Genomic DNA, 53057 nt, shown 5'->3' with positions numbered 1-53057 from the left:
TGGCTCTTTGCCTAGTATGGTCTCTTTATTTCTAGCGGTTATCCTGCTATGAGCCTCAATATCGCCTATTGTTTTGGCGGTTTTTAGCATTTCGTTGGCTTTTTTTTGATTTGTTAATGCTGCATTTTGAAAAAAGATGAGGTGTTTTGTAGCCTCACTTATTACTTCATTTACGCTGTTAATTTGTTGTAAATTTTCGTCTGCTAGCTCCGCTTTAAAGGCTACTTCGGCGTTAATTTTTTCTTTAAATTTTGGTGTTAATCCTTTGACTATCTTATGGACTGCTACGTGGCTAACTCCTGCCCTATCTGCTATTTGCCTAATCGAAAAAAATCCAGTATGAAAATCCGCTAATATTTTTTCTCTAATCTTGTCTGTTATTTTTGCCATTATTTGCTCCTTTGTATATCGTTTTTTTGCATTTCGCATTTTTGCAAAATGGATTTTTCATATTCGCAATTTGGATTTTGCATTGCATTTTTTACATATCGTTTTACGCTCGCCTTTGCTCTGTCCGGCTTCATTCTATTTTGCATAATCCACGTGTAAGCTTCTAGGGGCAAAGCGTAAATTTTGGCTAGCTCTTTATCGTATTTACTCACTTTCATAACTCGTAAATTGTTAATGATGGTTTCGTCCGTGTAAGGGCTGTTAAATACTTTTAGGATTAAAAAGGCTATTTCGGTTAAGTAATAATCGTCTGCTCGCTTCTCCCAGTCTGGGTAAAACTTATCAAGGATTTTGAAAAAGGTTTCTAGCGTGTTTAACTCTTTTGGTAGCATTGATTTAGCCTTTTTGATTTTTTCAGTATTTTACGAAAAAGGCTGTTTATCCTCTCGTGGAGTAAATAGGGGCTAGCCTCGCCCCCTTAGATTATATTAGCTTGCTTGCATATCGTTTTGTAAGCTCGCACCTTTTAAGGGCTTATGCCATTTAAAAATCCCTTTGGCTTCTAGGGGATTATTTTTGTTAAAGTCCTCTTTGCTTTTATCGCTAGGGCTTAGGCGGTCAAGCTGTCTTTTTAAGTGCTTCAATTGTGCTTCTGCGTGCCTTAGCTCGTTAATGTAATAATCTACGAATAGCCACGCCTTAGCACCTGCTTGATAAATGGCTTTTCTTTTGCTGAGGTTTTCGCTTTGCTCTAGTGTGCTTATTAGCTCATCAAAGCTTCGAGCCTTTTCAAGCTCGTATAGTCTTACGTATCTCTTGGCCGTCATTTTCTTTGCTCCTTAGTCGCTTTTGTGTCTTTTAGTGCATAATCATCAAGCGTTGAGGCAATATCGAGCAAAATGCCACTTAGTAGATAAGTAGCGTTTAATCTCTCTTTGTCGTCTATGCTCTCGTGTTTATTTGCTAGTGCTAGCATTAGGGTAGATACTTGTCCTAATACGCAAGTTATTTCAACGCCTAACTCAAAATTCTTATTGATTTCATTAAAAACTAACTTCATTTTTGCCCCTTTAGTGATAATTTGCTTTTTAGCTCTGCGTTTTCTTTTTGTAGCTCGGCCATCTCATCGCACAAGGTAACGTAATTACTAGCTAGCTTCTCAAACTTTGCTTTTGCTTGTTCTATCTCGGCTCTTAATTGCTCGTTTTGCTCCTCTGATTTGGCAAATAGTGCGTTTGCTCTGCCTAGGCTTTGAAAGGCTCTATCTCTTTCACTTCTTAGCGTGTGGCTCTCATAAAATAGCGAGTATGCTACATCGTAAAGCGTTTGTTCGCCTACCTCTGTGTTGCCATTGTTCTGCTCGATAACAAACTCATGAAACCTTTTAAACATTGGTCTGTCTGAATTGGTTGGGATTAACATTTGTTCTCCTTTAAAAGTATATTTACGCTATTAATTTTAAGAAAAATCATATTGTAATGATACTTAAAAGATTATTAACTAAAATAGCATAACAATATTTTATTTTTATTTTTTGTTGCGTTATGCTATTATTTCATAAAAAAATAAAGGTTAAAAAATGGATAAAAACGAATTTCAAAACTTGTTAAATAAAGCTGGTATTAATAAAAAACGACTTAGTGAATTATCCAACATCCCTTACGCAACCGTTAATGCTTGGGGGTCACGCACTCCATATCCACCTTATTTAAAATTTATGCTTGAAAACTACATTAAATCGCTTGATATGGATAAAATCGTTGAGGTGGTTAAGCCTTACACTGAAAACAACGAGGATTAATATCATCTTGTAACGAGTTCGTCCGTTACATGTAACGTTACACGTGTTACCCTCTAGGGTGTCAGCTGTGATGACCCCCCTTTAAAGCTACCTAAATTTAACTTACCCAGCTCAAAGCTACCGCCTAGAATAGGGCTTTTACGCTCGTTCTAGTGCTTAGCTTGCTCGTTTTTTTAACCGCGACCGCGATTATTTTTAGCCCTCTTGATAATTAATTTTTTCATTTAAGGAAAAGGGGAGATTTTTTGTAACAAAAAGGTCATTGTAGGGTAGTTTTACTAGGGCACACTATACGTTGCTTTTCTTAAATTGTGATTTTCGCTCGTGCGTGGCTTACGTGCTAAGCTCTAGCCCTTCGGTGCTGGCTTTGATTTTTGACTTATGCGAAAAGGGTAAAAATAGCCAAAAAAATGGTAGAGAGTGAAACGCTTTGCAATACCCTTTTTTATGAAAACTTAAGCAAGCAAAAAAAGGGCTGTTTTGGCTTAAGGTTAAAAGCCGTTTTCATTTTTTTGTAAAGCGATGAGGTAGATTAAATCTAGGTCATCTTTTAAAGCTAGCTACGTTTAACGTATGGAGCTTTTACGTTTCACTTGCAAGGCTCAAGCTTTGACAATAGGGCTGTTTGGGTTTCATTGTTAGGGGGCTTTGCTACGTAAGCCAAAAATTAGGCTAACGCATAAAAATATCCGTGCGTTGAGGTAACGAGCCAAAATCTCGGCTGGTTATGCTCTTAGCTCTCTTTTGTTCTCTTTTGACTTGCAAGGCTTGATTGTGCCTTGTTTTTTAGCGGTCTTGTCTAGTATGGATTTAAACTCATCTAGGGCGTAAGGGAGTTGTAAATTTAGCCTTTGCTTGAGAGGCAAGGGGTTATCTTTGCTTTTGGGATTTATGCTAACTACGGCTTCGGCTCGGTAGATAGGCAAGTTTAGATTATTCTTTTTTGCCTTGTCGTAAAAATACACTCTACTTAATACATCGTTGTTTTTTAAATACTTGGTATTTTCAAAGCTAATAACCTCATCGCAAAAGGGGTCAAGGTTAAAGGGGCTATCCTTATCAAAACAAAGGTCAAGCGATGAAACGTTATTTATCACGCCTAGGAGCTCCGCTATTAATTCTTTGGGTGGAGGTGTCTTGTTATATTGCCTAAGCCCATAAACTTCAAATAATGCCTTTTGTGGCTCATTGCCTGCGTTTTTTAGCGTGGCGTAGAAAATAGGCAAATCGCTAAGCATATAAATATTAACTATCTCATAATCTCGAAACTCAAAACGGCGTTCTATCTTAACGGCTTTTGCTGTTTGTTTATCCAGCTTTTGCCATTTTGTGCCATATTTTCGAGCGATTGAGTTTAAAAGCTCCATTTTTGTATAGGTCTTTTGAATAATAGCTTTTTTGAAAAATGTAGCCCTTATCGTGTCTATGTAAATTTTGCTTTCGGCTGTGTTGATAATGCTTGCAAGTTCTGCTAAAATATCCACGTTTGTAACCTTGTTAAGGGTGGCTAAACTTGCTCGGCTTGACCACCCTTAAAATTCTTTAATTAGCTCTTTATTCGAGGCGTATTTTTAGCTTTTATAGCCTCGATTAGCTTTTTAGCTAACTTTACTTGACCCCTTGGCGTTATTAGAGTGATAAGGTCTAAGCATTGCTCGCCGTTTGGCTTTGTAAATGGTCGCGGTTTGCGTCTAAAATAGCCCATATTTAGATACTTTTGCAAAGGTTCATTATTAAACATCAAAATCCCTAGTTCGCGCATTAGAGCGAATAACTGGTTTTGTCCTATAATTACGCCTTTACTCTTATCGCAAAGGATTTTCGCATATTCGCCTATTTTTAAATCGCCGTGGCTACTCTCTATCGTCTTAGCGTATGTTATATAAGGCTTATTTTCTACCGCCTGAGCTTCTAGGTGTTTATTTTGCTCTAACGTATCAGCATATCTTAGAGCCAGCTCAGCAAGTGAGCGAGGATTATCTAAAAGCTCTTGAATAGTAGTAGGGTGGTTATTGTTGTTTAGGATAAAATCGCTAGCCCAATCTCTAAAAGCTATTGTTTGAGGTGTTTCGGTTAGCTTAAAGCCTAGAGTTATTACGCCTTTTTTCGTCCAAAATACCATTTTTTGGGTATTTCTTGACCCCCCGCCCGATTTGTCCGGGGGTGTATCATATACGCCACCTTTACCGTCATTATACGTATTTTTGTAATAATAATGCACGCCCTCGATGTATTCAGTCGCGCCCTGCGTTCTTTGTTTTCTTACTGCTTCTTGTGTAACTCCAAAACCTTGTGCTACTTGTCTATCCGACAAAGCCCAAGTGTCTTGATACTCCGAAATCTCTAAATTTAGATCATTAAATGCTACTATTGCGCTCATATTTTGCTCCCTAAATATCTTTTAGCCTTTTGGAAATCGTCGATACGCCATAATTTAAACCGCCTTTTAGGGTTATTTGCGTCCGTGCACCATCTAAATTTAACGATTTTTTCTCTAAAAAGCTCTACTAAATACTGATTGGCGTTACTTATGCCAAATACTCGCCCCGCGGTTATTTCCGTTCCGTCCCACATCATTTTTACTAACGCCGTTTTATGTCTGCTTCGTATCATCGGTTATTTTCCTCTCTTATACCTGCTTTTATCTCTAGCTCTTTTATGCTCTTGCTTTGCGTCTGCACGATATGAAACAAATCATAAGCGCAATCTAGCAAAGGTTGAGCGACGCCGTCCAGGCTCGTCACCTTGTAGATATGCAAATGCTTTTTAAAAGCTTTTAACATAACCTCATCGCCTGCACTAAAGCAAAGTTTGCTAGGCGTAAATACTAGCTTACTCATCGCGTACTCCTATTGATAAAAAAGGTTTCGATTAGCCTTTTGTTCTCGTCTCGTAATGCGTTTAGCTCTCTCGCCTGCTCGGTCAAAATGCAAAACAAATCAAAGGCTACGGGCTTAAAGTCCGCCGTATCGTCTCCGCTTTGTTCGTCTTGTAGAGATTTGAGATAAATATCGGGGTAGCACTCTTTTAGCATTTTTACGTAAAGTTCGGGCGCGCTTTTTATCTCTTTGCACTCTCGCGCTATTTCGCATATACTCTTTTGATTTAGCTCCGTTTCGCGCTCCTCAAATAAATCAAAAGCTACGCAAAGGGCTTTAGTCACGCCCTCGCGTAGCTCGCTTTGATCCTGGTCGTCCGTCTGCGCGTAAATCGCCTTAATCTCGGGGTATTTGGATAAATGGGTATAAAAACGCCCGTATAGCCTAGCCTCGTTATCGTCTTTAAAAGCTTTCATCTTTCGCCCCCTTGTGGTAATGGTCTGCCCTCGTTTTGTCTTTTGTTGATAAAGGCTTCGACCTCATCTCTTTTAAAGCGTTTTGTAACATTTGTAAAAAAGATAGGTTTCGGAAAATCGCTTAATTTCTTGTATCTGTAAAGTGTTGATACTCCCACGCCTAAAAGCTCCGCTGTTTCTTTTGAATTTAGTAGTGCTTTGTTTTGCATTTTTTAATCCTTTTGTATGTAATTTTTCTCAAATGGTTAAGCCTGAATGCTTGCAAGCTTGATGTGCTTAAATTGATTTGATGTAAGAATATTAATAAATAAAAATATTAATAGCTAGTAGAAAAATAGCGTTAAAATCGATGTTAGAAAAATAAAAGATGTTTGTTTTTTAATGTAGGTTTTTAAAAAAATGCATTAGTTTTAATGTAAAAAATAAATTTCTTACATCGAAAGTAATGTAAGAAATTTTTAGAGGTATTTTTTATGCTTATTTGTTGGATTTTGTCCGTATATTTGGCTTATTATTAAAAATGTTTCTTATGGTAACTCTTAATTGCGTTATTGCTTTGGCTAACTCTAGGGGGCTAATATTATTATTCTTTTTTCTTTCGTTTAGAAGTTCAAAAAAAGCTTTATCAAATTTTTTGTTTGCTATTGTAGGCGTAATATTTTCATCTTTTTCATAACAATCAATTTTTAAGTAAAGTGCGTATATTAAATCATCTATGTTTTTACGTATTTTTATCTCATCGGGGTACATAGCCTTGTGGTCCTCTTCGTCAATATCTTCGCCCATAAAAAAATCCTCTTTTATATCGTATAATGCATTAATAGCTTTTTCGATTTTTTTAAGTAGGCGTTCATCTCTTGTTTGTTTGCGTTCTTTTTTCTTGGCTATGGCTTCTAAATCTTGAATGTATTTATTTATGGCAAATTTGGCGGAATAATCTACGTAAGAATTGCCATCAGTATTAAAATCTTTTAAAAAAATTAAACTTTCTTTTAACTCATAAATACTAGCCTCGCTTTGAAATTGTGGGTATTTATTTGCATATCGCGACAAAAAATTTAATAACTCATCTTTTAACATTATTTTATCCCTCTCCATTTCTAATAATTCATTTAAGTCAATTTTGTTCTCTGTCATTGTTCTTTTACCCCTTTACCAAACTATCTAAATAATCGCTCCACCATTGCATAAGCTTGGCTCGCTCGTCCAGCCTTTGGCTTCGGTCATAAATAGCTTTTACGCTTGTTCGCTCTTTATGGTCTAGGCAAAGCTCTATCACATCACTGCTAAAGCCGTGATTTTTGATGTTTTCATTTAATAGGGTGCTTGCTGTCGTGCGTAAGCCGTGAAATACCATTTCATCGCCGAAGTTTAACCGCTTAATCGCTTGGTTTAGTGTGCTATCGCTTAGCGGTCTTGTCGCACTTATGCCACTAGGAAAAACAAAATCGCCACTTTTATGCTCTAGCATTGTTTTTAAAAGCTTCTTGACCTGCTTACTCATTGGTATATAAAAAACTTCTCTTAACTTCATCGCCTCGGCTGGAAACGTGATTAAATTATTCTCAAAATCCACGTATTGCCATTTTAGTTCTCTCACGTTTGCACTACGTAAAAAGGTATGCACTCCAAATATTAACGCTTGCTGCGTGCAAAACGAGCCTTGATAGTCCTGCATTGCTCTTAATAGCTCTTTTAGCTTGCTTGGCTCAGTTATTGCCTTGTAGTGGTTATTTGATGAGGTCTTGAAAGTATCATTAAAAATAATATCTCGTGTTGGATTGTGTTCGATGTAGCCCTTATTTACTGCTAAATCTAAGATTTTACGGAGTAGTCTAAAAGTCCGCTCTGATGTTTCGTGGGTTAGCTCCCTTTTCGTTTCTCGCGCTTGTATCTGCTCGATTACTTGCATATAATCTCTACGCTTTAGAGCGGTTATCTCTTTGCTACCTAAATAAAAGATGAGATGATTTTTTACACGCCCTATTTGCTTCTTAGTCGATACGAGGCTTTTGCTCTGCTCTTTTTCTATCCACTCATCGGCTACATCTTTAAACGTGATAGCCTTTTGCTTGGCCGTGGCTAGCTGTAAATCCTCGCCCCTATCTCTTAGCCTCTCGAGCTCTAAGGCTTTCGCCCTTGCTTCTGCTAGCGTAATGCTTGGATATTTGCCTAGCCTGATTTGTTTTGTTGTTCGCTTTTCGTCGCTCTCTTGATATTTGAAATAAAAGGTCTTGGTGGTTTCTTTTTGGGTCTTGTATGCAAGCACGTATAAAAATTTCACTCCGTCATCTTTTACCCACTCACGAATTTTATTTTTGAGTGTAAATTTTTTTAGTGCCAAATCGTTCGCAAAGCTTGCCATTTCGTAACCCTTAATTTTGAGTGTAAAAAGTTAGAAAAAATATTTTTTTACACTCAGATATACACTCAAAAGAGTGATATTAGATGAAATGCAATGATAAGAGATGAGAGCTTAAAAAGTGGTAAAAGCCCTAAATTTGGGCTTTGAAAAGCATTTTTTGACAAGGTTTGAAAACCCCTGAAAACGTCTGTTGGTGGAGTTAAGCGGGATCGAACCGCCGACCTCTTGAATGCCATTCAAGCGCTCTCCCAGCTGAGCTATAACCCCAAAAGATTTGGTATTTTATCTTTTTATGGCTTACATTTTTTTGAAAGTCGTTTTTATAAAATAAATTTTTAAGCAACTTTTGGGTAACATTGCAACCTTTAATGCGGGAATAGCTCAGGGGTAGAGCACAACCTTGCCAAGGTTGGGGTCGCGAGTTCGAATCTCGTTTCCCGCTCCATTAAATTTTGCCCGAGTGGCGGAATGGTAGACGCAAGGGACTTAAAATCCCTCGGTAGTTTTTACCGTACCGGTTCAAGTCCGGTCTCGGGCACCACCAAAATGGCGACATGGCCAAGTGGTAAGGCATGAGCCTGCAAAGCTTTGATCCCCGGTTCGAATCCGGGTGTCGCCTCCAACTTCAAAAATAACTACATAAAGGGATAACGATGAAAAAATTGCTTTTAATTGTATGTATGGCATTTTTTGCAGTAGGTTGTTCAAACACTTGGCACGGCGTAAAAGAAGATAGCCACAACGCCAAAGAATGGACTAAAGAAAAGATCAATGACGGCGCTAGTTACGTCAAAGAAAAAACAGAATAATTCTTAGTGGTTATAGCAAATTTTAAGCAAAGTTGGCTATAATCACAAATCTTTAATCGGGAGATGGCTGAGCGGTCGAAAGCGGCGGTCTTGAAAACCGTTGAGGTGTGAAAGCCTCCTGGGGTTCGAATCCCTATCTCCCGGCCACTTCAAATTTCAAATCACCATTTAATTTTTCAATTATTTTCTCATTTCTTTAGTTTATAAATTTATATTTTTATCATAAAAGTTATTTTAAATTCACCCACAAGGCTTAAATTTAGCCTCAAGCTAAATTATAACAATGTACGGCTTCAAACTCTAAGATTAAAATTTATAAAATACCAAAGTTGTTAAAAATTTAAAGGAGTGGTTTATGAACATAAAAAGTATTTTTAGTAAGATCTTTAAAGGTGAGCAGGGTGAGGCCGATGTGCTCGAGGCTATCGGTAAAATTTTAAATCAAAAGGGCGATGAAAACTACTATCTCATCCCAAAGGCGAGCATCGACGATCCTGCTGGCTCATCCAGAGAGATAGACCTGCTTTTGCTCCATCCAGCGCTTGGAATTTATGTCATCGAGGTGAAAAACTGGAGCGACCTTGAGCAAATGGATGAAAATAACCCTTACGAGCAGGTGAAAATTTATCAAAGAATGCTTCTTGCAAAGATAGAGTCAGAACTCAAAAAAGTGCCTATAAATGTCGAGTACAGGGTCATTTTCCCCTCCATTAGCAAGGCCGAGGCTAGTAAATTTTACGCGAAAAATCCAAGCTATCTAAATTTAAAAAATCACACCTTTTTCAAGGACGATCTAACAGACGAGGGCATCTTTGCTAAATTTTTCAACTCCTCTATTAGCACGCTGCCAAACAAAAAAGAGTTTCTTAAAATTTCAGAAATGCTTGTCAATCAAAGCAGGCTAAAACAAAAGATAATCCCGATAATCACGAAAGATGAAGTGATGTTTTTTGATCACAAGCAGCTTAGTATCATGAATGGCTACACTGGCGGGTTTCGCGTGATCAGGGGCGTTGCAGGCACTGGCAAGACGATGATACTTGCAAATTTTGTCGCAAACAGGCTTGAGCGTGACGAAAATGAGAAATTTCTTGTGCTTTGCTTTAATAAAAATTTGGCCCAAAATATCAAATCATGCTTTGGCGATAAATTTATAAACAAAAACATCGCTGTCTATCCGATAATATCGCTGCTAAAACGTATAGAATTTGATGAAGCGAAGCTTGGCATGGATGAAAATACAAACATCAGCAAAAAGTATCAAATTTACGAAACCGACGAAGCGATTGCTGAGTTTAGAGCAAAATTTAAAGCCCACCTTGCAAAGCATCCGATCGACTACGTCCTTTGTGACGAGACTCAGGATATGCCAGCTGGCTTTATGCGCGTCATATACGAGGAGATAAAAGACTGCATATTTTTCATCGACGAGGCGCAGAAATTTTACACATACACGATGAACAATATCGCCGATATCTTTCACCATCCAAAATTTGAGTGCATCGACATGAGAGGACGCGTGAAAAACCTAAAAAATGTCTACCGAACGCCTTCAAACATCGCTAGGTGCGCATTTGAGATCTTGCAAAAGGACTCTGCGATAAATGACTACTACAAAAAGAGCTTTTATCTAAATCAAGACTTCATCTCAGACATCCAGTGTATTTTGCAGGATGGTAGCATAAAAGTGGTCGAGCTTGATGAATTTAGTGAGCTTAAAAAGTGCCTAAATTCCTTGCCAAATGGCGAAACAAGCGTCGTTTTAAGTAGCAGCAAGGTCGCTGTAAATGCCATAAAAGAGAGCGTCTTGCCAGAGGGCAAAAACGTGGAGGTTTTGACGATGCAGTCCATTAAAGGTCTTGAGGCGCAAAATGTCATCATCCACAACTTTTTACCGTTTTTGCAGACCATATATAAAAATGAAAGGGCGCTTTTTTATAGGAAAATTTACGTCTTACTAACTAGAAGCCGTGAAAATTTATATATCTCGCTACCTAAAAATTTGGATGAAAATTTGCCAGATGAGATAAAAAAGGTGGTAGAGATCATCAAAAAATACGCAAATTTGACCCAAGTCTTGCCAGAGCCAGATGAGCATAAAAAAACAAAGTCTAGCCTAAAACTAGCCTCTATAAAGCCAGTTTTAAGAGATGTAAAAGAGGTCGGTGAGCTAGTGGTGACGGGCAGTCAGCTCTTTGCCATCATAGCTGGGCTCTTTGCATAGTAAATTTTAATGGCAGCCGCAGCCGCAACCACATCCGTCGCTTTGTTTTATCGCGTCAAAAACTGCGTCGTAGTTTGGCTCCTGGGTCACTTCAGGGACGATTTGCTTGTGGATAATGACGCCATCTTTGATGACAAAGACCGCTCTTGCAAGTAGGCCTTTTAGCGCCCCGTCACTCATCAGCATGCCGTAGTTTTGGGCAAATTCGCCGTATCTAAAGTCGCTTCCCACGCGCAGGTTTGCTATGCCCTCAGTCGTGCAAAATCTCCCCATCGCAAATGGCAAGTCGTTTGAGATAATGCTAAGTTTTACGCCTTGTTTTCCAGCTACTTTTTCGTTAAATTTACGTGCTTCTGCCGCGCAAACGCCAGTATCAAGTGAAGGCAAGCAGACAAGCACCTCTATGCCGTTATTTCCGCCCACGCTAAATTCGCTAAGATCTTGCGCTACGACTCTTGCCTCAGGCGCATAAGAGCCAACAAATAGCTCATTTCCGCTTAAATTTACCTCACTGCCTTTAAATTTTGTAGTTGCCATGATTTCTCCTTATCTTTTAGCTTTTTTAAACGCTTGATCAAGGTCAGCTATTAGATCATCGACATTTTCAATGCCGATGGCTAGACGAAGCAAATTTTGCTTTATGCCGATCTTATCTAGCACCTCTTTTGGATATGCCTCGTGTGTCATCGTTGCAGGCCTGCAGATAAGGCTCTCTACGCCGCCAAGGCTCACTGCTAGATCAAAAATTTCTAGCGCTTTTACAAATTTATTTACATCATATTTTTCATCAAGCTCAAATGAGATAAGAGCGCCGATATCGCTTGCTTGAGCTACTTGCATCTTTGCCTCTTGCTCGCTATATGAGCCAGGGAAATGCACTACGCTAACGGCGTCACTATCCTCTAAAAATTTGATGATTTTATGGGTATTTTGCGTTTGTCTGTCAAACCTAACGCTAAGAGTTTTAAGCCCACGTATTAGGTAGTATGCGTCCATCGGACTGATGATGCCACCAAGCGTGTTTTTAGCAAATTTTATCTTTTCAGCCAAAGTATCATCGTTTAGCGTGACGATACCAGCGATCACGTCAGCATGTCCGCCGATATATTTTGTGGCGCTATATACCACGATGTCAGCTCCGTGCTCAAGCACTTTTTGATAGTAAGGCGTCAAAAATGTATTATCCACGATGACTAGAGCGCCCTTTTTGTGAGCGATCTTTGAAATTCTAGCGATATCAGTCACTCTTAAGAGAGGATTTGAGGGAGTTTCGATGAAGATAGCTGCCACGTTGTCGCTTATGTCATCTTCGCTTAAAAAATTTAGATCATCTATAAATTCGCTCTTTATGCCGTGGCTTTCAAAAACAGTCGTGACATATCTATAAGTGCCGCCATAGACGTTGCTATTTAGCAGGACTTTTTGCCCCGTTTTTATAAGGCTAAGTGCGGCTGCTGTTGCTGCCATGCCTGAACCAAAGCTAAATGCGTATTTGCTACCTTCGACTTTAGCGAAGATATCATCAAATGCTTTTTTTGTAGGGTTGTTGCCACGTGAGTAGGCAAATTCTTGAAAATTTTCAAGGTCATCTTGCACGAAGGTGCTAGCTAAAAATACTGGCGGAACAACCGCTTTGTTTGGGTTGTTTTTGGCTTCGATGCCTTTTACGACGAGAGTGTCTAGTTTCATAAATTTCCTTTTTAAAAATTTACGAAATTTTACATGATAAAAATTAATTTTCCCCAAACCCACCCAAAATATAGCCAAACCAGTAAGTGGTAGTAAAAGTGCTTTTTAAATTTGCATTTGTAAGATTGCTAAGACTAAATTTAAGCTTTTGCCTGGTCTTCGCAAGCCCTAGTGTTTGGTTTTTACTCGCTTTTGGCTAAATTTTTACCATAAATTTTTACTCTACTAGATCAACCGCCCAGTTTGCCTCCTGAAGCTTCATCTCAAGCTCTCTGATCTCTTTTGAAAGCGCATCTACTTGCTTTTGAAGTGCGCTCACATCGACCGTGCTTAAAATTTTGATCTCGCTGTTTGAGTAGAGATCGATCTTTTGGCTAGCACTCGTGGCAAACTCCCTAAGCACGTTTGCTTTTAGCACCAAAGCGTCCTTTTTAGCGATCATCTCAGTGAGGCTCATACCATCAAATTTTGCGCTCGAGTTTGTTAAATTTATAGAGCAAATGAGCCTAAAAAGCTCACTTGTTAGCTTGTCAAGCTCTTTTAAAAGAAGCTTTGGATCCTCGCTTGGACTTTCATTCTCCTGCGTTTTTGCGTTGCAAAGCAATCTAACTTTTAGCTGTTCGATGCGCTTTTGCGTGTCAGATCTTAGGATGAGAGCCTGAGCTAGTTTCATCATTTTTCCTTTTTTGGTATTAAATTTTTAAATCATCTTAGTATCTTTTGGGTTATAATTGATTTAAAATTTTATTTAAGGAAAAGCTATGAAGTACGATTTTGACACATTAGTAAGCAGAGAAGGCACCAACTCATCAAAATGGCGTATGAAGAGCGATGTTTTGCCGATGTGGGTTGCGGATATGGACTTTAAGGCCGCACCTGAGATCTTAAGCGTCTTGCAAAAGCGCCTTGATAACGGTGTCTTTGGCTACTCGTTCATCCCAAAAGAGTGGAACGAGGCGATAAAGAGCTGGTGGCAAAGACGTCACAATGTGAGCTTAGAGAACGAGTGGATGTGCTTTTGCACTGGCGTTATACCGGCCATCTCGACTGCTATTAGGAGATTTAGCAGTCCAGGAGATCAAATTTTAGTGCAAGCGCCTGTCTATCACGTCTTTTTTAACTGCATAAAAAACAACGGCCGTGAAATTTTATCAAACGACCTTGTCTATAAAAATGGCTCTTATGAGATCGATTTTGACGACCTCGAGGCAAAGCTAGCCCAGCCGCTAACTACTATGATGCTTCTTTGCAACCCTCACAATCCAATAGGCAAAATTTGGGACAAAGAGACGCTTAAAAAGATAGGCGAGCTTTGCTACAAGCACGATGTTTTGGTTATCAGCGATGAAATTCACTGCGACATAACTGATCCAGGGCTAAGCTACGTGCCATTTATCAGCGTGAGTGAGGAGTGTAAGAATAACTCGATCACGTGCATATCGCCTACAAAGGCTTTTAACATAGCTGGGCTTCAAAGCTCGGCCGTCGTTACACCAAATGAAAAGATCAGATCAAGACTAAATGCTGCTATCAACTACGATGAGGTCGGCGAGGCAAATGCCTTTGCGATCATCGCAGCAATCTCCGCTTTTAACGATGGCGAGGCGTGGCTTGATGAGCTTAGAGAGTATCTTTTTGAAAACAAAAAGGTCGTTGCAAATTTTATAAAAGAGCAAAATTTACCAGTAAAGCTTCTACCATCGAGTGCGACCTACCTTTTGTGGCTTGACTGCAGTGCGTTTTGCGAGGATTCGAGTGAGTTTATGAATTTCTTGCGCGATAAAGCTGGACTTTGGCTAAATGACGGCAACGCATACAGAGGAGATAGATTTTTCCTTCGTATGAATATCGCAACGCAGCATGAGAGGGTGCTTGAAGGGCTAAAACGCTTACAAAATGGGATAAATTTATACACTTCAAAGAGATAAATTTTGGCTGGGTGGCTTTGAAATTTAAGCCACCCTTGCTTGATACAAAATAGCTACTGGGGGTATTTTTTACCTCCCTTGTTTCTAATAAATTTTACTGATAAATTTAAAGCCTAAAGAGCCTATGCTAATTTTTCGGTGGCTTAAATTTAAACATGGAGTTGCCTGGTCTTAGTAATACAGCTTATAAAGCCAGTTTTTTACTATTTTATTTTTTGCTAGCATGCCTTAGATGCCAACAAGAGTGTCTTGATCGCGTTTGGGAGTTGTTTTGAAGTTTTAAGTAGCTTTGGATCATAAATTAGCAACTTAAATTTGAAAGATAGAAATTTAAGGGCAAGATAGTTGCCGCTGATCTTGATTTGCGTTAAATTTAAAGCAAAAAGCCTTTGAACGCGAATGCTTAGAGGTATTTTCAAAGCAGTAAAGACCGTGATCATTTTGAGTATCAGGGTGGTTTTAAATTTAAAGGCGTGAAGTTGTTTTGGTTTTGTTTTATAGCGCTAAATTTAAAGTAAAAGCCACTGCACCAAAATAGGGCGGTCGCTAAAACTAGTATTTTATGTCATTTCAAAGCTATAAATATCGCGCCTATTGCTTACTAAATTTAGCAATTCAATTTGAAAAATAGAAATTTGAAAGTGAAATATCTCGCCATAGTGTTAAATTTAAAAGAAGCCATTTTGTCAAAACGAGAATTTGAGCTGTTTAAACTCGTATTATTTTTTAAAAGTGATTTTGCTTAGAAATTTGATGATTTTAAAGTTTATATAAAAGCAGAAATTTAAAGATGAATTAGCTCATTCTGGCTGTAAATTTATAAAAAGACCACTTGCTAAAACAAGAAATTTCACTCTTTTAAAATGATAAATTTGATAGTTAAATTTAAATATAAGCAGAAATTTAAAGGCGGGGAGCTCCCGCCAGATATTATTTATGTAGTTCTTTTGTGTAAAACTCAACTGAGCCAAGGCCCTCTTTTAGCGCCCACTCGTAAGCTTGGCTTACAAATTCCCAGTTTATGTTCTCATAAAATGTCTCTAGGTATTTTGGACGAGCGTTGAAGTTGTCGATGTAGTAAGCGTGCTCCCACACATCAACTACTAGAAGTGGCACTTTGCCATCGCTCACTGGAGTTTTTGCGTTGCTAGTTTGCACGATCTCTAGCTTTTTACTGCTTGGATCAAATACAAGCCACGCCCAGCCTGAGCCAAAAAGCGTTGTAGCTGCTTTTAAAAACTCCTCTTTGAAGTTCGCGAAATTTGCCTCGATCGCAGCTTTTAGCTCGCTTGACATCTCGCTTTTTTTAGCGATGCAGTCCCAGTAAAAGTCGTGGTTATAAACTTGTGCGACGTTGTTGTAAAGGCCACCTTCGCTATTTTTTAAGATCTCGTAAAATGATGCATTAGCAAATTTTGTATCTTTTATGAGATTGTTTAAATTTGCAACATAGGTTGCGTGATGCTTGCCGTAGTGGTATTCACAGGTTTTAGCACTTACTACTGCATTGTGGTTTGCGTCAAACGGAAGTTTTCTTAGTTCAAACATAATAATTCCTTAATAATAAAATTTGTTATTTCGCATTATAGCCACAAAAGATTAACAAACAAAATCTTTCAAAATTTAAGCCAAAAATAGGGCGTTTTTATAAAAGCTAAATTTTTCAATTATAAATGATAAGCGAATTTACTTGATAAATTTGTGGTTAAAAGAGTGAAATTTTATACCCTAAAAGAGCAAATTTGGCTTTGTAAAAGTGAGAAAAGTAAATTTAAATTTCTCTAAATGTAAAAAATAATATAAAAATATGTGTAGAAACGTAACAAAAATAGACTATAAAAATGATAAATAAATTTTTACGTTAAATTTACAAAGCAAAAACTATCCATTTTAGATCAAAAATGTTACAAAAATACACATATAAAAATAAAGATATGTGAATTTATGAAACAAAATTTCTAAATTTTTATTTTTGAAATTTATAATGCACCTATCAAAACTATTACAAAGGATGAAAGATGAAATTCTTACAAGCTTTACTTTTTACATGTGCCATCAGTGGCTTAGCATTTGGTGCTGATAAGGTCTATACGATCAAATTTGCTCACGTTGTCGCAGCTTCTACGCCAAAGGGCAAAGCGGCTGACTTTTTTGCAAAGCGTGCTGAGGAGCTAAGTGGCGGCAAGATAAAAGTTCAAGTCTTCCCATCAGCTCAGCTACTTGATGATGATAGAGTATTTGGCGCGCTAAAGCTTGGCAACGTTCAAATGGCAGCTCCAAGCTTTTCTAAATTTACACCTATTGTACCGCAGTTTCAGCTATTTGACCTACCTTTCATCTTTAAAGATGCAGACCACCTTCACAAGGTCCAAGACGGCGAGGTCGGCGAGGAGCTAAAAGGTCTTGTGACTAAGAAGGGCTTTGTAGCGCTTGATTACTGGGATGCTGGATTTAAGCACTTTAGCTCAAGCAAAAAGCCTATCCTCACTCCAGAAGATGCAAAAGGACAAAAATTTAGAATCCAAAGCTCAAAAGTGCTTGAAGAGCAGATCAAAGCGATCGGTGGCAACCCACAAGTTCTACCATTTTCAGAGGTTTATTCTGCACTTCAACAAGGCGTAGTTGATGCTACTGAAAACCCACTTTCAAATTTCTATAACTCTAAATTTCACGAGGTTCAAAGCTCACTTACACTTTCTCACCACGGATATCTAGGCTATCTAGTCGTTATGAGTGATAAATTTTGGAACAAACTACCAGATGATCTAAAAGCAAATGTAAAACAGGCTCTAAGCGAGGCTACAGCTTACGAGAGAGAAGAGACAGCTAAAGAGGACGCTCACGTCATAGCCGAGCTTGAAAAATATATAGCAGAGACTAAAAAGCTAGAAATTTTCAAGATAGACGACGCACAAAAAGCTGAGTGGGAGAAGACTATGCAGGCTATCTATCCTAAATTTTACGACGTCATCGGCAAAGAGCTTATAGAAAAAACAATCGAGACAAAATAATGAAGAATTTCTTTAACGTTCTTGATGTAGTGATAGTCTCGCTCAATAAGACTATCGCCGTTTTAGGGCTAGCTAGTGGAACACTACTAGCCTTTGCCAACGTCGTGGCTAGATACTTTTTTGACAAAAGCTGGTCATGGGCGGGCGAGCTATCAAACTACCTATTTGTATGGTCGGCGTTTTTTGCCGCGGCATACGGCTTTAACAAGGGCATCCACGTAAGTGTAACTATCTTGGTGGAGAAATTTCCACCAGCGCTTGCAAAGGCGTGCCTACTCTTTTCGCATATCTTAACAACTGTCTTTTTGATATTTATCGCGGTTTATTCGGTTGATTATCTAAAAGCCTTGCACGAGATGGATCAGATGATAATAGACCTTGGCATACCTCAATGGGTCCCTATGTTAGTGCTTCCAATTGCCTTTGTCACAGCTAGCTACCGCTCGGCTGAAAAGGCTATCAAAGTGGCTCTAACTCCAGCAGCAAAGGTCGTAAGCAACGAAGCGCACGAGCTAGCTCATGGTAGCGTAGTCAAAGACTAAGGAGAAAAAAGATGACAATAGCATTTTTATTTATCCTGCTTTTTGCGCTGATGCTAATAGGCGTGCCAGTAGCGGTTTCACTTGGAGCTAGCACGGTTTTGACGATAATATTTTTCACAGATTTTGATGGCGATACTATCGCTATGATCCCGCAGATAATTTTCGATGGTATCAATAAATTTTCGCTAATGGCGATCCCGATGTTTATCTTGGCTGGAAATTTACTAAGCAAAGGCGGCTCAGCAAGGCGTATCATCGACTTTGCAAAGTCTATGGTCGGACACTTGCCAGGTGGCTTGCCTATGAGCGCGATATTTGCCTGCATCATCTTTGCAGCCGTCTCTGGAAGCTCGCCTGCGACGGTTGTAGCCATTGGCTCAATTATGTTTGCAGCGATAAAAGAGGCTGGCTATCCAAAAGAGTACGCAGTGGGCGGCATAACTACGGCTGGCTCGCTTGGAATTTTGATCCCACCTTCAGTTGTTATGATAGTTTATGGCGTAACGGCAGAGGTTAGTATCGGCAAGCTCTTTATGGCTGGCGTCGTGCCAGGTCTTATGCTTGGAGCTTTTATGTTAGTTCAAACTTATGTAGGCGCAAAAAAGCTTGGATTTAAAGCGACTAAGGCTGAGCCATTTAAAGTAAGAGTGCAGAAATTTGCAAAAGCATTTTGGGCTCTTTTGATCGTTGTAGTAGTCATTGGCGGAATTTATGGAGGCATATTCACTCCGACTGAAGCAGCTGCGGCAAGTGCGGTCTATGCGCTATTTATCTCACTTTTTATCTATAGAGATATAAAGATAAGAGATCTTTGGGACATCTGCCTAGACTCAGCCCTTACAACAGCTATGATATTTTTCATCATCGCAAATGCCGTTGTTTTTGCATATTTGCTAACTAGTGAGCAGATCCCACAAGCGATCGCATCGATGATACTTGACGCAAATATCGGCATGATAGGATTTTTGATATTTGTAAATATCTTGCTCTTTATCATGGGTCAGTTTATGGAGCCTTCAAGCGTTATCATGATCATGGTGCCGCTCTTGCTTCCGATAGCTACGCAACTAGGCGTCGATCCTATTCACTTTGGTATCATCTTGGTTGTAAATATGGAGATAGGTATGGTCACTCCGCCTGTTGGACTAAATTTATTTGTCGCAAGCGGTCTTACAAATATGAACTTAAAAGAGGTCATCGTGGCGTGCTTGCCATGGACGCTAACCTTGTTCTTTGGCCTTATCTTGGTTACTTATATACCGCAAATTTCGCTTTGGCTACCAAACATAATGTATGGACATTAAAATTTAGAGGCCTAGGCCTCTAAATTTATCCTTTTGGATCGTAATCCGCACTCATAACGATATTTTTACCATTTCGCTTACCGACATAGAGTAGCTCGTCAGCTTGCTTTATCATGCGCTCGATATTTACCTCAGTATGGCCACTGTGAGCCACGACGCCAAAGGTCATAGTAGCTATGATCCTATGGTTTTCAAATTCAACGACATTTTGATTAAGCGTCTCTCTGATACGCTCTAAGATACTAACTGCTTTTGCCTTTTTAACATCAAAGATAACAGCCAAAAACTCCTCGCCGCCAAATCTTGCAACCCTATCTTCATTTCTAAAAGCATTTTTGAAAATTTTAGAAAGGCTCTTTAGCACTTCATCGCCTGCGCCGTGTCCGTAGGTATCATTTATCTTTTTAAAGTTATCTATGTCACACATCACGATAGCAAAGTCATTGCCGTCAAATAAATTCTTTTGTCTAAAAATTTGTTGCATTGAAGCTCGGTTTAAAAGTCCAGTTAGTGGGTCGTGGTTAAAGACAGCTTTAGCAGACTCTTTCTCTTCTAAGATGCCTAAGAATATAAATAAATTTGAGCTCTCTAGCAAAAATGAGGTTAAGACAGCAAATACGCAAGATGCAGTTAGGTTAAATACAAAAAATATCTCTTTGTATAAAGGATCGTCCTTTGCTGGTAGATCTATCACTAGATAAAAAAGTAAAAATGCTGCGATATCTAGCAAAGAGATAATTCTGCTTAACATTTTAAAGCTAACTGATAAGAAAAAGAGGCTAATAGTTGATGTTAAAAATAAAATTTCAAATCCCCAGCCCAGTCCAAGGATAAAGACGCAAAGTGAGGCGTGGAGTAAAATTTCTAATTGCAAGATGAGCATCACGATCTTGTTGTTCTCTTCACTATCAAAGAGTATCTTTAGTGCAAAAAGATATATGCTAACAGAAAGGATGTTTGCCACAGCCAAAATTTCTTCGCCCATGAGGCAGAACATAACTAGGTAAAAAGTATGTACAGCTAGAAGCGAAAAGACGATGATCTTTTGTGAGATATAAAGTGAAATTTTAGGCATTGTCTTTGTCCTTATTTGCCTTCATGATCTCATACTCGATGCGGTCTTTGCCATTTTTCTTACCCTCATATAGCTTTTTATCAGCTTTGTTTATGACTGTGTCGATATCAGTTATAACGCCATTTGCGCAAAGGACTAGACCAAAGGTCATGGTTACTGAGCTCTTATCAGGTAACTTTACCTGCGCTATCCTTGTGCCAAGTCTGGTTTCTACCTTTTTTACGTCTTCGGTTTTAACTTCAGGCAAGATAACTAGAAATTCCTCTCCGCCCCACCTACAAATGTGGTCATTTTCTCTAAAAGTATCTTGCAAGGCCCTTGCGATCTCTTTTAAGACCTTATCACCCCAGTCGTGTCCGTAGGTGTCATTTATCTTTTTGAAGTTATCTATATCTCCTAGCATGACGACTAAATTTGCGTCACTGCTTTTTTCTCTAAGCTCTTTTAGCTCATATCTAAGCGTTCTTTCGATAGAGCGTCTATTTAAAAGACCGGTTAAAAAGTCATACTTAGAAATTCTCTCTATCTCCTCTTTCTCTTCGCTGATCTGTTTGTAGCCACTAGATGTGATCGCATCAGAGAAAAACGAAAGTCTAAAGACCAGGTAAAAAGTAAAGAAAACGCTTATACAGGTTGAGCCTATTTGTACCATGATGTCTATCTCAACTACTTTATCTTTATATGTAAGATATAGCCACAAAAGGACAAATAGCTCAAGAAGGCAGACAGAGTAGGTAAGAAGTCTTTGGTTAAAAGCCAAAAAGTAGTTTATAAAGATAACGCCAAGGAGTGTTATCCATATATTAGAGCTCCAGCCCATGCCAACAACGCCAGCGATAACTGCGGTGATGACATTTAGTTGAAAGATGGCCGAGATTAAAAATCTGTATTTGATATTAAATCTAATCCTTAAAGCAGTGCTAATAGAAAGAAATAAAAAACAGATAAAAATGATCGTTAAGTCAAAGTAAAAACTACAAAGCGCGATCAAGACAAAGGCGTTACTTACTATCGCTACGTTTAATATCGTTTTGTAAATGTCATCGATAGCCTTATAGCTATCTTGCTCTATAAATTCCTGTACCAAGCATTCTCTCCGTTAATTTCATCCATTAAATTTAATTTAGATCATTTTAATACGAGTCGTAACTATCCTCATCCTCATCGCTATCTTCATAGTTGTAGTCATTTTCGTCGTAGTTATAGTCATAGCTATCGCCACTATCCTCATCCTCATCGTTAAATTCAGAGTAGTCTTCTTCTACCTCTTCATAGTCAAAATCATTACTCATTTTTCTCTCCTTAAATTTTATCTTTGATATTTTCGATATACAAGCTTTGGCTTGGGAATGCAAAATTTAGACCATTTTGCTTTAAAATATCCATAATTTTTAGCATTACATCTTGTTTTACGTCTAAAAAATCGCCCCAAACGATAGTTTTTGCAAAGCAATAAACTAGGATATTTATCGAGCTATCAGCAAAGTCATCAACCACGACAAATAAATTTGACTTATATCCAGCGTAGTCATCAACTGAGACTATGTTTTGTCTATATTTTAGGCCTCTTTTATTAGCCGCGATATCTTCGCTTTTAGCGATATCTGGGTGATTTATCAGCATATTTTTGATGTCATTTACACATTTTTTGATCTCATCCGTAGTTGGTCCATACTCGATGCCAATAACCATTCTTATGCGTCTGCCGACCTTTCTTCTGCTCCAGTTTCTAACAGGATCGCTAGCTAGTTTCGAGTTTGGCACGAAGATAAGGGCATTATCAAAGCTTCTAACAGTCGTTTTTCTAAATCCTATCTCAACGACCGTGCCCTCGATGTCGCCACAAACTATCCAGTCGCCTTGTGAAAATGAGTTGTCAAAGAGCATCATAACAGATGCAAAGAAGTTTGCGATGATGTCTTTAGCAGCGAAGGCAACAGCAAGACCACCGATACCAAGTGAGGCGATGAGTGCTGAGATATCAAAGCCAAGCTTTTGAAGGATCAGTAAAAGTGTGATGATTAGCACGATCACGTAGATCACTTTTAGTGCTAGGTTTATCACCTCTTTACGCTTGCTTTTTTGCGCGATCTTGTCGAGTATAGCGATGCCGTAGCCATTTAGTATGGTGAGGACAAGCCATGAAAATGCGACTATATAGATGATAGAAAAGATATTTGCTACGACAAGCGGCACTGGCACTGGGTAAAATCCAACGCCGATACAGATATTTAGCGCGTAGATGATAAGAAGCGCAGAGATCGGCTTTTTCACGATATCTACGATCTGATCTTTAGCCTCTTTGACCCCTTCGCCTGAAGCGATGAGCGACATCACCCAGTAGGTGAGCTTGGCTAAAATTCTAGTTAGCGAGACGAAAAATAAAAATATCGCAACGATAACAACTATCTTGCCAAGGTTAAATTTGTTTGGATTTACAGCTGTTGATTTGTTTATATAGTCCACCGTATCGACTAAATTTAGCTCAGATAAGAGCATGCTTGAGCTTAGAAGATCGGCGTTATTTTTAAGGTAGGTTAAAATTTCCTCCTGCGTCTCTTTTTTTAGCTCAAGGTCCATAAATGCCGCGTCGTACGAGCCTGAAGTCTCATTTAGCGAGTCTTTTAGCTCCTTTATGCTGACGTAGGAATTTGTTTGTAAATTTAAGAGTCCGCCGTCTATTACCTCTTTGATAGAATTTGCCTTAGCACCCTTTTTAAATATCTCCTCAAGGCTAATGAGCGCTGAGTAGTAGGCGTAGTCTACCTTCATCTTCTCAAGCTCGATGGCGCTTTGTATATAAGCGTCCTTGTTTGACTGCTTTTCAAGTCTGGCTACCTTTTTCTCTAGCGCCTCTTTTTGCAGGTTGTACTTATTGATATCGCTTTGTGTAACTTCGATCTGCATAACATAGGTCGGAATTTTCTCTAAAAGAGCGCTCTTTTTCTTTTGAAGAGTGATCAAATTTGAGTTATCAACCTTTGAAGCGTTTAAGTCTTTTTGCTGAGATTTTATGATATTTATCTGGCTGTTTATGGTTTGAATTTGATTTGTTATGCTGATGATATCGTCTTCTTGTGTTACGTTGTTATCAGCGCCAAAAAGAGTTATGAAAGAAAGCAGGATGATGGCTAGAAATTTACGCATTTTCGCCCCTTCTGTCCGCTAAAAGCTTAAACGTACCCTCTTTTAAATCGTAACTGAAAATTTCACCAGTCTCGATGATATAGTGCCAGCCGTAAATTTGCAGGTTGCCACTTTCGTGCTCTTTTTTCACGTTTGGATAGGTCATTATATTTTCGATCGAGTTTATAACGTTTAGCCTCTCGGTCAGCCACGCCATTTTAGCTGGGTCATCGCTGGTAAATTTGAGCACTTCGCGCTTGATTGGCTCGATTAGTTTTATCCAGTTTTTAACATTTGGAGTGTTTTTTAGCTTCTTTTCATCAACATAAAGCGCCGCGCATCCACCACAGTCAGAGTGGCCACAGATTATGATATTTTTGATATTTAAAACTTCAAGCGCATACTCGATCGCCGAAGTGGTCGCCAAAAACTCTTCGCTCACCCTATAAGGTGGCACGATGTTTGCGATATTTCGCACCATAAAAAGCTCGCCTGGCAGGCAGTTTGTTATCAAATTTGGCACGACCCTTGAATCCACGCATGATATGAAAAGCGTGTGCGGATCTTGCTTGTGTTGCAGACTTTTAAAGAGCTCTTCATGCTCTAAAAAACCATCTTCCATAAATTTTACTGCACCTTCAAGTATTGAATCATCCATAAAATTTATCTCCATTTTTTATATTTTTATCGCGATTATAGCAACTTTTATTTAATCAAAAAAATGCTCTCTAAAACGGACTTTAAACTAATATTTTTTATTAAACTTCTTTTTATATATTGTTTAATTATTTTAGGCTAAACTCACTGCAAAAATTCATAAGGAGAAAAAATGAGTTTGTATGATAGAAACTACGCTAAGCAAAATCAAGAGGAGCTTGCGTATTCTCAAAGCTCACTAAGCACTTTTATAAAACAAACTTATCAACTTTTTGCAGCATCACTACTTTCAGCTACTGCTGGCGCTTATGTAGGCATTAGTATCGCTGGCGTTTTTGCGGCAAATAGATTTTTGTTTTGGGGACTTGTGATACTTGAGTTTGTTCTACTTTTTGGACTAATGGCGGCTAAACGCAAAGAGGGATTAAATTTAATACTCCTTTTTGCATTTACATTTGTAAGCGGTCTTACGCTAACTCCGCTACTTTCAGCGATCCTTGCTATGCCAAGCGGTGCTAGTATCGTAGCTCAAGCATTTGGCTTGACGACAGTTGCATTTGGTGCTCTAAGCGTCTTTGCGATGAATACAAAACGTGACTTTACAACGATGGGTAAGATGCTATTTATAACTTTGATAGTTATCATTGTAGCAGCGATCATCAATATTTTCGTTAAAAGCACGATGTTTCAACTTGTAATCGCAAGTATTTCATCGATCTTATTTAGTGCTTACATACTTTTTGATACACAAAATATCATCCGTGGCAACTACGAGACACCAGTTGAGGGTGCAGTTGCTTTGTATCTTGATTTTGTAAATTTATTTACATCATTACTACAAATTTTAGGCATTTTTAATAGAAATGACTAATGACGAGCGCATCTACCGAGTGATAGATGCGAATTTAAATAGGCTAAAAGAAGGACTTCGCGTCGTTGAAGATATAAAAAGATATGTCTTTGATGACGCTAAGCTCGCCTATAAGATAAAATCTCTCCGTCACAAGGCAAAGATCCCACAAAAAGAATTTTTAAAATTTAGAAATTCACAAAATGATGTCTTAAAAACCAGCACAAAAAGCGAGCAAGAAAGATCAAATTTAGACGAGGTCATCATTGCAAATTTCAAGCGTGCCCAGGAGAGCGCTCGCGTGCTTGAAGAGTGCTTTAAGCTTGTAAATTTAGAGCGAGCCGAGCTTTTTAAAAGCATAAGATACGAGCTTTATGAGCTTGAAAAAGAACTTTAACTAAAAATTTAAATCTTTTCTTGTATAATCGCAAACTATTTAAAAAATTTAAAGGAAATTTCGTGAGTTTAATATTTTTAATCTTGCAATTTGTTCTAGCTGTCGTTATCACGATCGCAGTTTTACTCCAAAAGAGCTCATCTATCGGTCTTGGAGCATACAGTGGAAGCAACGAGAGCCTTTTTGGAGCAAAAGGACCAGCTGGGTTTTTAGCTAAATTTACCTTTGTGGTAGGCGTTTTGTTTATCCTAAACACACTTGCACTCGGATATTTTTACAACAAAGATCTAAAACGCTCTATCGTTGATAGTGTCGATAGCAAATCTCTAGTCATACCAAAATCAAACGACGTGCCAGCAGCTCCTAGCGCACCACAAAATCCAGCAAAATAACAATGATAAAAACGTTTTTAGCGTCACTTTTGACGCTAACGTTTGCTTTGGCAGACGCTCACATCCTAGTTTATCACCGCTTTGACGATCCAAGACACGTTAGTACAGATATTTCTATCCAAAATTTAAGAGAGCAGTTTGAATACTTTAAAAACAATGGCTTCGAAGTTGTCAAGCTATCAAGGCTTGTCGATGCGGTAAATGCTGGCGAACCGATCCCTGATAACTGGATCGTTATAACGATCGATGATGGCTATAAGAGCTTTTATAACAAGGCGCTTGAAGTTTTTAAAGAGTATAACTACCCATTTGCGATGATGATATACGTCGAAGCAGTCGCTGGCAAATATGGCGACTATCTCACATTTGATCAGCTAAAAGAGCTAGAAGCTTACGGTGAGATTGGCTACCACTCATACGCTCATCCAAGGATGACTAGACTTAGTGATGAGGCCTTAAGAGAGGACTTTCAAAAGGGTGTTGAGACCTTTGAAAAGCACATGGGCTATAAGCCAAAATACTTTGCAGTCCCTTACGGCGAGATCGATAGTAGGGTTGTCTCTTTGGCAAAAGAATTTGGCTTTTTAGCACTTTTAAATCAAAACTCAGGCGCAGTTTCAGATAAAAGCGATGTTTTCGATCTTTACAGAACACCAGTGATGAATGGCACAAAGATAGCACTAACTTTTAATAGCAAATTTTTAAATGCCCAGTGGATATTTCCAGAGGGCTATCCGCAAAATAACGCTATCGATAAACTCATCATCAAAACCGATACAAACGCAAGTGAGGGCAGTTTTTTCATGACTGGCTTTGACGGCTTTAGAAAAGTACCTATGACAAATGGCGTTTTTGAGTGTAAATTTAACCCACCACTTGATAAGCGCAAAGTGTTAATGTCGCTAAAAGTAGATCATCACAGAAGTACAAAACTTCTAATAAAGGACACCAATGCTAAATAAAATTTATGATACCCAAAAAGAGGGTTGCGAAAAGGCGATCGCTTCTTTAAAACGCGATTTTACAACGCTAAGAACTGGCAAAGTAAATATCAACATCCTAGATAACGTTATGGTTGATTATTATGGCTCGCCAACTCCGCTTAATCAAGTAGCCACCGTGCTTACAAGTGACGCTTCGACTATCGCTATCACACCTTGGGAAAAGAGCATGATAAAAGCGATCTCATCAGCTATCCAAGCTGCAAACATCGGCGTCAATCCAAACAGCGATGGCGAGAGCGTTAAGCTATTTTTCCCACCGATGACCGTCGAGCAACGCCAAGAAAATGCAAAACACGCAAAAGCTATGGGCGAAAAGGCCAAAGTTAGCATCAGAAACGTGAGAAAAGATGCAAACGACGAGGTCAAAAAGCTTGAAAAAGACAAGGCTATAACTGAAGACGAGAGCAAAAAGGGTCAAGATGAGGTTCAAAAGATAACTGACACCTACACCACAAAGATCGACACTCTCGTAAAAGAGAAAGAAGCCGAGCTTTTAAAAATTTAAATTTACTTAGAAATTTGCGTTTTTAGCAAATTTCTAAACCTCCACTTTTTAGCCACGTAATATGGCTAAATTTCACTCTTTAAAGGACGACATTGCAGATCGCCACTGAGCTAAAAACCGCATTTGCCGATAAAAAAAATTTTGCTTCTTACCATTTTGGCATTTAGCCTAGCTACCATTTTTCTTAGCCCAAGCCAGATAGTGGATGAGTATAGAGGTTTTTGGCTGCTTGAGCCGCTACTTTTGGTCGCTATCTACCTAAATAAAAGGCAAATTTTACTTCCTTTATACTTTTTGATATTTGGAGCTAGCCTTTACTTTTTTGGCTTTAAGCTAAGCGGCCATGCCAGCGATCTTGTTGCGCTTTATCTCATAGCTTTTGTGCTTTTATTTTCTTTAAATTTTGCCAAAGATAATGAGAAATTTATAAGCCAGAGCCTAGCAAGACTTTTAAATTTACTCATCTCATTTGCCCTTTTTCACCTATTTTTTCTTGGCATTTTGGCTGTTTTCGCAGGGCTTAACTACCTTTTTGATTTAGAGCTTTTAACCAGCCACAGGACGCAAAGGCTCTATCTGACACTAGCCTCTTTTGGTCTGCCTTGTCTATTTATCTTTTTTGAGAGTAAATTTAGCGAGTATAGGCTCTTAAATTTCATCAAGATCGTCATAAATTTCATCCTAAATCCAGTGCTAATCATCTATGTGGCGCTTTTAAATTTATACTGCATTTATAGGCTTGTTTTGCTTGAGCTGCCACGTGGCGGGGTTGCTTATATCGTGCTTGCCTACTTGATCGCTGGCTTTGTTTTAAGGGGGCTAAATTTACTAATCAAAAGCCAAATTTATGATCAAATTTTCAGGCTCTTGCCACTTTTTATCATCTTGCCTAGCATAATGCTTTGGTGGGGCGTCATGCACAGGGTCGGTGAGTACGGCCTAAGTGAGCCTAGGATATATCTCATCGCCTGCGTGATATTTGCAAATTTGAGCTATTTTGTGATGATATTTCTTAGAAATTTCTCTTATAAATTTCTAGCATTTTTCATGATATTTGGCATATTTTTCACGCATTTTGTCCTTGATACGAAGCAACTTGTGCTAAATTCTCAAAAAGAGCTTTTACTAAGAGAGCTAAAGGCGCTAAATTTACTTGATAGTAGCGGCTTAGTAAGTGGCGACGTGAGTAAGATAGGCGAAGAGAAGCTCTACTTTTTGCAAGATAAATTTGACTATCTCACAGAAAAAGGCGATAAATTTGCGTTAGAAAATAAAAAATTTATAGCAGGTCTTGAGGTGGCTGAGCAGAAAAATTGGCAGATATTTAGTATAGATTTTAGTGGCACCGCTATAAACGTTAAAGATGCGATCATCAAAACGCCTATCACAAGTAGCACAAATGGCGATGATCTTGTTATACAGCTAGATAATGAAAGCGTTAGCATAAATATGCAAAAGCACCTAGAAAAAGCGCTCGCAAGTCTAAATTTAAAGCCAGACGGCGACTTTGGCGCTGAGGTATTTGAACAGCTAAAAGAGCAGCTTTTGATCCTTGAAGTAGGCAAAAGGGTCTTTGTTCTGCGCTCTATGGAAATCGTGCAAGAAAACGGAGTTTATAAATTTTACGATGCAAGCGTGCTTTTTTATATGGAGGATGCCAAGCTAAAATAGCGAGCCCTGCGTGAGTTTTGGCTTTATGACAAAGCTTTTTCTGTGAAAGTCTGAGTAGCCAAATTTAGCTATGGCGTCTATGTGCGACTTTGTGCCATATCCTTTGTGCCCTGCAAAGCCGTATGCGGGATAAAATTTATCCCAGCCACTCATCAAGCGGTCACGGCTCACTTTGGCTAGAATGCTGGCTGCACTTACGCTAGCTACCTTGCCGTCGGCCTTTATCATCGTGGTTATACCCACGCCGTAGTCTAAATTTCCATCGTAAATGATCTCAAAGCCCTCAAAATACGCCTTAAAAAGTTTGAGCGCTCGCCTTAGGCACTCACTTAGCCCAAGCTCGTCTATCTGGGCGTTTGAGAAGTAGGCGATGAGGAAATTTGAGCTTTTTGTGATCTCTTTAAAGAGCTCCTCGCGCCTTTTTGCGGTTAGTTTTTTGGAGTCGTTTAGGCCAGAAATTTCGCTATTTAGTACGCAAGCAGCCACGCTTAGTGGTCCAGCCAGCGCTCCACGTCCAGCCTCGTCGATACCGCAAATTTTAGCCATTATAGCCCGACTTCATCGCTAAAGTAAGGTCTTAGCTCCTCAAGTGGTACGCTGATTTGCTCCTCGTTTAAAAATGTAAGCCCAAGTGGCGAAAGCACGAAGTTATCGCTCACGCCAGCGGTCGTAAGGACTGCTTTTAGATGTTCGTTATTCATATCTTTAAAAATTTGCTTTAGTTTTAGCTTTTTGTTCGTCGCAAGCGAGATCACCTCGCAGTTTGTTTTTTCATTTTTATAGGTGCAAACGCTCTTTATCTTGTCGTTGATGTAGTAGATGCTTTTTAGGCTCTCATATTGGCTATTTGGCCATTTTTTGCGCTCGCTTTTTAGGTCGTAAAACTCTGCAAGAAGCTTGTTTTTATACTTTTTGGCTGAGTCTTTGGCGAAGATGTCGTTAGTGATCGCCTCATATCTCGTGCCGTTTGCTTCGGTCATTTGGATGCCGATATTTAGGATCTCATACTCTTTTTCTTCTTTTACGGTGGCGTTGTAGGCTTTGTTTTTGACTATTATCTTGCCTTTTAGCTCGCCATTTTCGTTTTTAACGTCTAAATTTATCTTGTCTGAGACTGCATTTAATGAAGAAATTTCACTGCCATTTTGCTCAAAAGAGCCCTTTTCATAGTCGTATTTTGCGCCGTCAAAAAAGATGTGGCCACTTATCTTGGCTGGGACTTTAAAGCTCTTGGTTTGTTTGAAATTTTCAAATTCATCTTTAAAATAGTTCATATAAACTTCAAATTTCACACCATTTGCATCGCCACTAAATTTATAAAATTTAGCCCAGTTTTCGTGGTTTATCTCATAGCCAAAAAGGCTTGCAGCGATGAATAAGATCCCAAAAAATGCTCTCATGTCCGTCCTTTATAGTTTTTTTGATTATAACTATTTTATCTCTAGTCTTTTAAAATGATAATCAAACAAAGAGTTTAAATTTATAAACCTAGGCTCCACCTAGAAAATGGCAAGATCTCGCACTTTATCCCCTCGATGCTTTGCTCGGCTTGGTTTGCGACGCTGATGATTTGAAGTTTGCTAACGCCCAGCTCTTTTAGGCTCGCGTGGAGCTTTTTAAATTTCAAAAAGACGATCTCAGGCGCAGAAAATGGTATGCAGATGATTGCAAGCTTCCTTTTACTAAGGAAAAAATCGATCTCTTTTGTATAGTAAATTTCATCTTTAAATTTAAGCAGCTCGCAAAAAACGACATTTGCAAAAACAGCTAAAAAGTCCTTTTTTAGGCACAAAGCGTTGCGAAGTGCGAAATTTGTAAAGTAAATTTTCTTGCTCGTGCTACTCTCATCTAAATTTGGCACAAACTCCACGTATCCACTCTCATTTAGCAAATTTATCGCGCTATAAACGCTATCTTTTGAAATTTTCATCTGCTCTTTTAGGTTTTTATAAATCCCAAAGGCACTTATCGTGTCGTGACACTTTGTCGCGCACTCTTTTAAGATAGCGATGCTTTGCTCGTTTAAATTTGCTCTTAAGAGCTGCTGCAAGTGGGCTGTGACCTCGCTGGAGTCCAAAAATGCGCTCGCTATCTCGTTACCATGAGCCAAAAAGTAGCTAAAAAGCAGGTCTTGGTCTAAATTTTTCTTAAAAAATAGTATAAATTCCTCGTAGTCAAGGTAGTTTAAATTTATGCGTGCAAAGCCATCAAGCGATAGTGAAAATTCCTTGCTTGTAAGGATGATATTTTCAAGTGCATTGCCCTTTAAAAAGTCTAAATTTACAAGATCAGCGCCTTGTAAATTTTCAACTGCGAGCACCTTTATCTGGGTGTTTTTTTCTAAAAAATCTTTTAAATTTGCTAAAAGCGAGGCTCTATCTATCCTTAGATCGTCTAAATTTATATAAAGCCTCTCTTCGCTTTTATAGTGGCTCAAAAACTCATAAACAAGGGCTGTTTTACCGCTTGATACAGCGCCAATGATAAGCGTCTTTGGCGAGATGATCTCATATTTTCTTGGGATAAATTTACTTGATTTAAGCTGCTGATTGTAATAAAGCTCTAACTGGTTCATTTTTTCCCCTTTGCAAGATATATATATAAATTTTTGCTATGCCTTCAGAACCCCCCCCCATTATAAGCGCTATCTCATCGCTTGTTAGTTCATAGAGCTTAAAAACAAGTTTGTCTATTTTTTCGTCATTTATCTTGATTTTGTCGTTTAGTGCGTCGATATTTTCTTTAGCTTCTAGCTTCTCATCAAGGCTTAAAGTAGGCATGTGCTTCTCGTAAAGCTTGATTTTCTCATTGGCTTTTAAAATCTCATCAACTAAATTTATTATCTCGTTTGCTAAATTTCCATTTTGTGGTGTTATTTGCGGGATAGGTATTTCGCCAAAGCTATCGGTGCCTTTTCCACCACCAAAATTAAATTTAAAAGAAAAATACCATTGCAAAAGCTTTGAATTTAAAATTCCAGTCAAAAATTTTAATTGCAATGTATTGTTTTTCTCTAGGGATATGAAATATAACTTGTTGTTGCAAACAAATTTTTTAGTGTCTAGTGCAAAATTTATTTCATTACCTATTTCATTGTAAAAAATTTTATCTTTTTCAAATTCTTCATAATAAGCGATATTATCTTGCGTCTCAAACCATTTATTTGATGTTTTTTTGCGGCAATTTTTACCATTTATAGTTTCGCCACTTTGTGCTATATAAGGTAAAAAAGTTTGTAAATATCCATCAAGGCTTGGAAAATTTTCAATCTCTATCTTTAATGCTGGAAATGTGCAAATGAGCCACAGCCCAGCCCACTCATAGTTATATCTTTTTATATCTCTACCCCTTAAGATCGGTCTTATGAGCTTTTGTATTTGCTCTCTTTCTTCTCCAATGCAGTTATTTAAAATTTTATCACGAGTACTATTGTCGATGATAAATGCTTCGTTTAGTCCGGTTTTGACACCATAATTAATATTCACACCCCAATCTTTTAATGGCTTTGCGACTTTTTCGATCTTGCTTTTTAGTTCAAATTTACTCTTATCAAGGAAAGTAAAATTTATTTCGCTTAGTGTGGATTGTGGTATTTGGATAAATTTTTGCGTTTTTAAATTTATGGTACTTGAAGCTAGGAAATTAAATTTTGAATTTTCATCGGCTCTTATTTTTTTAAAAATAGTAATCGCACTATCTACGCTCGCGTCTTCAAAAACTTTAATCCCAGTAAAATCAATAATGTGTGTTATTTGTGTATTGTCTAATATAAATTTACGTAAATTTTCGCCATAGCTGGCACGGAAAAATTTGTTTGAACATATAAAACCTAAAAGCCCATTTTCTTTTAGATGCATAATGCCAAGCTCATAAAAATAGACAAACAAATCAGCCGTGCCGCTATAAACTTTATATTCTTGTAGGGCAGGCTTTTGCTCTTTTATCGCCTCTTGTCTGACATATGGGGGATTGCCGATAGCGACATCAAATTTAAAGTCAAAAGGAAATTCTAAAAGCGAGTTTGCAGCTACTAAATTTTTACTAATATCTGTTAAAACTCGTCCCTTTGCAGCTGTGCGGAGCCAAAGAGATAGTCTGGCGATCTCGACTGCATCGGTATTTATATCTACGCCGTAAAGATTATTTTCTAAAATCGTGCTTTCTACATCATAAAGTCCCAAGCTCTCTCCCTCATATACTTTGCGGTAAGTATCTAATGCGCTATGTTCGGCAATGAGAAATTCTAAGGCTTGGTTTAAAAACGCACCAGAACCACAAGCTGGATCAAGTATCTTAAGAGATAAAAGCCACTCGCGGTAAGCATAAATTTTATCTTTGATCTCACTTTCTGCTTTGGTTAATTTTTTGGGATTTTTTGGTGCTAGTAGCTCATTTAGATCAAGCCCTAACTCATCTTTTTTAGCTTTACAAAGCGCACCAAGCGAATTTTCAACTATAAATTCTGTTATAAACTCTGGTGTATAAAATATGCCATCTTTTTTACGTTTGCTCTGCTTGGCATCAAACTTGTCATCATTTATTTGCGCATTTAGCTCTTCAAGGTCGTTTAGTGAGCTTTCAAAGATATGTCCTAGGATATTCACGCCTATATCGCTTAAAAAGTCATAGTCGCTTAAAAACTGTGCTTCAAGCACGCTATCATCTATCTTTAGCGCATCAAGCTCGGTGTCTGTGGCAAAAAGTCCGCCATTGTAGCGTTTAATATCAAGGCGTTCACTGCCTTCATCAATGGCTTTAAAGTAAATTTTGTAAAAATCATAAAAACTAAGATCGGTAACTTGGTTTTGAAATTTCTCTTTTATCTCGGCTATCGTGCGAAGCCTTAGCAGCCCACGATCTTCGGCAAAGAGTATAAAAACGAGCCTGTCACATAATTTTTGTGTAAGACTTAAAAGTCTATTTTTATCAATACTAGCATTGTTTTTACATATATTTTTAAAAAGAGTGAGCCTAAATGCGCTAAAGTCTTTATAAAATTTATTTGAAATTTCACGCTCATGGGTAGTAAATTTTTCTTTTAGCTTTAGTGGCAAATCTGTGTTAATACTCTCAAAACTTAGTAATAAATGAAGCTTCTTAAACTCGTCAAAGCTTGCTGTAAAAAGGTCAAATTTTTCAAACACTGTTTTATTGCTGATATAAAAGCGCAGTTCATTAAAATTTGAAACAACAACATATTTGGTATTTTCGTGCGAGACGAAATAGCGAAAAGCTTGATCTACCGGGCTAAGCTCGCGGTTGGACGGAGTTTTATCAAGATGTTGCGTGGTCTGATCTTTTAGCTCAATAACGCATCTAACTTCATCATTTATAATGATTGCACCGTCTGCTTTTTTGCTGTCAGTTTCGTTTTTTTTCTCACGTTCGAGATTGAAATTTGTAGGATCGGTAGTGTCCAAAGTATAGCCAAGGCAGTTTTCAAAGATATCTTTTAGAAACTGCGTCTGAAATTTCTCTTCTTTGAAATTTTTAATCTCGCTAGCTTTTGCTTGATATATTTGTAAATTTAAATAACGCTTCTTAAGCTTTTTCTCGTCTTGTTCTTGAGTTAATAAGAATTTTGTATTAAAGATTGACATTTTTACTCTTTAAAATTTAAATTTTTGGAATTCTAGCTTTTTAAATTTTATACTTTCCTTATCAAAAGGAAATAATTAATCAAAATTCAACAAAAAATAGCGTTTTTCTTGACAACTATAATAGCTTTTTTGTAAAATCCCTATCTCTTTACGAAAGACCTATGTCTTGCTCGTACGATCGCTTGATCCTATGCGAGTTATTTTGATGTAAAGAGGTCGCGAGTTTGCGACAAGTTCTTTTTAAAGGAAAACACATGGAAAGAATCAGGTTAAAGCTAAAAGCTTACGACCATAGAGTTCTAGACCGCACTGTTGCAGCAATCGTAGAAGCTGTCAAACGAACAGGTGCCGACGTTCGTGGCCCGGTACCAATGCCTACAAAGATCAAACGCTATACAGTCTTAAAATCTCCACACATCAACAAAGACTCACGTGAGCAGTTTGAGATGAGAATACACGCTCGTATGCTTGACATCGTAGCTGCTACTCCAGAAACTGTAGATAGCCTAACAAAACTCGACCTAGCTCCAGAAGTTAATGTCGAAGTTCGTGCGATGAAATAAGCGGACAAAAGGATAAGAGTATGGAATATATTGTAGAAAAAATAGGCATGAGTAGAACGATTGCCACGAAGAGTACGCCAGTTACACTACTTAAGCTAGTTGAAGCTAAAGTATGTGAGATCGACGAAAACAAACGTGCTATCGTAGCGTATGCCCACACTAAAGCAAACAACAAAGCTATCGCTGGTCAGCAAAAGAAATACAATCTGACAGCAGAATTTAACAAATTTGCTACGCTTGAAGTAGCTAATAGCGAAGTTGGAAACCTAGACTTTACACCATTAAATGAGGCTAAAATTTTAAAAGTTAGCTTTAACTCAAAAGGTAGAGGCTACCAAGGTGTGGTAAAAAGACATGGTTTCGGTGGTGGTCCAAAAAGCCACGGCTCACGTTTCCACAGACGCCATGGTTCAATTGGTAACTGCGAATGGCCAGGTCGTGTTCAACCAGGTATGAAAATGGCAGGACACATGGGCAATGAGAAAGTTACTGTTAAAAACGAGCTAATAAGCTTTGACGCTCAAAATGGCATCGTAGTTGTAAAAGGTTGCGTTCCTGGTCACAATGGTGCAATGGGTAAAATAAGGATTGTAAAATGAGTAAAATTCACGTACTAAACGATAAATTTGAAAATTCAGGCGAGTTAGAGCTTCCTGCAAGCTACGCTGAAGTAAATCCGCACAACCTATATCTTTATGTAAAATCTTACCTTGCTGGTATAAGAGCAAATTCGGCTCATACTAAAAGCCGTGCTTTTGTAAGCGGTGGTGGTAAAAAACCATGGAGACAAAAAGGACGTGGTGGTGCAAGAGCGGGTTCAACTAGAACTAACGTTTGGGTAGGCGGTGCAGTTGCATTTGGTCCAACAAACGAGAAAAACTATTTTCAAAAAGTCAATAAAAAACAAAAAAGACTAGCTCTTGAATACGCTTTGGCAGTAAAAGCACAAGATGGTAAAATTTTCGCAGTAGATAGCATCTCAATCGAGTCTGGAAAGACAAAAGATGCAGCTAATATCATCAAAAATTTAAAAGTAAAAGACGCGCTTATCGTTAAAGATTTACTAGACGATAAAACACTACTTGCTTTTAGAAATTTAGCAAACTGCTATGTAGTAGATGCAAATGAGGTAAATGCTTATCTTGTCTCTACATTTAGTTCGGTTATCATTGAAAAAGCTGCACTAAAAACTATAACAAAAGAGGGCTAAAATGGCGGATATAACTGATATCAAAACAATTATTTATACAGAAAAAACTCTAGGCCTTCAAGAACAAGGCGTTGTTGTTATCCAAACTTCACCAAGAGTTACAAAAAACAGCTTAAAAGCGGTTTTACAAGAGTATTTTGGAGTAACGCCTGTTCGCGTAAATTCACTTAGAATTAGCGGCAAGGTTAAGCGTTTTAGAGGAAGAGCAGGCCAACGTGACGAGATAAAGAAATTCTACGTTAAGTTACCTGAAGGCGTAAGCCTAGAAAATACGGAGGCGTAAGATGGCTATAAAATCATATAAACCATATACACCTAGTCGTAGATATATGACTGGACTAAGCTCTGAAGATATAACAGCTAAACCAAGCGTTAGAAGCTTGCTTGTTAAACTACCTGCATCTGGCGGTAGAAACAACAATGGTCGTATAACTTCAAGACATAAAGAAGCAGGTGCAAAAAAACTTTATCGTATCATCGACTTCAAACGTCGCAAATTTGGTATAGAAGGTAAAGTTGAAGCGATCGAGTACGATCCAAATAGAAACTGCCGTATCGCTCTTATAGCTTACAAAGATGGCGAAAAACGCTATATCATTAGACCAAATGGCCTAAATGTTGGCGACGTTATCGCATCTATCGATGAGGGCTCACTAGATATTAAACCAGGCAACGCTATGAAATTAAGATTTATCCCAGTTGGTACTATCGTTCATAACGTTGAGCTAAAACCTGGCAAAGGCGCTCAGATAGCTCGTTCAGCTGGTGGTTATGCTCAGCTAATGGGTAAAGAAGAGAAGTACGTTATCTTAAGAATGCCAAGTGGTGAGATGAGACAAGTGCTAGCTGAGTGCATGGCAAGTATCGGTGTAGTTGGCAACGAAGACTGGGCTAACATCACTATAGGTAAAGCTGGACGTAATCGCTACCGTGGTATCCGCCCACAAACACGTGGTTCTGCTATGAACCCGGTTGATCACCCACACGGCGGTGGTGAAGGCAAGAAAAATTCAGGCCGTCACCCAGTTACTCCATGGGGTAAACCAACTAAAGGTGCTAAGACTCGCCGTAAAAAAGCTAGCGATAAGCTTATAATTTCAAGAAGGAAAGGAAAATAGAGATGGCAAGATCACTCAAAAAAGGTCCTTTCGTAGATGATCATGTAATGAAAAAAGTTATTGCCGCAAAAAATGCAAACGATAACAAACCAATCAAGACTTGGTCAAGACGTAGCACGATTGTACCTGAAATGATTGGACTAACATTTAACGTTCATAATGGCAAGAGCTTTATTCCTGTATATGTTACAGAAAATCATATAGGCTATAAACTTGGCGAATTTGCTCCAACACGCACATTTAAGGGTCACAAAGGCTCAGTGCAAAAGAAAATCGGCAAGTAAGGGGAGATAATATGAGTAAAGCAATTATAAAATTCGTAAGACTTTCTCCTACAAAAGCAAGACTTATAGCAAGAGAAGTTCAAGGTATGAATGCCGAGCTAGCACTTGCAAGCTTGCAATTTATGCCAAATCGTGGTGCTAAATTTATAGCAAACGCTATTAGCTCAGCAGTAGCAAATGGCGGATTTGAGCCAGAAGAGGTTGTAGTAACTAGTTGCCGCGTTGATGCTGGTCCTGTATTAAAGAGATTTAGACCAAGAGCAAGAGGAACAGCGAGCAAAATTCGCAAACCTACTTCTCATGTAATGGTAGAAGTATCTAAACCTGAAAAGAAGGAAGCATAATATGGGACAAAAAGTAAATCCAATAGGTCTTAGACTAGGAATTAACCGCAACTGGGAATCTAGATGGTTTCCAACCAAACAAAGTCTTCCTGAAAATATCGGTGAAGATTACAAAATTCGTGCGTTTTTAAAGAAAAAACTTTACTATGCAGGAATTAGCCAAATTCTAATCGAAAGAACGGCTAAAAAACTTCGTGTAACCGTAGTTGCAGCTCGTCCTGGTATCATCATCGGCAAAAAAGGCCAAGATGTTGAAAACCTAAAGAACGAAGTTAGCAAACTTATCGGCAAAGAAGTAAATGTAAATATCAAAGAAGAAAGAAAAGCTCAAGCTTCAGCTCAACTTGCTGCTGAAAACGTAGCTATGCAACTTGAAAAGCGTGTCGCTTTTAGACGTGCTATGAAAAAAGTTATCCAAGGTGCTCAAAAATCAGGCGCTAAAGGTATCAAAATTTCAGTTGCTGGTCGTTTAGGTGGTGCTGAGATGGCAAGAACCGAGTGGTATCTAGAAGGTCGCGTTCCGCTTCATACTCTTAGAGCAAAGATAGATTACGGTGTAGCTGAGGCTCATACAACTTATGGAAACATAGGTATTAAAGTATGGATTTTTAAAGGTGAGGTTCTTCAAAAAGGTGTTCAACCTGAGAAAACTGAAGAAGAGGCACCTAAGAAAACACGTAGAGCAAGAAGAGGTAAATAATTATGTTGATGCCTAAAAGAACGAAATTTCGTAAGCAAATGAAAGGTCGCAACCGTGGTTATGCGACTCGCGGAGCATCTTTAGCAACTGGCGAATTTGCGCTTAAAGCTGTTGAGGCTGGTAGAGTAAATTCACGCCAAATAGAAGCTGCTCGTCAAGCTCTAACTCGTCACGTAAAGAGACAGGCTAAAATTTGGATTAGGGTTTTCCCTGACAAGCCACTTACTAAAAAACCTCTACAAACTCGTATGGGTAAAGGTAAGGCAGGAGTTGAAGAGTGGGTTATGAATATTAAACCTGGTCGTATAATATTTGAAATGGCTGGTGTTGACGAGGAGTTGGCTCGTGAAGCTTTAACTTTGGCTCTACACAAACTTCCTTTCAAATCAAAATTTGTAACGCGAGAGAGTGAAAATGAAATATACTGAGTTAAAAGATAAGAGCGTTGCAGAATTAAACGCGTTGCTAAAAGAGAAAAAGGTGCTTTTATTTACATTGAGACAAAAGCTAAAAACTATGCAGTTAAGCAACCCTAATGAGATTAGTGCTGTTCGCAAAGAGATAGCTCAGATCAACACTGCAATTAGTGCAACAAGACAAGGGGCGTAAAATGGCATTAAAAAGAGAAATTCAAGGTGTTGTTTTACAAAAAGCTGGAGATAAAACAGCTACTATTTTGGTAGAAAGACGCGTTATGCACCCAAGATACCATAAATTTGTAAAACGCTTTAAAAAGTATTTAGTTCATGATGAGAAAAATGAGACAAGAGCAGGCGATACAGTTGTTGCAGTTGAGTGCAGACCACTTTCAGCTCGCAAGAATTTTCGCTTAAAAGCTGTATTGGCAAAGGGAGTTGAGTAATGATTCAAAGTTTTACAAGACTTGCAGTTGCTGATAACAGCGGTGCAAAAGAGTTAATGTGTATAAAAGTTCTTGGCGGCAGCAAAAGAAGATACGCTACACTTGGCGATATCATAGTTTGTTCTGTTAAAAAAGCTCTTCCAAATGGTAAGATCAAAAAAGGACAGGTTGTAAAAGCTGTTGTTGTAAGAACTAAAAGAGAGGTTCAAAGAGATAATGGTTCGCTAATCCGCTTCGACGAGAACGCAGCTGTTATACTTGATAGCAAAAAAGAGCCAGTCGGCACTCGTATTTTTGGACCAGTTGGACGTGAAGTTAGATATGCTAACTTTATGAAGATTGTTTCGCTAGCTCCGGAGGTTTTATAATGGCTAATGTAAAATTTAAAGTCAAAAAAGGCGATACTGTAAAGATCATCGCTGGTGACGATAAAGGCAAAACTGGTAAAATTTTAGCAGTCCTTGCAAAAAAAGGTCAGGTTATAGTTGAGGGATGCAAAGTAGCTAAAAAAGCTATCAAACCAAGCGAAAAAACTCCAAATGGTGGTCACATAAATAAAGAGATGCCAATTGACATATCAAACGTCGCGAAAGTTGAAGGATAAGAGATATGAGTAGATTAAAAGATAAATTTAACGAAACTATCAAGCCAGCTCTCGTAAAAGAATTTGACATCAAAAATCCAATGCTTATCCCTGCGCTCGAGAAAATTGTGATCAGTGTAGGTGCTGGAGACTCTGCGAAAGATCAGAAAGTGCTTCAAAATATGGCTGATACCATTTCACTTATCGCTGGACAAAAAGCAGTTATCACTGATGCTAAAAAATCAGTTGCTGGCTTTAAAGTTCGCGAAGGTTTCCCTGTTGGTATTAAAGTAACTTTGAGAAAAGAGCAAATGTATGCTTTCTTAGATAAGCTAATCAGCGTTGCTCTTCCAAGAGTTAAAGACTTCCGTGGTCTTCCAAAAAATGGCTTTGATGGACGCGGAAACTATAACTTCGGTCTTAGCGAGCAGCTAATGTTTCCAGAGGTTGAGTACGATAAAATTTTACGAACTCATGGTATGAATATTACGATTGCTACTACGGCTAAAAACGATAAAGAGGCATTCAAATTGCTAGAGCTATTTGGTGTGCCGTTTGCAAAAGGAAAGTAAAATGGCAAAGAAATCAATGATAGCAAAAGCTGCACGCAAGCCAAAATTTGCGGTTCGCGGCTATACTAGATGCCAAATTTGCGGTCGTCCGCACTCTGTTTATAAAGATTTTGGAATTTGCCGTGTTTGCCTAAGAAAAATGGCTAACGAAGGCCTAATACCTGGTCTTAAAAAAGCAAGTTGGTAAGGAAGAGAAATGTTGAACGATTTAATATCAGATGGATTAACACGCATTAGAAATGCAAGTATGAGAAGACTTGAGACTGCGAAATTGCTTCATTCTAAGGTTGTTGAGGCTACTCTTTCTATCCTTGCAGCAAAAGGCTATGTAGAGAGCTACAACGTTATCGAAGAAGGTAACAAGAAATTTATAAACGTAGTTTTAAAGTATGATGAGTACGGCAGAAGCGTTATAAACGAGCTTAAAAGGGTTTCAAAACCTGGTCGCCGTGTTTATCAAGGTAAAGACGACATTAAGCGTTTTAAAAATGGTTACGGAACAGTTATCGTTAGTACAAGCAAAGGCGTTATGAGCGGTATTGAGGCAAGTAAAGCTGGCGTTGGCGGCGAGGTTCTTTGCACCGTTTGGTAATAAACTGCGTTAAAAGCGCTATTTTAACCTTATAGCTTAAGGTTAAAATTTCTTTTTAGCTAGGTGAAATTTTATATTTCGCCAAAGCTAAATTTAGAAATTCAAATGAAGGTTTCGTCAAATTTGACGATCAAATTTACGGCATTGTGGTGTTTATTCGTAAATGTAGGAACACCCTAGACAAGTAAAGGAAAAAAATGTCACGTATTGGAAAACAGCCTATCGCTATCCCAAGTGGTGTAGACGTTAGCGTTGAAAATAATGTCCTAAAATTTAAAAAGGGCAATCACTTAAAAGAGCTTGACACAAAAGGTCACGTTGATGTCAAGATAGAAAATGGTCATATAGTTTTTGCTCCAAAGGGCGAAGATCGCCAAAGCAGAGCTTACTGGGGAACATATAGAGCACTTGCTAACAACATCGTAACTGGTATCACTCATGGCTTTACTCGCCAGCTTGAGATCAACGGTGTTGGTTACAAAGCAGCTGCAAAAGGTAAAATTTTAGAGCTTTCTCTTGGTTTTTCACACCTTATCAACTATGAGCTACCAGCAGGCGTTGAAGCTAGCGTTGATAAAAACGTTATTACTATCAAAGGTGACGACAAACAAGTAGTAGGTCAAGTGGCTGCTCAAGTTAGAGGATTTAGACCACCTGAGCCATATAAAGGCAAGGGTGTTAAATATCTAGAAGAACGTATCATCCGCAAAGCGGGCAAGACATCTAAGAAGTAAGGAGCGGTAAATGACAGCAAAAGTACTAAAAAGAAAAATCGCTCTTAGAATTAAGAGAAAAAGAAGAATCAGAGGTAAAATTTCTGGTGTTGCAACTTGCCCAAGAGTTTCTATTTTCAAATCAAACAGAACTCTTTATGTTCAAGCGATTGACGACGTTACAGCTACTACACTAGCTGCAGTTGATGGTAGAAAAATAGGCATAAAAGCAAATAAAGAAGGTGCGGTCACTTTAGCTAAAGAATTTGCTAAGGCTTTGAAAGCTAAGAAGATAGATGTTGCAATTTTTGATAGAAATGGTTATTTATACCATGGCGTTATCGCAGCATTTGCTGAAGCTTTAAGAGAAAATGGCATCAAGCTATAACCCAAAGGAAAATCGATGGAAAAATATAATAGAGAAGAATTTGAAGAAGTAATCGTCGATATCGGTCGGGTTACAAAGGTTGTTAAAGGTGGTCGTAGATTTAGATTTACAGCTTTAGTTGTTGTTGGTAATAGAAATGGCCTAGTTGGCTTTGGATATGGCAAAGCTAAAGAGGTACCAGATGCGATGAGAAAAGCGATTGACGACGCATTTAAAAATATTATCCACGTTAAGATCAAGGGCACAACTATCCCTCACGATGTAGAGGTAAAATACAACGCAAGTAGAATGCTACTTCGCCCAGCTAGCGAAGGTACTGGTGTTATCGCTGGTGGTAGTGCGCGTCCTATTATCGAGCTTGCAGGTATTAAGGATATCCTTACTAAATCACTTGGCTCAAACAACTCAGCAAACGTCGTTCGTGCTACTATAAAAGCACTTAGTTTGCTAAAAAGCTAAGAGAAAGGAGTTAAGATGGCATTAGAAAAATTAACACCTGCTGCAGGTTCAACTCATGCAACTAAAAGAATAGGTCGTGGTCAAGGCAGTGGCAATGGTAAAACTGCTGGCAAAGGTAACAAAGGTCAAAGAGCAAGAAAAGGCTACAATGAGAAAAGAGGCTTTGAGGGCGGACAACAACCACTTCAAAGACGTCTTCCAAAGGTAGGCTTTGCTTCTAAATTTGAAAAACCTTATGTTATCAATGTTGAAAAGATCGCAGCTATAAAAGAGCTTGCAGAAATTTCAATCGCAACAATAGCTAGCGTTCATAAAATTTCAAAGAGCGTTACTAAGATAAAACTAATCGGTGCAAGCGCAAAAGCTCTTGCTTCAAAGATCAAAGACGAGAACGTTAGCGTTAGCGGAACAAAATAATGGATAAAACACTGACCAACAAGATTTTAATCACGTTGGCATTTTTGTTCGCATACAGGATACTGGCTTATGTGCCAGTTCCTGGTGTTAATGTCGACGTAATTAAAGAATTTTTCAATTCAAACAATAGCAACGCCTTGGGTCTATTTAATATGTTTAGTGGTAAGGCCGCTGAGCGTTTAAGTATCATATCTCTGGGCATCATGCCCTACATCACAGCTTCGATCATCATGGAGCTTCTAGCAGCGACATTTCCAAAGTTAGGTCAGATGAAAAAAGAGCGCGACGGTATGCAAAAATATATGCAAATCATACGTTATGCGACCATCGTTATCACTCTTGTACAATCAATCGGCGTCTCTATCGGACTTCAAAGCTTAAGCGGTCGTGGTGGCGAGCAAGCTATCATGATAGATATGAATTTATTTATCGCGATCTCTGCTGTATCTATGCTAACTGGCACCATGCTACTTATGTGGATAGGTGAGCAGATCACGCAGCGCGGTATAGGCAATGGTATAAGTCTTATCATCTTTGCGGGCATCGTTTCTGGCATACCTAGTGCGATCGGCGGAACTGTAAATTTGGTAAATACTTCTGAGATGAATTTCCTAACAGTCATCGCTATTTTGGTGATCATTTTAGCGACTATTGGCGCTATTATCTTTGTCGAGATGGGCGAAAGACGTATCCCTATCTCTTACTCAAGAAAAGTGATAATGGAAAATCAAAACAAACGTATAATGAACTATATACCGATCAAAGTAAATTTAAGTGGCGTTATCCCACCGATATTTGCTAGTGCGATTTTGATGTTTCCAAGTACTATTTTACAGGCTAGCACAAATCCAGTAATCCAGGCTATCAACGACTTTTTAAGTCCAAATGGCTATATGTTTAACGTTTTGACATTTTTATTTATCATCTTCTTTGCATTTTTCTATGCATCTATCGTGTTTAACACAAAAGATATAAGTGAAAATTTGAAAAAACAAGGCGGATTTATCCCAGGTGTTAGACCAGGCGAGAGCACAGCTAGCTATCTAAATGAAGTAGCTGGCAGGCTAACTTTAGGTGGAGCTTTGTACTTGGGTATCATTTCAACATTACCTTGGGTACTTGTAAAGACTATGGGCGTACCATTTTATTTTGGTGGTACATCAGTTCTTATCGTAGTTTCAGTAGCACTTGATACGATGAGACGTATAGAAGCTCAGTCTTATACAAACAAATACCAAACTCTAAGTGCAGTAGGTCTATAAAATGGCTATCACGCTAAAAAGACCAGCTGAGATAGAGAAAATGAGAGCGGCGAACAAGATCGTCGCTCGAACACTTGATCACGTTTCTACGATCATAAAACCTGGAATTTCACTTCTTGAGATAGATAAAATTTGCGAAGATATGATAAGAGCTGCTGGAGCAAAACCGGCCTTTAAAGGGCTTTACGGCTTTCCAAATGCAGCTTGCATAAGCGTCAATGAAGTGGTAATCCACGGAATTCCAAATGAGTACAAGCTAAAAGAGGGCGATATCGTTAGTGTAGATATTGGTTCAAATTTAGATGGTTACTTTGGTGACTCGGCTAGGACATTTGGAGTTGGTAAAATTTCAAAAGAAGACGAAGCTTTGATCGCTTGCTCAAAAGACGCACTATATTTTGCGATCGACTATATAAGAGCTGGTATGCACTTTAAAGAGATTAGCTACGAGCTTGAGAAATTTATAGTAGGCAGAGGCTATGTACCTTTGCGCGGATATTGCGGTCATGGCATAGGCAAAAGGCCACACGAAGAGCCAGAAATTCCAAACTATCTTGAAGGAAACAACCCAAAAGCTGGGCCAAAGATAAAAGAGGGAATGGTTTTTTGTATAGAGCCGATGATCTGCCAAAAAGATGGCACGCCAGTTTTAGGAAGCGATAACTGGAAAGTAACCTCAAAAGATGGTTTGAGAACTAGCCATTATGAGCATTGCATGGCGATAGTTAATGGCAAAGCTGAAATTTTAAGCCAAGAGTAAAATTTATAGCAAATTTAAAGAAAGGAGAGTTTGTGGCAAAAGACGATGTCATTGAGATTGATGGAAATGTTGTTGAAGCACTGCCAAATGCAACTTTTAAAGTTGAGCTTGACAACAAACATATAATTTTATGTCATATCGCCGGAAAGATGAGAATGCATTATATAAAGATAATGCCTGGCGACCGCGTAAAAGTAGAACTTACGCCATATAGCCTAGACAAGGGCAGGATCACTTATAGATATAAGTAAATTTAGGCTCTTGGCAAATATGCTAAGTAAATTTAAAGCTGGTTTTGGATAAAATCCAAGCTTTGCGAAAAGCTGTATGAAGAATTATTTTCAAAGTTCCCCACTTATTTTGAAAATAGTTGGTTTAAATTATTTCTTTAGACCTGATGCAGCCCCTAAAAAAGTGGAATAAATTTTTAGGAGACTAAAATGAAAGTTCGTCCTTCTGTAAAGAAGATGTGTGACAAATGTAAAATTGTCAAACGTAGTGGCATAATTCGTGTTATCTGCGAAAATCCAAAACATAAACAAAGACAAGGATAAGGCATGGCACGTATTGCAGGTGTAGATTTACCAAACAAAAAGAGAATAGAGTATGGTTTGACTTATATCTATGGTATAGGTCTTTACAAATCTCGTCAAATTCTTGACGCAGCTGGAATTTCTTATGATAAGAGAGTTTATGAGCTTAGCGAAGACGAAGCAGCAGCTATCCGTAAAGAAATTCAAGAGCACCACGTCGTTGAGGGTGACTTGAGAAAACAAGTTGCTATGGATATCAAAGCTCTTATGGATCTTGGAAGTTATAGAGGTCTTCGCCACAGAAAAGGTCTTCCTGTTCGTGGTCAAAAGACTAAAACTAATGCTAGAACCAGAAAAGGCAGACGTAAAACTGTCGGTGCGGCTACTAAGTAAGGCAAGGGTTAAAGGATAATAAATGGCGAAAAGAAAAATTGTTAAGAAAAAAGTAGTTAGAAAAAGCATAGCCAAAGGTATCGTTTATATCAGTGCAACATTTAACAATACTATGGTAACTGTAACTGATGAGATGGGAAATGCTATTGCATGGAGTAGTGCAGGCGGCTTAGGCTTTAAAGGTAGTAAAAAATCAACTCCTTATGCAGCTCAACAAGCCGTAGAAGATGCTTTAAATAAAGCAAAAGAGCACGGCATTAAAGAAGTTGGCATTAAGGTTCAAGGTCCAGGTAGCGGACGTGAAACGGCTGTTAAGAGTGTAGGTGGTGTAGAGGGTATAAAAGTAACTTTCTTCAAAGATATCACACCTTTGCCACACAATGGTTGCAGACCGCCAAAACGCCGCCGCGTATAATTAGAGAAAATTAGGAGAAATTATTATGGCTAGATATACAGGACCTGTTGAAAAATTAGAAAGACGTCTTGGTGTGTCTCTTGCGTTAAAAGGCGAAAGAAGACTTGCTGGTAAAAGTGCTTTAGAAAAAAGACCTTATGCACCAGGACAACATGGACAAAGAAGAGCAAAAATAAGCGAATATGGCTTACAACTTCGTGAGAAGCAAAAAGCTAAATTTATGTATGGTGTTTCAGAGAAACAATTTAGAAGATTGTTCCAAGAAGCAGCACGCCGCGAGGGCAACACTGGTGCTCTTTTGGTTCAACTACTAGAGCAGAGATTAGACAATGTTGTTTACAGAATGGGCTTTGCAACGACTCGTCGTTTTGCTCGCCAGCTAGTAACTCACGGACATATTTTAGTAAATGGCAAGAGAGTGGATATCCCATCTTACAGAGTAGAGCCGGGCTCTAAAGTAGAAGTTGCTGAGAAATCTAAAAACAATCCACAAATCGTTCGTGCGATCGATCTTACAGCTCAAACTGGCATCGTTGCATGGGTAGACGTGGAAAAAGAGAAAAAATTTGGAATTTTTACTAGAAATCCAGAAAGAGAAGAGGTTATCATTCCTGTTGAGGAAAGATTTATAGTAGAGCTTTACTCAAAATAATAGAGGGTATAAAGATGAGAAAGATTACTACATCAGCTTATATGCCAACTGAAATAGAAGTTAAAAGTGTTAGCGAAAATGTCGCTAACATTACAGCATATCCTTTTGAAGCAGGTTATGCTGTTACTTTGGCTCACCCACTACGCCGTCTTCTTTACACAAGCACAGTAGGCTTTGCTCCTATCGGTGTAAAGATAAAAGGCGTTAGTCACGAATTTGATAGTATGCGCGGCATGCTTGAAGACGTGGCTTTTTTTATTATAAATTTGAAGAAGATCAGATTTAAATTAAAAAGCGGCAGCGAGCGTGAAGTTATAGAGTATAGCTTTAAAGGACCAAAAGAGATAACTGGAGCTGACCTAAATAACGACCTAGTTGAGATCGTTAATCCAGATGCATATCTTGCAACCATCAACGAAGATGCTGAGTTAAATTTCTCAGTTATCATCCAAAAAGGTATCGGATATGTTCCTAGTGAAGAGATCAGAGAAGAGATCGAAGACGAGTATATCGCACTAGATGCTTTCTTTACACCTGTTAAAAAAGCAGTTTATGAGATACAAAACGTCTTGGTTGAAGACGACCCAGACTACGAGAAGATTGTATTTACGATAACAACAGATGGTCAAGTAGGTCCGATAGAAGCTTTTAAAAATTGTTTAGAAGCTATGTATCAACAAATGTCAGTATTTAAAGGAATTTTAGATATTGATGTCAGCGCCCCAGTTGCTAGTTCAAGCGCAAGCGGCGAGTTCTCAAAGCTACTTTCTAGTGTAGAAGATCTAAATTTAAGCGCTAGAAGTTTTAACTGCCTTGACAAAGCCGATATTAGATTTATCGGTGAGCTTGCGTTGATGGATGAAAATGAGCTTAAAGAGCTTAAAAATTTAGGTAAAAAATCTCTTGAAGAGATAAAAGCGGTTATGGAAGAGATAGGCTATCCAGTTGGTGTCGATGTGTTAAAAGATAGCAAAGAGCAACTCAGAAAGAAAATAACCGAGCTAAAATCACAAATGAGTGCAAAAGAATAAAAGGACAATAGATGAGACATAAACACGGATATCGCAAACTTGGTAGAACGTCATCTCATAGATCTGCATTGCTTAAGAATTTAGCGATAGCTATCATCAAAAGCGAAAAGATAGAGACAACTTTACCAAAAGCAAAAGAGCTTAGAAGCTATGTTGAAAAGCTTATCACAAGAGCTAGAAAGGGCGACTCTAACGCTCACAGAGCAGTATTTGCTTCATTGCAAGACAAAGAGACTACAAATAAGCTAGTTACTGAAGTAGCTCCAAAATTTAAAGAGCGCAACGGTGGCTATACAAGAATCATCAAAACTCGCGTTCGTAGAGGCGACGCAGCTGAGATGGCTTATATAGAGCTAGTAGCTGAATAATCCCCAGAGAGCCTATCTGGCTCTCTTTTATTTCTAAAATTATCTTTTTACGTTTATTTTTTTAAAAATTTTGTTTTAAATTTATCCATCTTGGACTGTGGCAAATTTACAAGTTGGAGCATTGTAAATTTTATTTTGTGGCTTTTAGATGAGCTACTGCGATAGGTTAAAATAGTTGGTGTAAGTAAATTTATAGCGGTTTTAAAGCACAAAAAACGCAAGCAGACACTTTTTAATTTCTCCAAAATTAGGTTTTAAAGTTCTAGCTCAACTTATCTATTAAATTTCAAAGCTAACACCATAAATTTCTAAATTTAGATCTAGTAGTTTTTAAATTTTACTTCGTTGATTTTTTGTGATATTTGCTTTAGGCGGGTTATTTCTATTTTGAGTGGTTCTGGGTCAAATTTATAAGCTATTTTGCGAAGTTTTAGGATTAAGGGCTATATATTTAAAATGCAAAACCAAAAGCAGAGTAAATTATCCAGACGAACTATCTCAAATTTAAATTATTCAAAAAAACAAATTTAAAATTTATAATCCAAAAAGTTGCAAAATTCTAAATTTTGATAGACTACAAAAAGAGCTTGACTAATGTGGTTGCGGTGGCAGAGAAGAAGTGTAAATTTGATCCGAAATAGCCTATGGTATGACAAAAGAGTTGTATATGATAAATCCAAAACCGAATATATAGACTAGATACAATAAAAACCGATAGATGCAAATTCTACAAAGTAAATTCTAAATTCCAGTCTTCTAAAATATTCAAATTTATCCAGTCCCAAGTCAGCCTAAATTTACAAGTCAAACTCTACAAATTTCTAAATTTTACTCTGAAAAAGACGATATTTGTTTTAACTATCTTACAAAGGATTTGAGATGATAGGTGGCGTAAATGGAGCTAATGTAAATTTATATAGCGGCTTTCAAAACATTAGAGAGCAAAGCGCTAGCCGTAGTAAGCCTAGTGCGGACGAAAATTCCTTAATTTTATCATCTCAAAAATTAGCCAAAAACACCAATCAGATAAATTTAGGTAACGCGAGCGAGAGCAAATTTAGCAAAGATGATGAGCCACTAAAATTTGCTAAAGACTACTCGCTCACAGGCATGGCCGCTAATGGCAAGATAAGCATCTGGGGCAAACTTATGGGATACGACAAGCAAATGAGCCAAGATGAGATAAACGAGCTTAAAAGTTTTGTTAGTCAGACCGAGGCGCTTGGTTTTGGAAGGCTTTACGAATCGATCATCGGATACTATCCAACAAACGTCGATCTCTTCGCAAAAGAGTACACGTCAAAAGATGATAGCGGCACCTTGCTCGGACTTAGACACAAGAGCCATGTGGAGGGCTTTGAGATACTTGATAAGAACATGAGCGTAGAAGAATTTAAAGATAGGTGGCTGGACTATGCGCTGAGGCAATATCTTGGCGAGAGGGTCGGCGTGGAGAGTATTACGATAGGCAAGAAGGCTATCTCAATGCTAACTAGCACAAACAAGCCACCGATCGAATATGAGACAATGCAAAGTATAAATTTCACTGACGATGAGAGCAGGCAGAGATTTTTAACGCTGATGAAGGCTGGCATGAAGAGCGGGGCAAAATTTAAAGAGGTGATAGAGGGCGTGCTGTCACTTTACAATGTACAAAATACTGACAAGCTTGACGGCAACAAGGTCTATGCCTCAGTGATCGGCCGAAGCGAGAAGCTAGCGACCTACGATATCAATAAAGATGAGAAATTTGCCTACCTTAAGGAGCTAATGCGCCTTGAAAAAAACGGCATAGATATACTAAAACTGATGGAGAAAAGCCAGAAAAAGCGAAATTTAGATGTAAAAGTCTAGCCATTTGCCTGCAAATTTAACCTCCAAAGCCATCTTTTTACTTTCAAGTGATACAATTTTGATTTTAATTATTACATTTTGCTTTAAATTTGACGGGAGCTCTAATGAAAAAAGTGGTTTGGTTAAATCCTGTTGTAAAAAACATCTACGACTTTGCAGCGCTTAAAGAAATTTTGCAAGAGAAAGGTTTTAGCGTAGTAGAGTGCGAAAAAGACCACGTTAATATCGTCAAAAACGCATACAAAAACGACCTTGCGAAAAAGGAGCTCATCCTTGATAGTCGCTGTCCGAGGGCTGTAAATTTCATCAGGGCAAATTTCAAAGAGCAGGCTGCTCTCATCTCAAATTTAAACCCCATTTTGATAGAAAGTGCCATGGAGCTTAGCTCAAAGCTAAAAGAGGACGAGTGGCTTTACGTGACGACGCCCTGTGAGGATCTGGCAGAGCTTGGCAGGGGGCTAAATTTAGCGCGAACCACATTTTTGACGTGGAAAAGCTTTAGGGAGCAAAACGAGATAAATTTAGAGATGAAAAGGCTAGGGGTAAGCCCTATACCACCGGGCTTTTTTACAAATTTGGGCGTAAAGACCCTAAGTCTTGGCAGCGTAGAAAAGATAAAAAACGCCCTTTCATATAAATTTAGCGAGCTTAAAAACTACCAGATCATCGAGCTTTTATACTGCGAAAATGGCTGTCACAACGGAGATGGACTGTGAGGGAAATTTTAAAAAAGAGTGTTTTAATCCTAGCGATCTTTGCCATCTGGCAGGTCGTTTGCGAGCTAGAAATTTTCACGCCATATATCTTGCCAAGTCCGCTAGCTACGCTAAAGACGATGTATAGCATGAGCCTAAGCGGTGAGCTTGCTACGCATACCATTATCAGCTTTAAACGTATATTTGCAGGATATGCTCTCTCGTTTGCCCTAGCCCTCGTGCTTGGCGGCATAGCGGCACTTTTGCCAAAGATCAGCGTTTATTACGAGTGGATACTGGAGTTTTTTAGAAACATCCCGCCGCTTAGTTTGATAGCCATTTTGGTACTTTGGTTTGGTATAAACGAGACGCCAAAGATCATCATTATCATCCTAGCTTCGTTTTTCCCGATGTTTTTAAGTATCCAAAAGGGGCTAACTAGCTGCGATATAAAGCTCATCGAGGTTGGCAAAATTTTTGGCTTTAGTAAATTTGAAATTTTTTACAAGATCATCTTAAAAAGCGCGCTAAAAGATATCTTTGTCGGCATGCGAATAGGCTTTGGCTATGCCATGCGCGCGATCATCGGAGCGGAGATGATAGCAGCTTCAAGCGGGCTGGGCTACTTAATCCTTGATGCAGAGGAGCTTTCACGCGCGGATAGGATATTTGTGGGCATTTTTACGATCGGCATTTGCGGCGTGCTCATAGATAGGCTCTTTTTGCTTTTGATAGCGAAATTTAGCCTTTTGCGAGGTGAAAAATGATAGAAATTTCAAATTTATACAAGCACTTTTTTATAGGCGAAAAGCGGATCGACGTTTTAAGAGAGCTAAATTTGAGCATAAAAAAAGATAAGATCACCGTCATACTTGGTAGAAGCGGTTGTGGTAAAACGACGCTTTTACGCCTTATCGCAGGCCTTGAGAGCGTAAGTCAGGGGGAGATAAAATTTAAAGAGCAAGCAAAGATCGGCTTTGTCTTTCAAGAGCCCCGCCTCATGCCGTTTCTAAATGTCTATGAAAACATCGTTTTTCCTCTTAAAAAGCAGGAGATTGAAGCCTCAAAGATCGATAGTTTGATATCGATGATAGGGCTTAGCGACTTTAAATTTGCCGCAGTTTCGCAGCTCTCTGGTGGCATGAGCTCGCGCGTTTCGCTTGCAAGGGTGCTTGCGTATGAGGCAAATTTGATCCTAATGGACGAGCCATTTGCCGCGCTTGATGCCTTTACGAGAGCTAGCATGCAAGCTGAAATCCTAAAAATACAAGCTGGCAAAACCATCCTTTTTGTCACTCACAACATCGACGAGGCGCTATTTTTGGCTGATGAGATCATCTTGCTTGAAAAGGGCGGGATAAAGTCAAACTATGATCTATCAAATTTAGCAAGGCCAAGAGATCTGCTAAGCGAGGAGCTAATAGCGATAAAACGCAAAATTTTGAGTGAAATTTAGGTAAATAAAATGATAATTAAAACCAAAATGAAGTAAAAGATTATATAATCTTGAAAATTTTTAAAAGGAGTAAGTATGAGAAAGTTTTTTAAGGTTTTGTGTGCGGCCTCTTTGCTTTGTCTAGTCGCAAACGCAAGCGATGGCCTAGATAAGATCGGCATGACCTACGTCAAATCGCCGCTAAACGTCCCATCAATC

72 protein-coding genes and 5 tRNA genes (2 of these 77 only partly in view) are annotated in these 53057 nt (G+C 38.5%); 51 read left to right on the top strand and 26 right to left on the bottom strand.

Features of this window, described 5'->3' with window-relative positions:
• The 5 genes from CVS86_RS01875 to CVS86_RS01855 form a co-directional block, all read right to left on the bottom strand.
• Positions 1 to 390 carry the 5' portion of a glutamyl-tRNA amidotransferase gene (locus tag CVS86_RS01875; protein ID WP_107790783.1) on the bottom strand. 117 nt of this gene lie to the left of the window's left edge, so the window shows 390 of its 507 coding nt (coding positions 1-390); it begins with the start codon at positions 388 to 390; its stop codon lies beyond the left edge, outside the window.
• Complete coding sequence (locus CVS86_RS09955; protein WP_234399211.1) at positions 390 to 782, bottom strand: hypothetical protein; 393 nt, start codon at positions 780 to 782, stop codon at positions 390 to 392. The genes CVS86_RS01875 and CVS86_RS09955 overlap by 1 nt, the downstream gene beginning before the upstream one ends.
• A 96-nt stretch (positions 783 to 878) precedes the next feature.
• Positions 879 to 1217 (bottom strand): hypothetical protein, encoded by a 339-nt coding sequence (locus tag CVS86_RS01865; protein ID WP_107790782.1) that lies wholly within the window; start codon positions 1215 to 1217, stop codon positions 879 to 881.
• Complete coding sequence (locus CVS86_RS01860) at positions 1214 to 1450, bottom strand: hypothetical protein (protein ID WP_035169955.1); 237 nt, start codon at positions 1448 to 1450, stop codon at positions 1214 to 1216. The genes CVS86_RS01865 and CVS86_RS01860 overlap by 4 nt, the downstream gene beginning before the upstream one ends.
• On the bottom strand, positions 1447 to 1812 hold the full coding sequence (locus tag CVS86_RS01855; protein ID WP_035169957.1) for a hypothetical protein: 366 nt from the start codon (positions 1810 to 1812) through the stop codon (positions 1447 to 1449). The genes CVS86_RS01860 and CVS86_RS01855 overlap by 4 nt, the downstream gene beginning before the upstream one ends.
• Before the next feature lie 157 nt (positions 1813 to 1969).
• Here CVS86_RS01855 and CVS86_RS01850 point away from each other — a divergent pair, with 157 nt between their 5' ends.
• Entirely contained in the window at positions 1970 to 2191 is a 222-nt protein-coding gene (locus CVS86_RS01850) for a hypothetical protein (RefSeq protein ID WP_021089218.1), read from the top strand.
• A 725-nt stretch (positions 2192 to 2916) separates the two neighbouring features.
• On the opposite strand, the gene CVS86_RS01845 is transcribed toward CVS86_RS01850, so the two are convergent.
• The 8 genes from CVS86_RS01845 to CVS86_RS01805 all read right to left on the bottom strand — a co-directional run bounded on the left by CVS86_RS01845 (position 2917) and on the right by CVS86_RS01805 (position 8118).
• Positions 2917 to 3675, bottom strand: coding sequence for an aspartate carbamoyltransferase (locus CVS86_RS01845; RefSeq protein WP_107790781.1), 759 nt, complete (start codon positions 3673 to 3675; stop codon positions 2917 to 2919).
• A gap of 62 nt (positions 3676 to 3737) precedes the next feature.
• Positions 3738 to 4571, bottom strand: a complete 834-nt coding sequence (locus CVS86_RS01840) for a phage antirepressor KilAC domain-containing protein (protein WP_021089220.1) — start codon at positions 4569 to 4571, stop codon at positions 3738 to 3740.
• Between the two features lie 229 nt (positions 4572 to 4800).
• Positions 4801 to 5031 carry a hypothetical protein gene (locus CVS86_RS01830; RefSeq protein ID WP_021089225.1) on the bottom strand — a complete coding sequence of 77 codons (231 nt, stop codon included), beginning with the start codon at positions 5029 to 5031 and terminating at the stop codon, positions 4801 to 4803.
• Positions 5028 to 5486, bottom strand: a complete 459-nt coding sequence (locus CVS86_RS01825; RefSeq protein WP_035169960.1) for a hypothetical protein — start codon at positions 5484 to 5486, stop codon at positions 5028 to 5030. The genes CVS86_RS01830 and CVS86_RS01825 overlap by 4 nt, the downstream gene beginning before the upstream one ends.
• Positions 5483 to 5695 (bottom strand): helix-turn-helix transcriptional regulator, encoded by a 213-nt coding sequence (locus CVS86_RS01820; RefSeq protein ID WP_021089242.1) that lies wholly within the window; start codon positions 5693 to 5695, stop codon positions 5483 to 5485. The genes CVS86_RS01825 and CVS86_RS01820 overlap by 4 nt, the downstream gene beginning before the upstream one ends.
• Positions 5696 to 5963: 268 nt before the next feature.
• Positions 5964 to 6623, bottom strand: a complete 660-nt coding sequence (locus CVS86_RS01815; RefSeq protein WP_021089284.1) for a hypothetical protein — start codon at positions 6621 to 6623, stop codon at positions 5964 to 5966.
• A gap of 7 nt (positions 6624 to 6630) precedes the next feature.
• The gene (locus tag CVS86_RS01810) at positions 6631 to 7851 is read right to left on the bottom strand and encodes a tyrosine-type recombinase/integrase (RefSeq protein WP_021089240.1); all 1221 of its coding nucleotides are present in this window, start codon (positions 7849 to 7851) and stop codon (positions 6631 to 6633) included.
• A 191-nt stretch (positions 7852 to 8042) separates the two neighbouring features.
• A tRNA-Ala gene (locus tag CVS86_RS01805) sits at positions 8043 to 8118 on the bottom strand.
• Positions 8119 to 8221: 103 nt separating this feature from the next.
• Here CVS86_RS01805 and CVS86_RS01800 point away from each other — a divergent pair.
• The 6 genes from CVS86_RS01800 (at position 8222) to CVS86_RS01780 (ending at position 10884) form a co-directional block, all read left to right on the top strand.
• A tRNA-Gly gene (locus CVS86_RS01800) sits at positions 8222 to 8296 on the top strand.
• 9 nt (positions 8297 to 8305) lie between these two features.
• Positions 8306 to 8392, top strand: a tRNA-Leu gene (locus CVS86_RS01795).
• Positions 8393 to 8399: 7 nt separating this feature from the next.
• Positions 8400 to 8473, top strand: a tRNA-Cys gene (locus tag CVS86_RS01790).
• Between the two features lie 31 nt (positions 8474 to 8504).
• Positions 8505 to 8660 (top strand): hypothetical protein, encoded by a 156-nt coding sequence (locus CVS86_RS09850; RefSeq protein WP_021086361.1) that lies wholly within the window; start codon positions 8505 to 8507, stop codon positions 8658 to 8660.
• A 57-nt stretch (positions 8661 to 8717) separates the two neighbouring features.
• A tRNA-Ser gene (locus CVS86_RS01785) sits at positions 8718 to 8807 on the top strand.
• A 208-nt stretch (positions 8808 to 9015) separates the two neighbouring features.
• Entirely contained in the window at positions 9016 to 10884 is a 1869-nt protein-coding gene (locus tag CVS86_RS01780; RefSeq protein ID WP_107790780.1) for a nuclease-related domain-containing DEAD/DEAH box helicase, read from the top strand.
• 6 nt (positions 10885 to 10890) lie between these two features.
• Here the strand turns inward: CVS86_RS01780 and tpx are convergent, their stop codons facing one another.
• The 3 genes from tpx to CVS86_RS01765 all read right to left on the bottom strand — a co-directional run bounded on the left by tpx (position 10891) and on the right by CVS86_RS01765 (position 13246).
• Positions 10891 to 11421, bottom strand: coding sequence for a thiol peroxidase (gene tpx / locus CVS86_RS01775; protein WP_107790779.1), 531 nt, complete (start codon positions 11419 to 11421; stop codon positions 10891 to 10893).
• Positions 11422 to 11430: 9 nt separating this feature from the next.
• Positions 11431 to 12573 (bottom strand): trans-sulfuration enzyme family protein, encoded by a 1143-nt coding sequence (locus CVS86_RS01770; protein ID WP_107790778.1) that lies wholly within the window; start codon positions 12571 to 12573, stop codon positions 11431 to 11433.
• 217 nt (positions 12574 to 12790) lie between these two features.
• On the bottom strand, positions 12791 to 13246 hold the full coding sequence (locus tag CVS86_RS01765; RefSeq protein ID WP_107790777.1) for a DIP1984 family protein: 456 nt from the start codon (positions 13244 to 13246) through the stop codon (positions 12791 to 12793).
• A gap of 88 nt (positions 13247 to 13334) precedes the next feature.
• Here CVS86_RS01765 and CVS86_RS01760 point away from each other — a divergent pair, with 88 nt between their 5' ends.
• Positions 13335 to 14501: a MalY/PatB family protein gene (locus CVS86_RS01760; protein WP_107790776.1), complete on the top strand. Its 1167-nt coding sequence runs from the start codon at positions 13335 to 13337 to the stop codon at positions 14499 to 14501.
• A gap of 930 nt (positions 14502 to 15431) precedes the next feature.
• On the opposite strand, the gene sodB is transcribed toward CVS86_RS01760, so the two are convergent.
• Positions 15432 to 16049, bottom strand: a complete 618-nt coding sequence (gene sodB, locus CVS86_RS01755) for a superoxide dismutase [Fe] (protein WP_107790775.1) — start codon at positions 16047 to 16049, stop codon at positions 15432 to 15434.
• 470 nt (positions 16050 to 16519) lie between these two features.
• Between sodB and CVS86_RS01750 the strand changes: the two genes are divergently transcribed.
• Genes CVS86_RS01750 through CVS86_RS01740 form a run of 3 tightly spaced genes read left to right on the top strand, consistent with a single transcriptional unit; the run spans position 16520 to position 19358 of the window.
• Positions 16520 to 17512: a DctP family TRAP transporter solute-binding subunit gene (locus CVS86_RS01750; RefSeq protein ID WP_107790774.1), complete on the top strand. Its 993-nt coding sequence runs from the start codon at positions 16520 to 16522 to the stop codon at positions 17510 to 17512.
• Positions 17512 to 18054, top strand: coding sequence for a TRAP transporter small permease (locus CVS86_RS01745; RefSeq protein ID WP_107790773.1), 543 nt, complete (start codon positions 17512 to 17514; stop codon positions 18052 to 18054). Before CVS86_RS01750 ends, CVS86_RS01745 begins: the two co-directional genes overlap by 1 nt.
• A gap of 11 nt (positions 18055 to 18065) precedes the next feature.
• On the top strand, positions 18066 to 19358 hold the full coding sequence (locus tag CVS86_RS01740) for a TRAP transporter large permease (RefSeq protein WP_107790772.1): 1293 nt from the start codon (positions 18066 to 18068) through the stop codon (positions 19356 to 19358).
• Positions 19359 to 19383: 25 nt separating this feature from the next.
• On the opposite strand, the gene CVS86_RS01735 is transcribed toward CVS86_RS01740, so the two are convergent.
• From CVS86_RS01735 to CVS86_RS01720, 5 genes are read right to left on the bottom strand one after another with little or no spacing between them, the layout of a single operon-like run.
• Positions 19384 to 20433, bottom strand: a complete 1050-nt coding sequence (locus CVS86_RS01735) for a GGDEF domain-containing protein (protein WP_107790771.1) — start codon at positions 20431 to 20433, stop codon at positions 19384 to 19386.
• Positions 20426 to 21520 carry a GGDEF domain-containing protein gene (locus CVS86_RS01730; protein WP_012140570.1) on the bottom strand — a complete coding sequence of 365 codons (1095 nt, stop codon included), beginning with the start codon at positions 21518 to 21520 and terminating at the stop codon, positions 20426 to 20428. Before CVS86_RS01730 ends, CVS86_RS01735 begins: the two co-directional genes overlap by 8 nt.
• A gap of 46 nt (positions 21521 to 21566) precedes the next feature.
• Entirely contained in the window at positions 21567 to 21725 is a 159-nt protein-coding gene (locus CVS86_RS09845; RefSeq protein ID WP_199906500.1) for a hypothetical protein, read from the bottom strand.
• A gap of 10 nt (positions 21726 to 21735) precedes the next feature.
• Positions 21736 to 23580, bottom strand: coding sequence for a mechanosensitive ion channel domain-containing protein (locus CVS86_RS01725; RefSeq protein ID WP_103616882.1), 1845 nt, complete (start codon positions 23578 to 23580; stop codon positions 21736 to 21738).
• A complete protein-coding gene (locus CVS86_RS01720; protein WP_107790770.1) occupies positions 23573 to 24217 on the bottom strand; it encodes a carbonic anhydrase in 645 nt (214 codons plus the stop codon). The genes CVS86_RS01725 and CVS86_RS01720 overlap by 8 nt, the downstream gene beginning before the upstream one ends.
• A 171-nt stretch (positions 24218 to 24388) precedes the next feature.
• Here CVS86_RS01720 and CVS86_RS01715 point away from each other — a divergent pair, with 171 nt between their 5' ends.
• From CVS86_RS01715 to CVS86_RS01690, 6 genes are all read left to right on the top strand, one after another.
• Positions 24389 to 25087, top strand: coding sequence for a Bax inhibitor-1/YccA family protein (locus tag CVS86_RS01715; protein ID WP_087583620.1), 699 nt, complete (start codon positions 24389 to 24391; stop codon positions 25085 to 25087).
• Complete coding sequence (locus tag CVS86_RS01710) at positions 25080 to 25463, top strand: thiamine-phosphate pyrophosphorylase (RefSeq protein WP_107790769.1); 384 nt, start codon at positions 25080 to 25082, stop codon at positions 25461 to 25463. The genes CVS86_RS01715 and CVS86_RS01710 overlap by 8 nt, the downstream gene beginning before the upstream one ends.
• Positions 25464 to 25525: 62 nt before the next feature.
• Positions 25526 to 25855, top strand: coding sequence for a preprotein translocase subunit SecG (secG, locus tag CVS86_RS01705; protein ID WP_002941549.1), 330 nt, complete (start codon positions 25526 to 25528; stop codon positions 25853 to 25855).
• Between the two features lie 2 nt (positions 25856 to 25857).
• A complete protein-coding gene (locus CVS86_RS01700; RefSeq protein WP_107790768.1) occupies positions 25858 to 26817 on the top strand; it encodes a polysaccharide deacetylase family protein in 960 nt (319 codons plus the stop codon).
• A complete protein-coding gene (gene frr, locus CVS86_RS01695) occupies positions 26807 to 27364 on the top strand; it encodes a ribosome recycling factor (protein ID WP_103570699.1) in 558 nt (185 codons plus the stop codon). Before CVS86_RS01700 ends, frr begins: the two co-directional genes overlap by 11 nt.
• Before the next feature lie 201 nt (positions 27365 to 27565).
• A complete protein-coding gene (locus CVS86_RS01690; RefSeq protein WP_234399210.1) occupies positions 27566 to 29035 on the top strand; it encodes a DUF4153 domain-containing protein in 1470 nt (489 codons plus the stop codon).
• Here CVS86_RS01690 and CVS86_RS01685 read toward each other — a convergent pair.
• From CVS86_RS01685 to CVS86_RS01670, 4 genes are all read right to left on the bottom strand, one after another.
• Positions 29027 to 29581: a ribonuclease HII gene (locus tag CVS86_RS01685; RefSeq protein WP_107790767.1), complete on the bottom strand. Its 555-nt coding sequence runs from the start codon at positions 29579 to 29581 to the stop codon at positions 29027 to 29029. The genes CVS86_RS01690 and CVS86_RS01685 overlap by 9 nt on opposite strands.
• Entirely contained in the window at positions 29581 to 30435 is an 855-nt protein-coding gene (locus CVS86_RS01680) for an S-adenosylmethionine tRNA ribosyltransferase (RefSeq protein WP_107790766.1), read from the bottom strand. The genes CVS86_RS01685 and CVS86_RS01680 overlap by 1 nt, the downstream gene beginning before the upstream one ends.
• Before the next feature lie 80 nt (positions 30436 to 30515).
• Positions 30516 to 31610, bottom strand: coding sequence for an ATP-binding protein (locus tag CVS86_RS01675; RefSeq protein ID WP_107790765.1), 1095 nt, complete (start codon positions 31608 to 31610; stop codon positions 30516 to 30518).
• The gene (locus tag CVS86_RS01670) at positions 31573 to 34635 is read right to left on the bottom strand and encodes an Eco57I restriction-modification methylase domain-containing protein (RefSeq protein ID WP_107790764.1); all 3063 of its coding nucleotides are present in this window, start codon (positions 34633 to 34635) and stop codon (positions 31573 to 31575) included. Before CVS86_RS01670 ends, CVS86_RS01675 begins: the two co-directional genes overlap by 38 nt.
• Before the next feature lie 254 nt (positions 34636 to 34889).
• On the opposite strand from CVS86_RS01670, the gene rpsJ reads away from it, so the two are divergent.
• The 34 genes from rpsJ to CVS86_RS01500 all read left to right on the top strand — a co-directional run.
• Positions 34890 to 35198 (top strand): 30S ribosomal protein S10, encoded by a 309-nt coding sequence (gene rpsJ / locus CVS86_RS01665; protein WP_009295257.1) that lies wholly within the window; start codon positions 34890 to 34892, stop codon positions 35196 to 35198.
• Positions 35199 to 35218: 20 nt separating this feature from the next.
• Complete coding sequence (rplC, locus tag CVS86_RS01660; RefSeq protein ID WP_002941563.1) at positions 35219 to 35797, top strand: 50S ribosomal protein L3; 579 nt, start codon at positions 35219 to 35221, stop codon at positions 35795 to 35797.
• Positions 35794 to 36408, top strand: coding sequence for a 50S ribosomal protein L4 (gene rplD, locus CVS86_RS01655; protein ID WP_012140561.1), 615 nt, complete (start codon positions 35794 to 35796; stop codon positions 36406 to 36408). Before rplC ends, rplD begins: the two co-directional genes overlap by 4 nt.
• Position 36409: 1 nt before the next feature.
• Complete coding sequence (locus CVS86_RS01650; RefSeq protein ID WP_002941535.1) at positions 36410 to 36691, top strand: 50S ribosomal protein L23; 282 nt, start codon at positions 36410 to 36412, stop codon at positions 36689 to 36691.
• Between the two features lies 1 nt (position 36692).
• The gene (rplB, locus tag CVS86_RS01645; protein WP_103567076.1) at positions 36693 to 37526 is read left to right on the top strand and encodes a 50S ribosomal protein L2; all 834 of its coding nucleotides are present in this window, start codon (positions 36693 to 36695) and stop codon (positions 37524 to 37526) included.
• A 2-nt stretch (positions 37527 to 37528) separates the two neighbouring features.
• Positions 37529 to 37810 (top strand): 30S ribosomal protein S19, encoded by a 282-nt coding sequence (gene rpsS, locus CVS86_RS01640; protein WP_002941639.1) that lies wholly within the window; start codon positions 37529 to 37531, stop codon positions 37808 to 37810.
• A gap of 11 nt (positions 37811 to 37821) precedes the next feature.
• A complete protein-coding gene (rplV, locus tag CVS86_RS01635) occupies positions 37822 to 38154 on the top strand; it encodes a 50S ribosomal protein L22 (protein WP_009295259.1) in 333 nt (110 codons plus the stop codon).
• Between the two features lies 1 nt (position 38155).
• A complete protein-coding gene (gene rpsC, locus CVS86_RS01630; RefSeq protein WP_002941650.1) occupies positions 38156 to 38854 on the top strand; it encodes a 30S ribosomal protein S3 in 699 nt (232 codons plus the stop codon).
• Between the two features lie 2 nt (positions 38855 to 38856).
• Entirely contained in the window at positions 38857 to 39282 is a 426-nt protein-coding gene (gene rplP, locus CVS86_RS01625) for a 50S ribosomal protein L16 (RefSeq protein WP_002941572.1), read from the top strand.
• Positions 39269 to 39463: a 50S ribosomal protein L29 gene (gene rpmC / locus CVS86_RS01620; protein ID WP_002941625.1), complete on the top strand. Its 195-nt coding sequence runs from the start codon at positions 39269 to 39271 to the stop codon at positions 39461 to 39463. The genes rplP and rpmC overlap by 14 nt, the downstream gene beginning before the upstream one ends.
• Position 39464: 1 nt before the next feature.
• Positions 39465 to 39716 carry a 30S ribosomal protein S17 gene (gene rpsQ / locus CVS86_RS01615; RefSeq protein WP_002941511.1) on the top strand — a complete coding sequence of 84 codons (252 nt, stop codon included), beginning with the start codon at positions 39465 to 39467 and terminating at the stop codon, positions 39714 to 39716.
• Complete coding sequence (gene rplN / locus CVS86_RS01610; RefSeq protein WP_002941516.1) at positions 39716 to 40084, top strand: 50S ribosomal protein L14; 369 nt, start codon at positions 39716 to 39718, stop codon at positions 40082 to 40084. Before rpsQ ends, rplN begins: the two co-directional genes overlap by 1 nt.
• A complete protein-coding gene (gene rplX / locus CVS86_RS01605) occupies positions 40084 to 40320 on the top strand; it encodes a 50S ribosomal protein L24 (RefSeq protein ID WP_103569885.1) in 237 nt (78 codons plus the stop codon). The genes rplN and rplX overlap by 1 nt, the downstream gene beginning before the upstream one ends.
• Before the next feature lie 5 nt (positions 40321 to 40325).
• Positions 40326 to 40871: a 50S ribosomal protein L5 gene (rplE, locus tag CVS86_RS01600; protein ID WP_002941643.1), complete on the top strand. Its 546-nt coding sequence runs from the start codon at positions 40326 to 40328 to the stop codon at positions 40869 to 40871.
• Between the two features lies 1 nt (position 40872).
• Positions 40873 to 41058, top strand: coding sequence for a type Z 30S ribosomal protein S14 (locus CVS86_RS01595; protein ID WP_002941532.1), 186 nt, complete (start codon positions 40873 to 40875; stop codon positions 41056 to 41058).
• A gap of 9 nt (positions 41059 to 41067) precedes the next feature.
• A complete protein-coding gene (rpsH, locus tag CVS86_RS01590) occupies positions 41068 to 41463 on the top strand; it encodes a 30S ribosomal protein S8 (RefSeq protein ID WP_009295261.1) in 396 nt (131 codons plus the stop codon).
• Positions 41464 to 41660: 197 nt separating this feature from the next.
• Positions 41661 to 42197, top strand: coding sequence for a 50S ribosomal protein L6 (rplF, locus tag CVS86_RS01585; RefSeq protein WP_002941606.1), 537 nt, complete (start codon positions 41661 to 41663; stop codon positions 42195 to 42197).
• A gap of 10 nt (positions 42198 to 42207) precedes the next feature.
• Entirely contained in the window at positions 42208 to 42564 is a 357-nt protein-coding gene (gene rplR, locus CVS86_RS01580; protein ID WP_002941658.1) for a 50S ribosomal protein L18, read from the top strand.
• A 15-nt stretch (positions 42565 to 42579) separates the two neighbouring features.
• Positions 42580 to 43023 (top strand): 30S ribosomal protein S5, encoded by a 444-nt coding sequence (rpsE, locus tag CVS86_RS01575; protein ID WP_002941646.1) that lies wholly within the window; start codon positions 42580 to 42582, stop codon positions 43021 to 43023.
• Between the two features lie 15 nt (positions 43024 to 43038).
• On the top strand, positions 43039 to 43440 hold the full coding sequence (gene rplO / locus CVS86_RS01570) for a 50S ribosomal protein L15 (RefSeq protein ID WP_002941506.1): 402 nt from the start codon (positions 43039 to 43041) through the stop codon (positions 43438 to 43440).
• A complete protein-coding gene (gene secY, locus CVS86_RS01565; protein WP_009295263.1) occupies positions 43440 to 44702 on the top strand; it encodes a preprotein translocase subunit SecY in 1263 nt (420 codons plus the stop codon). Before rplO ends, secY begins: the two co-directional genes overlap by 1 nt.
• Position 44703: 1 nt before the next feature.
• Complete coding sequence (gene map, locus CVS86_RS01560) at positions 44704 to 45462, top strand: type I methionyl aminopeptidase (protein WP_107790763.1); 759 nt, start codon at positions 44704 to 44706, stop codon at positions 45460 to 45462.
• Positions 45463 to 45494: 32 nt separating this feature from the next.
• Positions 45495 to 45713 (top strand): translation initiation factor IF-1, encoded by a 219-nt coding sequence (infA, locus tag CVS86_RS01555; RefSeq protein ID WP_002848031.1) that lies wholly within the window; start codon positions 45495 to 45497, stop codon positions 45711 to 45713.
• 189 nt (positions 45714 to 45902) lie between these two features.
• A complete protein-coding gene (gene rpmJ / locus CVS86_RS01550; protein ID WP_002941545.1) occupies positions 45903 to 46016 on the top strand; it encodes a 50S ribosomal protein L36 in 114 nt (37 codons plus the stop codon).
• Positions 46017 to 46019: 3 nt separating this feature from the next.
• Entirely contained in the window at positions 46020 to 46388 is a 369-nt protein-coding gene (rpsM, locus tag CVS86_RS01545) for a 30S ribosomal protein S13 (protein WP_012140556.1), read from the top strand.
• Positions 46389 to 46410: 22 nt separating this feature from the next.
• Entirely contained in the window at positions 46411 to 46803 is a 393-nt protein-coding gene (gene rpsK, locus CVS86_RS01540; protein ID WP_002941551.1) for a 30S ribosomal protein S11, read from the top strand.
• A 25-nt stretch (positions 46804 to 46828) separates the two neighbouring features.
• On the top strand, positions 46829 to 47455 hold the full coding sequence (gene rpsD / locus CVS86_RS01535) for a 30S ribosomal protein S4 (RefSeq protein WP_002941501.1): 627 nt from the start codon (positions 46829 to 46831) through the stop codon (positions 47453 to 47455).
• Between the two features lie 14 nt (positions 47456 to 47469).
• Positions 47470 to 48486, top strand: a complete 1017-nt coding sequence (locus tag CVS86_RS01530; RefSeq protein ID WP_107790762.1) for a DNA-directed RNA polymerase subunit alpha — start codon at positions 47470 to 47472, stop codon at positions 48484 to 48486.
• An 11-nt stretch (positions 48487 to 48497) separates the two neighbouring features.
• Positions 48498 to 48854, top strand: coding sequence for a 50S ribosomal protein L17 (gene rplQ / locus CVS86_RS01525; RefSeq protein ID WP_002941584.1), 357 nt, complete (start codon positions 48498 to 48500; stop codon positions 48852 to 48854).
• 879 nt (positions 48855 to 49733) lie between these two features.
• Positions 49734 to 50708: a hypothetical protein gene (locus tag CVS86_RS01520; protein WP_107790761.1), complete on the top strand. Its 975-nt coding sequence runs from the start codon at positions 49734 to 49736 to the stop codon at positions 50706 to 50708.
• A 104-nt stretch (positions 50709 to 50812) separates the two neighbouring features.
• Positions 50813 to 51424 carry a hypothetical protein gene (locus tag CVS86_RS01515; protein ID WP_107790760.1) on the top strand — a complete coding sequence of 204 codons (612 nt, stop codon included), beginning with the start codon at positions 50813 to 50815 and terminating at the stop codon, positions 51422 to 51424.
• Positions 51421 to 52170 carry an ABC transporter permease gene (locus tag CVS86_RS01510; protein WP_107790759.1) on the top strand — a complete coding sequence of 250 codons (750 nt, stop codon included), beginning with the start codon at positions 51421 to 51423 and terminating at the stop codon, positions 52168 to 52170. The genes CVS86_RS01515 and CVS86_RS01510 overlap by 4 nt, the downstream gene beginning before the upstream one ends.
• On the top strand, positions 52167 to 52859 hold the full coding sequence (locus CVS86_RS01505) for an ABC transporter ATP-binding protein (RefSeq protein WP_107790758.1): 693 nt from the start codon (positions 52167 to 52169) through the stop codon (positions 52857 to 52859). The genes CVS86_RS01510 and CVS86_RS01505 overlap by 4 nt, the downstream gene beginning before the upstream one ends.
• A 75-nt stretch (positions 52860 to 52934) precedes the next feature.
• Positions 52935 to 53057 carry the 5' portion of an ABC transporter substrate-binding protein gene (locus CVS86_RS01500; protein WP_107790757.1) on the top strand. The gene runs 798 nt beyond the window's last position, so the window shows 123 of its 921 coding nt (coding positions 1-123); the start codon lies at positions 52935 to 52937; its stop codon lies off the right edge, out of view.

The sequence above is a fragment of the Campylobacter concisus genome (assembly GCF_003048605.1).
In the GTDB taxonomy this organism is placed as follows: Bacteria; Campylobacterota; Campylobacteria; order Campylobacterales; family Campylobacteraceae; genus Campylobacter_A; species Campylobacter_A concisus_BM.
The sequence above is the reverse complement of the archived record's forward strand: the minus strand, read 5'-3'. Positions and strand labels throughout refer to the sequence as shown.

What these genes read in the sequence shown, in the direction of transcription:
- CVS86_RS09955 (WP_234399211.1), bottom strand. Translation starts at nt 782, where the DNA reads ATGCTACCAAAAGAGTTAAACACGCTAGAAACCTTTTTCAAAATCCTT.
- CVS86_RS01865 (WP_107790782.1), bottom strand. Translation starts at nt 1,217, where the DNA reads ATGACGGCCAAGAGATACGTAAGACTATACGAGCTTGAAAAGGCTCGA.
- CVS86_RS01860 (WP_035169955.1), bottom strand. Translation starts at nt 1,450, where the DNA reads ATGAAGTTAGTTTTTAATGAAATCAATAAGAATTTTGAGTTAGGCGTT.
- CVS86_RS01855 (WP_035169957.1), bottom strand. Translation starts at nt 1,812, where the DNA reads ATGTTAATCCCAACCAATTCAGACAGACCAATGTTTAAAAGGTTTCAT.
- CVS86_RS01850 (WP_021089218.1), top strand. Translation starts at nt 1,970, where the DNA reads ATGGATAAAAACGAATTTCAAAACTTGTTAAATAAAGCTGGTATTAAT.
- CVS86_RS01840 (WP_021089220.1), bottom strand. Translation starts at nt 4,571, where the DNA reads ATGAGCGCAATAGTAGCATTTAATGATCTAAATTTAGAGATTTCGGAG.
- CVS86_RS01830 (WP_021089225.1), bottom strand. Translation starts at nt 5,031, where the DNA reads ATGAGTAAGCTAGTATTTACGCCTAGCAAACTTTGCTTTAGTGCAGGC.
- CVS86_RS01825 (WP_035169960.1), bottom strand. Translation starts at nt 5,486, where the DNA reads ATGAAAGCTTTTAAAGACGATAACGAGGCTAGGCTATACGGGCGTTTT.
- CVS86_RS01820 (WP_021089242.1), bottom strand. Translation starts at nt 5,695, where the DNA reads ATGCAAAACAAAGCACTACTAAATTCAAAAGAAACAGCGGAGCTTTTA.
- CVS86_RS01815 (WP_021089284.1), bottom strand. Translation starts at nt 6,623, where the DNA reads ATGACAGAGAACAAAATTGACTTAAATGAATTATTAGAAATGGAGAGG.
- CVS86_RS01810 (WP_021089240.1), bottom strand. Translation starts at nt 7,851, where the DNA reads ATGGCAAGCTTTGCGAACGATTTGGCACTAAAAAAATTTACACTCAAA.
- CVS86_RS09850 (WP_021086361.1), top strand. Translation starts at nt 8,505, where the DNA reads ATGAAAAAATTGCTTTTAATTGTATGTATGGCATTTTTTGCAGTAGGT.
- CVS86_RS01780 (WP_107790780.1), top strand. Translation starts at nt 9,016, where the DNA reads ATGAACATAAAAAGTATTTTTAGTAAGATCTTTAAAGGTGAGCAGGGT.
- tpx (WP_107790779.1), bottom strand. Translation starts at nt 11,421, where the DNA reads ATGGCAACTACAAAATTTAAAGGCAGTGAGGTAAATTTAAGCGGAAAT.
- CVS86_RS01770 (WP_107790778.1), bottom strand. Translation starts at nt 12,573, where the DNA reads ATGAAACTAGACACTCTCGTCGTAAAAGGCATCGAAGCCAAAAACAAC.
- CVS86_RS01765 (WP_107790777.1), bottom strand. Translation starts at nt 13,246, where the DNA reads ATGAAACTAGCTCAGGCTCTCATCCTAAGATCTGACACGCAAAAGCGC.
- CVS86_RS01760 (WP_107790776.1), top strand. Translation starts at nt 13,335, where the DNA reads ATGAAGTACGATTTTGACACATTAGTAAGCAGAGAAGGCACCAACTCA.
- sodB (WP_107790775.1), bottom strand. Translation starts at nt 16,049, where the DNA reads ATGTTTGAACTAAGAAAACTTCCGTTTGACGCAAACCACAATGCAGTA.
- CVS86_RS01750 (WP_107790774.1), top strand. Translation starts at nt 16,520, where the DNA reads ATGAAATTCTTACAAGCTTTACTTTTTACATGTGCCATCAGTGGCTTA.
- CVS86_RS01745 (WP_107790773.1), top strand. Translation starts at nt 17,512, where the DNA reads ATGAAGAATTTCTTTAACGTTCTTGATGTAGTGATAGTCTCGCTCAAT.
- CVS86_RS01740 (WP_107790772.1), top strand. Translation starts at nt 18,066, where the DNA reads ATGACAATAGCATTTTTATTTATCCTGCTTTTTGCGCTGATGCTAATA.
- CVS86_RS01735 (WP_107790771.1), bottom strand. Translation starts at nt 20,433, where the DNA reads ATGCCTAAAATTTCACTTTATATCTCACAAAAGATCATCGTCTTTTCG.
- CVS86_RS09845 (WP_199906500.1), bottom strand. Translation starts at nt 21,725, where the DNA reads ATGAGTAATGATTTTGACTATGAAGAGGTAGAAGAAGACTACTCTGAA.
- CVS86_RS01725 (WP_103616882.1), bottom strand. Translation starts at nt 23,580, where the DNA reads ATGCGTAAATTTCTAGCCATCATCCTGCTTTCTTTCATAACTCTTTTT.
- CVS86_RS01720 (WP_107790770.1), bottom strand. Translation starts at nt 24,217, where the DNA reads ATGGATGATTCAATACTTGAAGGTGCAGTAAAATTTATGGAAGATGGT.
- CVS86_RS01715 (WP_087583620.1), top strand. Translation starts at nt 24,389, where the DNA reads ATGAGTTTGTATGATAGAAACTACGCTAAGCAAAATCAAGAGGAGCTT.
- CVS86_RS01710 (WP_107790769.1), top strand. Translation starts at nt 25,080, where the DNA reads ATGACTAATGACGAGCGCATCTACCGAGTGATAGATGCGAATTTAAAT.
- CVS86_RS01700 (WP_107790768.1), top strand. Translation starts at nt 25,858, where the DNA reads ATGATAAAAACGTTTTTAGCGTCACTTTTGACGCTAACGTTTGCTTTG.
- frr (WP_103570699.1), top strand. Translation starts at nt 26,807, where the DNA reads ATGCTAAATAAAATTTATGATACCCAAAAAGAGGGTTGCGAAAAGGCG.
- CVS86_RS01685 (WP_107790767.1), bottom strand. Translation starts at nt 29,581, where the DNA reads ATGGCTAAAATTTGCGGTATCGACGAGGCTGGACGTGGAGCGCTGGCT.
- CVS86_RS01680 (WP_107790766.1), bottom strand. Translation starts at nt 30,435, where the DNA reads ATGAGAGCATTTTTTGGGATCTTATTCATCGCTGCAAGCCTTTTTGGC.
- CVS86_RS01675 (WP_107790765.1), bottom strand. Translation starts at nt 31,610, where the DNA reads ATGAACCAGTTAGAGCTTTATTACAATCAGCAGCTTAAATCAAGTAAA.
- CVS86_RS01670 (WP_107790764.1), bottom strand. Translation starts at nt 34,635, where the DNA reads ATGTCAATCTTTAATACAAAATTCTTATTAACTCAAGAACAAGACGAG.
- rpsJ (WP_009295257.1), top strand. Translation starts at nt 34,890, where the DNA reads ATGGAAAGAATCAGGTTAAAGCTAAAAGCTTACGACCATAGAGTTCTA.
- rplC (WP_002941563.1), top strand. Translation starts at nt 35,219, where the DNA reads ATGGAATATATTGTAGAAAAAATAGGCATGAGTAGAACGATTGCCACG.
- rplD (WP_012140561.1), top strand. Translation starts at nt 35,794, where the DNA reads ATGAGTAAAATTCACGTACTAAACGATAAATTTGAAAATTCAGGCGAG.
- CVS86_RS01650 (WP_002941535.1), top strand. Translation starts at nt 36,410, where the DNA reads ATGGCGGATATAACTGATATCAAAACAATTATTTATACAGAAAAAACT.
- rplB (WP_103567076.1), top strand. Translation starts at nt 36,693, where the DNA reads ATGGCTATAAAATCATATAAACCATATACACCTAGTCGTAGATATATG.
- rpsS (WP_002941639.1), top strand. Translation starts at nt 37,529, where the DNA reads ATGGCAAGATCACTCAAAAAAGGTCCTTTCGTAGATGATCATGTAATG.
- rplV (WP_009295259.1), top strand. Translation starts at nt 37,822, where the DNA reads ATGAGTAAAGCAATTATAAAATTCGTAAGACTTTCTCCTACAAAAGCA.
- rpsC (WP_002941650.1), top strand. Translation starts at nt 38,156, where the DNA reads ATGGGACAAAAAGTAAATCCAATAGGTCTTAGACTAGGAATTAACCGC.
- rplP (WP_002941572.1), top strand. Translation starts at nt 38,857, where the DNA reads ATGTTGATGCCTAAAAGAACGAAATTTCGTAAGCAAATGAAAGGTCGC.
- rpmC (WP_002941625.1), top strand. Translation starts at nt 39,269, where the DNA reads ATGAAATATACTGAGTTAAAAGATAAGAGCGTTGCAGAATTAAACGCG.
- rpsQ (WP_002941511.1), top strand. Translation starts at nt 39,465, where the DNA reads ATGGCATTAAAAAGAGAAATTCAAGGTGTTGTTTTACAAAAAGCTGGA.
- rplN (WP_002941516.1), top strand. Translation starts at nt 39,716, where the DNA reads ATGATTCAAAGTTTTACAAGACTTGCAGTTGCTGATAACAGCGGTGCA.
- rplX (WP_103569885.1), top strand. Translation starts at nt 40,084, where the DNA reads ATGGCTAATGTAAAATTTAAAGTCAAAAAAGGCGATACTGTAAAGATC.
- rplE (WP_002941643.1), top strand. Translation starts at nt 40,326, where the DNA reads ATGAGTAGATTAAAAGATAAATTTAACGAAACTATCAAGCCAGCTCTC.
- CVS86_RS01595 (WP_002941532.1), top strand. Translation starts at nt 40,873, where the DNA reads ATGGCAAAGAAATCAATGATAGCAAAAGCTGCACGCAAGCCAAAATTT.
- rpsH (WP_009295261.1), top strand. Translation starts at nt 41,068, where the DNA reads ATGTTGAACGATTTAATATCAGATGGATTAACACGCATTAGAAATGCA.
- rplF (WP_002941606.1), top strand. Translation starts at nt 41,661, where the DNA reads ATGTCACGTATTGGAAAACAGCCTATCGCTATCCCAAGTGGTGTAGAC.
- rplR (WP_002941658.1), top strand. Translation starts at nt 42,208, where the DNA reads ATGACAGCAAAAGTACTAAAAAGAAAAATCGCTCTTAGAATTAAGAGA.
- rpsE (WP_002941646.1), top strand. Translation starts at nt 42,580, where the DNA reads ATGGAAAAATATAATAGAGAAGAATTTGAAGAAGTAATCGTCGATATC.
- rplO (WP_002941506.1), top strand. Translation starts at nt 43,039, where the DNA reads ATGGCATTAGAAAAATTAACACCTGCTGCAGGTTCAACTCATGCAACT.
- secY (WP_009295263.1), top strand. Translation starts at nt 43,440, where the DNA reads ATGGATAAAACACTGACCAACAAGATTTTAATCACGTTGGCATTTTTG.
- map (WP_107790763.1), top strand. Translation starts at nt 44,704, where the DNA reads ATGGCTATCACGCTAAAAAGACCAGCTGAGATAGAGAAAATGAGAGCG.
- rpmJ (WP_002941545.1), top strand. Translation starts at nt 45,903, where the DNA reads ATGAAAGTTCGTCCTTCTGTAAAGAAGATGTGTGACAAATGTAAAATT.
- rpsM (WP_012140556.1), top strand. Translation starts at nt 46,020, where the DNA reads ATGGCACGTATTGCAGGTGTAGATTTACCAAACAAAAAGAGAATAGAG.
- rpsK (WP_002941551.1), top strand. Translation starts at nt 46,411, where the DNA reads ATGGCGAAAAGAAAAATTGTTAAGAAAAAAGTAGTTAGAAAAAGCATA.
- rpsD (WP_002941501.1), top strand. Translation starts at nt 46,829, where the DNA reads ATGGCTAGATATACAGGACCTGTTGAAAAATTAGAAAGACGTCTTGGT.
- CVS86_RS01530 (WP_107790762.1), top strand. Translation starts at nt 47,470, where the DNA reads ATGAGAAAGATTACTACATCAGCTTATATGCCAACTGAAATAGAAGTT.
- rplQ (WP_002941584.1), top strand. Translation starts at nt 48,498, where the DNA reads ATGAGACATAAACACGGATATCGCAAACTTGGTAGAACGTCATCTCAT.
- CVS86_RS01520 (WP_107790761.1), top strand. Translation starts at nt 49,734, where the DNA reads ATGATAGGTGGCGTAAATGGAGCTAATGTAAATTTATATAGCGGCTTT.
- CVS86_RS01515 (WP_107790760.1), top strand. Translation starts at nt 50,813, where the DNA reads ATGAAAAAAGTGGTTTGGTTAAATCCTGTTGTAAAAAACATCTACGAC.
- CVS86_RS01505 (WP_107790758.1), top strand. Translation starts at nt 52,167, where the DNA reads ATGATAGAAATTTCAAATTTATACAAGCACTTTTTTATAGGCGAAAAG.